Origin of the sequence: Bifidobacterium cuniculi, assembly GCF_000741575.1 — a bacterium.
Taxonomy (GTDB): domain Bacteria; phylum Actinomycetota; class Actinomycetes; order Actinomycetales; family Bifidobacteriaceae; genus Bifidobacterium; species Bifidobacterium cuniculi.
Genome location: NZ_JGYV01000002.1, coordinates 56,793 through 108,872, shown reverse-complemented (window position 1 = coordinate 108,872; position 52,080 = coordinate 56,793). Strand labels below are relative to the sequence as shown.

49 protein-coding genes (1 of these 49 cut by a window edge) are annotated in these 52,080 nt (G+C 66.1%); 12 read left to right on the top strand and 37 right to left on the bottom strand.

Annotated features, from left to right (window positions below; translation table 11 throughout):
* On the top strand, positions 1–449 hold a 449-nt coding region (locus BCUN_RS11795; RefSeq protein WP_156100119.1), incomplete at its 5' end, for a zinc ribbon domain-containing protein.
* Here the strand turns inward: BCUN_RS11795 and BCUN_RS04020 are convergent.
* Entirely contained in the window at positions 446–724 is a 279-nt protein-coding gene (locus BCUN_RS04020) for a helix-turn-helix domain-containing protein (protein WP_051920711.1), read from the bottom strand. The genes BCUN_RS11795 and BCUN_RS04020 overlap by 4 nt on opposite strands.
* A 118-nt stretch (positions 725–842) precedes the next feature.
* Here BCUN_RS04020 and BCUN_RS04015 point away from each other — a divergent pair, with 118 nt between their 5' ends.
* Together BCUN_RS04015 and BCUN_RS04010 are read left to right on the top strand one after the other, a co-directional pair.
* Positions 843–1,442 carry a P-loop NTPase family protein gene (locus BCUN_RS04015; protein WP_152598224.1) on the top strand — a complete coding sequence of 200 codons (600 nt, stop codon included), beginning with the start codon at positions 843–845 and terminating at the stop codon, positions 1,440–1,442.
* A complete protein-coding gene (locus BCUN_RS04010) occupies positions 1,432–2,520 on the top strand; it encodes a tyrosine-type recombinase/integrase (RefSeq protein ID WP_033518519.1) in 1,089 nt (362 codons plus the stop codon). The genes BCUN_RS04015 and BCUN_RS04010 overlap by 11 nt, the downstream gene beginning before the upstream one ends.
* Positions 2,521–2,799: 279 nt before the next feature.
* On the opposite strand, the gene trmB is transcribed toward BCUN_RS04010, so the two are convergent.
* Positions 2,800–3,624 (bottom strand): tRNA (guanosine(46)-N7)-methyltransferase TrmB, encoded by an 825-nt coding sequence (gene trmB / locus BCUN_RS04005; protein ID WP_033518517.1) that lies wholly within the window; start codon positions 3,622–3,624, stop codon positions 2,800–2,802.
* Between the two features lie 224 nt (positions 3,625–3,848).
* Here trmB and galE point away from each other — a divergent pair, with 224 nt between their 5' ends.
* Positions 3,849–4,862: a UDP-glucose 4-epimerase GalE gene (galE, locus tag BCUN_RS04000; protein WP_034258367.1), complete on the top strand. Its 1,014-nt coding sequence runs from the start codon at positions 3,849–3,851 to the stop codon at positions 4,860–4,862.
* A gap of 122 nt (positions 4,863–4,984) precedes the next feature.
* Here galE and BCUN_RS03995 read toward each other — a convergent pair whose 3' ends face one another.
* The 3 genes from BCUN_RS03995 to BCUN_RS03985 form a co-directional block, all read right to left on the bottom strand.
* On the bottom strand, positions 4,985–5,476 hold the full coding sequence (locus BCUN_RS03995) for a low molecular weight protein-tyrosine-phosphatase (RefSeq protein ID WP_033517951.1): 492 nt from the start codon (positions 5,474–5,476) through the stop codon (positions 4,985–4,987).
* Between the two features lie 64 nt (positions 5,477–5,540).
* On the bottom strand, positions 5,541–6,203 hold the full coding sequence (locus tag BCUN_RS03990) for a dihydrofolate reductase (protein ID WP_033517945.1): 663 nt from the start codon (positions 6,201–6,203) through the stop codon (positions 5,541–5,543).
* Positions 6,204–6,254: 51 nt separating this feature from the next.
* The gene (locus BCUN_RS03985; RefSeq protein ID WP_033517944.1) at positions 6,255–7,127 is read right to left on the bottom strand and encodes a thymidylate synthase; all 873 of its coding nucleotides are present in this window, start codon (positions 7,125–7,127) and stop codon (positions 6,255–6,257) included.
* A 151-nt stretch (positions 7,128–7,278) separates the two neighbouring features.
* On the opposite strand from BCUN_RS03985, the gene BCUN_RS03980 reads away from it, so the two are divergent.
* On the top strand, positions 7,279–7,692 hold the full coding sequence (locus BCUN_RS03980; protein ID WP_033517942.1) for an OsmC family protein: 414 nt from the start codon (positions 7,279–7,281) through the stop codon (positions 7,690–7,692).
* Positions 7,693–7,759: 67 nt separating this feature from the next.
* On the opposite strand, the gene BCUN_RS03975 is transcribed toward BCUN_RS03980, so the two are convergent.
* From BCUN_RS03975 to BCUN_RS03965, 3 genes are all read right to left on the bottom strand, one after another.
* A complete protein-coding gene (locus tag BCUN_RS03975; RefSeq protein WP_033517940.1) occupies positions 7,760–8,773 on the bottom strand; it encodes a universal stress protein in 1,014 nt (337 codons plus the stop codon).
* Between the two features lie 202 nt (positions 8,774–8,975).
* Positions 8,976–9,755, bottom strand: a complete 780-nt coding sequence (locus tag BCUN_RS03970; RefSeq protein ID WP_033517949.1) for a C40 family peptidase — start codon at positions 9,753–9,755, stop codon at positions 8,976–8,978.
* A 107-nt stretch (positions 9,756–9,862) separates the two neighbouring features.
* Positions 9,863–10,819, bottom strand: coding sequence for a CHAP domain-containing protein (locus BCUN_RS03965; protein ID WP_033517938.1), 957 nt, complete (start codon positions 10,817–10,819; stop codon positions 9,863–9,865).
* Between the two features lie 385 nt (positions 10,820–11,204).
* On the opposite strand from BCUN_RS03965, the gene serC reads away from it, so the two are divergent.
* Positions 11,205–12,344 carry a phosphoserine transaminase gene (serC, locus tag BCUN_RS03960; RefSeq protein WP_033517947.1) on the top strand — a complete coding sequence of 380 codons (1,140 nt, stop codon included), beginning with the start codon at positions 11,205–11,207 and terminating at the stop codon, positions 12,342–12,344.
* A 266-nt stretch (positions 12,345–12,610) separates the two neighbouring features.
* Here the strand turns inward: serC and BCUN_RS03955 are convergent, their stop codons facing one another.
* The 12 genes from BCUN_RS03955 to BCUN_RS03900 form a co-directional block, all read right to left on the bottom strand.
* Complete coding sequence (locus tag BCUN_RS03955; protein ID WP_033516762.1) at positions 12,611–13,681, bottom strand: aspartate-semialdehyde dehydrogenase; 1,071 nt, start codon at positions 13,679–13,681, stop codon at positions 12,611–12,613.
* Positions 13,682–13,760: 79 nt separating this feature from the next.
* Entirely contained in the window at positions 13,761–14,330 is a 570-nt protein-coding gene (locus tag BCUN_RS03950) for an ACT domain-containing protein (protein ID WP_033516761.1), read from the bottom strand.
* Positions 14,331–14,393: 63 nt separating this feature from the next.
* On the bottom strand, positions 14,394–15,158 hold the full coding sequence (locus BCUN_RS03945) for an aspartate kinase (RefSeq protein ID WP_081895512.1): 765 nt from the start codon (positions 15,156–15,158) through the stop codon (positions 14,394–14,396).
* A gap of 290 nt (positions 15,159–15,448) precedes the next feature.
* Positions 15,449–16,051: a recombination mediator RecR gene (gene recR / locus BCUN_RS03940; RefSeq protein WP_033516759.1), complete on the bottom strand. Its 603-nt coding sequence runs from the start codon at positions 16,049–16,051 to the stop codon at positions 15,449–15,451.
* Positions 16,052–16,095: 44 nt separating this feature from the next.
* Positions 16,096–18,444, bottom strand: coding sequence for a DNA polymerase III subunit gamma and tau (locus tag BCUN_RS03935; protein WP_033516757.1), 2,349 nt, complete (start codon positions 18,442–18,444; stop codon positions 16,096–16,098).
* 135 nt (positions 18,445–18,579) lie between these two features.
* Positions 18,580–18,924, bottom strand: a complete 345-nt coding sequence (locus BCUN_RS03930) for an Rv3654c family TadE-like protein (RefSeq protein ID WP_033516755.1) — start codon at positions 18,922–18,924, stop codon at positions 18,580–18,582.
* 1 nt (position 18,925) lies between these two features.
* Positions 18,926–19,315: a TadE family type IV pilus minor pilin gene (locus BCUN_RS03925; protein WP_238552310.1), complete on the bottom strand. Its 390-nt coding sequence runs from the start codon at positions 19,313–19,315 to the stop codon at positions 18,926–18,928.
* A gap of 8 nt (positions 19,316–19,323) precedes the next feature.
* Positions 19,324–19,551, bottom strand: coding sequence for a DUF4244 domain-containing protein (locus BCUN_RS03920; RefSeq protein ID WP_338010499.1), 228 nt, complete (start codon positions 19,549–19,551; stop codon positions 19,324–19,326).
* A gap of 177 nt (positions 19,552–19,728) precedes the next feature.
* Entirely contained in the window at positions 19,729–20,262 is a 534-nt protein-coding gene (locus tag BCUN_RS12180) for a type II secretion system F family protein (protein ID WP_051920709.1), read from the bottom strand.
* On the bottom strand, positions 20,259–20,882 hold the full coding sequence (locus BCUN_RS12175; RefSeq protein ID WP_152598140.1) for a pilus assembly protein: 624 nt from the start codon (positions 20,880–20,882) through the stop codon (positions 20,259–20,261). The genes BCUN_RS12180 and BCUN_RS12175 overlap by 4 nt, the downstream gene beginning before the upstream one ends.
* Complete coding sequence (locus BCUN_RS03905) at positions 20,879–21,946, bottom strand: TadA family conjugal transfer-associated ATPase (protein WP_081895509.1); 1,068 nt, start codon at positions 21,944–21,946, stop codon at positions 20,879–20,881. The genes BCUN_RS12175 and BCUN_RS03905 overlap by 4 nt, the downstream gene beginning before the upstream one ends.
* Positions 21,943–22,929: a CpaE-like family protein gene (locus tag BCUN_RS03900; protein ID WP_238552309.1), complete on the bottom strand. Its 987-nt coding sequence runs from the start codon at positions 22,927–22,929 to the stop codon at positions 21,943–21,945. The genes BCUN_RS03905 and BCUN_RS03900 overlap by 4 nt, the downstream gene beginning before the upstream one ends.
* 736 nt (positions 22,930–23,665) lie before the next feature.
* Here BCUN_RS03900 and BCUN_RS03895 point away from each other — a divergent pair.
* The 3 genes from BCUN_RS03895 (at position 23,666) to BCUN_RS03885 (ending at position 27,752) form a co-directional block, all read left to right on the top strand.
* Positions 23,666–25,900 (top strand): RNA degradosome polyphosphate kinase, encoded by a 2,235-nt coding sequence (locus tag BCUN_RS03895; RefSeq protein ID WP_033516751.1) that lies wholly within the window; start codon positions 23,666–23,668, stop codon positions 25,898–25,900.
* Between the two features lie 75 nt (positions 25,901–25,975).
* Entirely contained in the window at positions 25,976–27,007 is a 1,032-nt protein-coding gene (locus BCUN_RS03890) for an NUDIX hydrolase (protein ID WP_033516769.1), read from the top strand.
* Complete coding sequence (locus BCUN_RS03885) at positions 26,949–27,752, top strand: hypothetical protein (protein WP_420796465.1); 804 nt, start codon at positions 26,949–26,951, stop codon at positions 27,750–27,752. The genes BCUN_RS03890 and BCUN_RS03885 overlap by 59 nt, the downstream gene beginning before the upstream one ends.
* Positions 27,753–27,761: 9 nt before the next feature.
* Here the strand turns inward: BCUN_RS03885 and BCUN_RS03880 are convergent, their stop codons facing one another.
* Genes BCUN_RS03880 through BCUN_RS03870 form a run of 3 tightly spaced genes read right to left on the bottom strand, consistent with a single transcriptional unit; the run spans position 27,762 to position 30,965 of the window.
* Positions 27,762–28,664, bottom strand: coding sequence for a carbohydrate ABC transporter permease (locus tag BCUN_RS03880; RefSeq protein WP_152598139.1), 903 nt, complete (start codon positions 28,662–28,664; stop codon positions 27,762–27,764).
* An 18-nt stretch (positions 28,665–28,682) separates the two neighbouring features.
* Positions 28,683–29,627 (bottom strand): carbohydrate ABC transporter permease, encoded by a 945-nt coding sequence (locus tag BCUN_RS03875; RefSeq protein ID WP_051920705.1) that lies wholly within the window; start codon positions 29,625–29,627, stop codon positions 28,683–28,685.
* A gap of 9 nt (positions 29,628–29,636) precedes the next feature.
* Positions 29,637–30,965, bottom strand: coding sequence for an ABC transporter substrate-binding protein (locus BCUN_RS03870; RefSeq protein WP_051920703.1), 1,329 nt, complete (start codon positions 30,963–30,965; stop codon positions 29,637–29,639).
* A gap of 145 nt (positions 30,966–31,110) precedes the next feature.
* On the opposite strand from BCUN_RS03870, the gene BCUN_RS03865 reads away from it, so the two are divergent.
* Positions 31,111–31,992, top strand: coding sequence for an AraC family transcriptional regulator (locus BCUN_RS03865; RefSeq protein WP_051920701.1), 882 nt, complete (start codon positions 31,111–31,113; stop codon positions 31,990–31,992).
* Positions 31,993–32,077: 85 nt separating this feature from the next.
* Here BCUN_RS03865 and BCUN_RS03860 read toward each other — a convergent pair whose 3' ends face one another.
* From BCUN_RS03860 to BCUN_RS03825, 7 genes are all read right to left on the bottom strand, one after another.
* A complete protein-coding gene (locus BCUN_RS03860; RefSeq protein WP_033516745.1) occupies positions 32,078–33,532 on the bottom strand; it encodes an MFS transporter in 1,455 nt (484 codons plus the stop codon).
* 72 nt (positions 33,533–33,604) lie between these two features.
* Positions 33,605–36,106 (bottom strand): beta-galactosidase, encoded by a 2,502-nt coding sequence (locus BCUN_RS03855; protein ID WP_051920697.1) that lies wholly within the window; start codon positions 36,104–36,106, stop codon positions 33,605–33,607.
* 347 nt (positions 36,107–36,453) lie between these two features.
* Positions 36,454–37,071 carry a hypothetical protein gene (locus BCUN_RS03850; protein WP_033517224.1) on the bottom strand — a complete coding sequence of 206 codons (618 nt, stop codon included), beginning with the start codon at positions 37,069–37,071 and terminating at the stop codon, positions 36,454–36,456.
* Positions 37,068–38,363, bottom strand: coding sequence for a hypothetical protein (locus tag BCUN_RS11345; protein ID WP_152598162.1), 1,296 nt, complete (start codon positions 38,361–38,363; stop codon positions 37,068–37,070). The genes BCUN_RS03850 and BCUN_RS11345 overlap by 4 nt, the downstream gene beginning before the upstream one ends.
* Positions 38,364–38,368: 5 nt before the next feature.
* Complete coding sequence (locus BCUN_RS03835) at positions 38,369–39,079, bottom strand: ATP-binding cassette domain-containing protein (protein WP_160257648.1); 711 nt, start codon at positions 39,077–39,079, stop codon at positions 38,369–38,371.
* A gap of 178 nt (positions 39,080–39,257) precedes the next feature.
* Positions 39,258–40,166 (bottom strand): NAD-dependent epimerase/dehydratase family protein, encoded by a 909-nt coding sequence (locus BCUN_RS03830; protein ID WP_051920693.1) that lies wholly within the window; start codon positions 40,164–40,166, stop codon positions 39,258–39,260.
* Between the two features lie 96 nt (positions 40,167–40,262).
* On the bottom strand, positions 40,263–41,438 hold the full coding sequence (locus BCUN_RS03825; protein WP_051920691.1) for an ATP-binding protein: 1,176 nt from the start codon (positions 41,436–41,438) through the stop codon (positions 40,263–40,265).
* A gap of 208 nt (positions 41,439–41,646) precedes the next feature.
* Between BCUN_RS03825 and upp the strand changes: the two genes are divergently transcribed.
* Positions 41,647–42,288, top strand: a complete 642-nt coding sequence (gene upp / locus BCUN_RS03820; RefSeq protein ID WP_033517217.1) for a uracil phosphoribosyltransferase — start codon at positions 41,647–41,649, stop codon at positions 42,286–42,288.
* 470 nt (positions 42,289–42,758) lie between these two features.
* On the opposite strand, the gene BCUN_RS03815 is transcribed toward upp, so the two are convergent.
* The 6 genes from BCUN_RS03815 to dnaB all read right to left on the bottom strand — a co-directional run bounded on the left by BCUN_RS03815 (position 42,759) and on the right by dnaB (position 50,121).
* Positions 42,759–43,790, bottom strand: a complete 1,032-nt coding sequence (locus tag BCUN_RS03815) for a glycerophosphodiester phosphodiesterase family protein (RefSeq protein ID WP_033517215.1) — start codon at positions 43,788–43,790, stop codon at positions 42,759–42,761.
* A gap of 79 nt (positions 43,791–43,869) precedes the next feature.
* A complete protein-coding gene (locus tag BCUN_RS03810; protein WP_033517213.1) occupies positions 43,870–45,924 on the bottom strand; it encodes an ABC1 kinase family protein in 2,055 nt (684 codons plus the stop codon).
* A gap of 136 nt (positions 45,925–46,060) precedes the next feature.
* The gene (locus tag BCUN_RS03805) at positions 46,061–46,342 is read right to left on the bottom strand and encodes a phasin family protein (protein ID WP_162178408.1); all 282 of its coding nucleotides are present in this window, start codon (positions 46,340–46,342) and stop codon (positions 46,061–46,063) included.
* Between the two features lie 233 nt (positions 46,343–46,575).
* Positions 46,576–47,325: a type 1 glutamine amidotransferase gene (locus BCUN_RS03800; RefSeq protein ID WP_033517211.1), complete on the bottom strand. Its 750-nt coding sequence runs from the start codon at positions 47,323–47,325 to the stop codon at positions 46,576–46,578.
* Positions 47,326–47,336: 11 nt separating this feature from the next.
* Entirely contained in the window at positions 47,337–48,749 is a 1,413-nt protein-coding gene (locus tag BCUN_RS03795) for a Mur ligase family protein (RefSeq protein ID WP_051920687.1), read from the bottom strand.
* Positions 48,750–48,756: 7 nt separating this feature from the next.
* Positions 48,757–50,121, bottom strand: coding sequence for a replicative DNA helicase (gene dnaB, locus BCUN_RS03790; protein WP_033517209.1), 1,365 nt, complete (start codon positions 50,119–50,121; stop codon positions 48,757–48,759).
* A 473-nt stretch (positions 50,122–50,594) separates the two neighbouring features.
* Here dnaB and BCUN_RS12170 point away from each other — a divergent pair, with 473 nt between their 5' ends.
* Positions 50,595–51,410 carry a hypothetical protein gene (locus tag BCUN_RS12170; protein ID WP_033518443.1) on the top strand — a complete coding sequence of 272 codons (816 nt, stop codon included), beginning with the start codon at positions 50,595–50,597 and terminating at the stop codon, positions 51,408–51,410.
* 156 nt (positions 51,411–51,566) lie between these two features.
* Here the strand turns inward: BCUN_RS12170 and BCUN_RS03780 are convergent, their stop codons facing one another.
* Positions 51,567–52,080, bottom strand: the end of a protein-coding gene (locus BCUN_RS03780) for a hypothetical protein (protein WP_033518441.1). Its footprint extends 842 nt past the window's final position; the window shows 514 of its 1,356 coding nt (coding positions 843–1,356); its start codon lies beyond the right edge, outside the window — the gene reads right to left on this strand; it ends in the stop codon at positions 51,567–51,569.

Sequence of the window (52,080 nt, the reverse complement as noted above, 5' to 3'; positions counted from 1 at the left end):
GGCGCATGAACCGGCTCATCACCCGCACCGGGCGCGCCGTCTTGAAGCGCAAACTCGAATCCATACAGGAAAGCGCGGGCATCCAAGTCGAACAGGTACCCGCACAATACACGTCACAGGAATGCTCCGGCTGCGGCTACACCAGTAAACGCAACAGGCCCAGCCGAGCCAGATATGCTTGCCGTTTCTGCGGCAAAACCATGCACGCCGACATCAACGCGGCCCGTGTCATCCAATCACGACGTTCGTGGCAGCAACCGGACAACATGGGCCCCAAGGCGCGCACCAACACCCGCCAACTACTCGACCAACGCTTCCAACACCGTTGGAACAGGCCGATGGAAGGCGCGGTCCCGGACGTTACAGGCGCTCCGGGCGCCCATCGAACCGCAACAGCCAACGGGGAGACGGACGGAACTAGCAAATACCATGCTTTGGTACAAAACTAGCTACTGTCCGTGGCGTCTACATCCTTTGTTCGTGTCCGTTCGGTGAGCCATGCGTCTATGTCTCCCTTGCGGTAACGGATGAATCGGCCGCGCCTGAGGTAGGCGGGGCCGCTGCCGTTGTGTCGGCGCACGCCGAGTGCGTTCTCGGTGCAGCCGAGGTAGGCGGCCGCTTCGGCGGTGGACATGAGTACGTCGGCGGGGTCGGCGGCGCGGCTGAGCCGGCACTGCAACAGGTCCCACGCTTCGGCTTGCGGGGTGATGGTCGGTGAGTTCATGTGAGTACCTTTCGTACAGTGTTGCAATATTTCTGCAACTGATGACACGCTAACACGGTTTAAATAATCTTGCAACTGTGTATATGTTTCGCGGCGTGTCGCTGATAGGCTTACAAGCATGGCGATTAATGAAACTGTGGGCGCTTGGCTATCTGATATGCGCGTTGCACATAGGCTCACAACAGAGCAAATAGCGGATGCAGCTCAAAAATATGGATGCAACTGGCATGGTTCCACCATTAGCAGCATGGAACGTGGTGGCAGTCGCGCCGACGCGCTCGGCAACATACTCATATTGCTCAGCGCGCTCAACGATCTAACAGGCGAAGAACTGACACTAGCCGACGTGCTAGGCGACGACTTCACAGACGGCGGCAACGCGCTTACAGGCATGGCGGCCGCCTTGCAAGGCAAGCCAGTACACTTAACGCCCTACATCTATATCGAACCGTCCCAAGGGCGGCAACCTACTAGTGCTGAGATGCGCATGGCATCCCGCCTAGGGGTGCAACCGCCCGTGTTGGTGCGCAACGTTGACCGCCTCTACGGGCACTCGGTGGACACTGAGGCGGCAGAGCGTGCGGGCGAAGGCGCCACACCACAGAAACGCGGCCGCGAGACTCGCATAATAGAAGGCGAAGTAGCCGACGCCATAGAAAACGAACCATCCATCATGGAGCAACTGGAAGAGATGACAGGGGAACCGGATGGACGCTAGCATTCATCCCTATACGAAGAGCGGCAAACGCCAGTACTACGTGAAATGGCGCGACGCCGACGGCCGGCAACACACGAAACGCGGATTCCCAACCAAGCGGGACGCGAAGCTATTCATAGCAAATCTGACCACGGGGACGGCCGCCGGCACGTGGGTAGATCCACAGGACGGCCGCGCAACGGTCGGCACCCTCGGGCGAGCATGGCTAGCCATGAAACGCGGCATAGTCAAGCAAACCACCTATGACACCTATGAAACGGCATGGCGCGTGCATGTCGCCCCACGGTGGGCCGCCCGGCAGATAGGCACCATACGCTACAGCGAAGTGCAGTCGTGGGTATCCGAGATGGCCGGCCAGTCATCCGCCAAAGTGGTCACGCGAGCATACAGCGTACTGAGCGCTATCTGTGCAACCGCCGTGGCGGATAGGCTCATAGCGGCTAACCCATGCGAAGGCGTGCAGCTTCCCCGCCAGTGCCCTACCCCGCGCCAGTACTTGGATGTGCCCCAACTACTCGCCCTTGCAGACGCCGCCGGCGACTGGCGGCCACTTGTGCTCACCCTTGGCTTCTGTGGGCTGAGGATAGGTGAAGCGCGCGGCTTGAGGGTGAAGGACGTTGACTTTTCGCGCGGCCGGCTGCATGTCACACGGTCCGTATCCCAGCGCGGCGGCACATTCCACGTATCCGCGCCGAAGACATGGGAGACGCGGGACGTGCCGGCCACTGCCGAGGTGCTTGACGCCCTACGGCCGCTCTTGGTGGGCCGCGGGCCGGATGAACTTGTGTTCACGTCGCCCTATGACGGTGGGTACATTCGCGACGCGAAGCGGCATGGCTCATGGCTTGAGGGTGCCGCGAAGCGGGCGGGCGTGCCGCCGGTTACGGCCCATGAGCTGAGGCATACGGCCGCGTCCATAGCCATATCCGCCGGTGCGAACGTCAAGGCCGTCCAAAGGATGCTAGGTCACAAAACTGCCGCTATGACCTTGGATACCTATGCCGATTTGTTTGACGCCGACTTGGATGCCGTCGCGGATGCCATGGGTTCCCAAATCGCGGCGGTGAGAACAATCTGAGAACAATTCTACGAAATACCCTCACAGTTCACGAAATTGAACCACTGTGGAACGGTTCAAAACACTAATGTCCACACATTGAACCACATTCCACGACATGCCGGTTCAGATGTTTCGACTCTCTCAGGGGGTACCAACAGGAAACAGCCGGAACCCACAAGGTTTCGGCCGTTTGCATATCCCCAATTCCCGCGTCGCGTGTGTGCGGGCTCCTAGAAATATCACGGAAAAACGAGAGATTTCTAGGAGCCCGCACACACGCGACACACCTGCTCGCGCTCAGGCCTTGCGGTAGGTGAAGTCGTGGATCGTACGCCCGGCGTCCAGGCCCTTGCGCTCGAAGTTGGTGAGCACGCGGCCGTCGAAGCGTTCCGACTCCTTGAAGTCGGCATGCGGCAGCTGGGCGGCGGCGTCGGCGTTGCCCTTGCCCACGTGTTCCGTGGGCAGGCTCACGGTGAGCGCGCCTTCGTTGACGAAGTCGCCGCGGCCGTCCATCACCTCGTGCACGTGCAGGGCGTAGTCCTCGATGTCGGTGGCGATGCGCCACACGCCGCCGTCGGCGAGCGCGCGGTGCACGTCGCCGGCGAGTTCGTCCCGGACGATGCGCCGCTTGTGGTGGCGCATCTTGGGCCAGGGGTCGGGGAAGAAGGTCCACACTTCCGCCAGCAGGCCGTCCTGGACCGTCTTCATGAGCTCGGGCGCGTTGATCTGCGCGATGCGCAGGTTGCGCAGCCCCTGCTTGCCGGCGAGCAGCATGGTGTGTGCGACGCCCGGGTCGTAGACTTCCAGGGCGAGGAAGTCGAGCTCGGGGTGCGCGGCGGCCGCGGCGACCACGTTCTCGCCCTGGCCGGTGCCGATTTCCACGACGAGGGGGCGCTCCCCGTCCCAGTGTGCGCGCAGGTAGTCGCGGTCGAGTGCGAAGCCGTCGCGCGGGTCGAGCCGCCCCTCCCCTGCGGCGATGTCGTCGAGCAGCAGGTCGTCGGCGTAGGTATCCCAGGCGCGTTGCAGCCGCGCGTCGAGGCGCGCGGACCGGCGCACGAAGGACAGGACCTTGCGTCCATACAGGGCGGATCGTTCCTCGGTGGTCTTCTCTTCGTCGGTCATGCGCACCAGTGTAGCAACGGGTTGGCGCGTCCGGTCCCGTACTAGGATGGACAGGTGGGGACGAAGGAACCATCGGCAACCGAAACACTCAAATTTGCATCGCATTGATAACAAAATCGAACAATTTTGACACAATTCCTACCAAGTGATATCCTATAACTGCTCAAAAATTATCACCGCGGCAGTCGGGAACGTCCTTGCCGCGATACGACGAAAGGCTGAACATGACTGTTCTCGTCACGGGCGGATGCGGCTACATCGGTGCACACGTGGTCCATGCCCTGCAGGAAAACGGCGACAAGGTCGTCGTGGTGGACGACCTGAGCTACGGCAAGCCGGACCGCATTGGCGACGCCCGCCTCTACGGCATGGACATCTCCACCCCGGGCGCCGCGGCCCGCCTCACCGAGATCATGGACGCCGAGGGCGTCGACGCGGTGATCCACTTCGCCGCCCGCAAGCAGGTGGGCGAGTCGGTGGAGAAGCCGCTGTGGTACTACCAGCAGAACATCGGCGGCATGCTCAACGTGCTCGAGGCCATGAAGGACTCCGAGAAGACCAAGAAGCTCGTGTTCTCCTCCTCCGCCGCCACCTACGGCGAGCCGCCGGTGGACGTCGTGCCCGAGGACGTCGTGCCGATGCTGCCGATCAACCCCTACGGCCAGACCAAGCTGTTCGGCGAGTGGATGGCCCGCGCCTGCGAGCAGCCCTTCGGCATCCGCTTCTGCGGCCTGCGCTACTTCAACGTGGCCGGCTGCGGTCCCGTGGAACTCGAGGACCCGGCCATCCTCAACCTCATCCCCATGCTCTTCGACCGCCTCAAGCAGGGCAAGGCGCCGGCCATCTTCGGCGACGACTACCCCACCGAGGACGGCACCTGCGTGCGTGACTACATCCACGTCTCCGACCTGGCCGACGCGCACGTGGCGGCCCTCGACTACCTCGACCGCGAGGAGCGCAAGTACGACGTGTTCAACGTGGGCACCGGCAAGGGCACTTCCGTGCGCCAGATCGTCGACGAGGTCAAGAAGGTCACCGGCCTGCCCTTCCAGGAGACCGTGATGGCCCGCCGTGCCGGCGACCCGCCGCACCTGATCGGCTCGCCCAAGCGCATCAACGAGGAGATGGACTGGCACGCCAGGTACGACGTCGAGGACATCGTGCAGTCCGCCTGGGACGCCTGGCAGGCCAACCCGGAGCACCACATCGACGTGGAGACCTGGCAGCAGGTGGACTGACTGAGTTTTTGTTCATTTTTTTGAACAATTTCTAGCGGAAAGGCCGTCGGGCCCGTCGCACAGCGACGGGCCCGACGGCCTTTCCGCTAGAAATTGTTCAAAAAAATGAACAAAAAACTCAGTCAGTCCTGGAGCTGCTTCTCCACGTAGTCCGCGATGTACGGGGCGACTTCCTCGATCTGGTCGATGGCGACCTCGAACTCGTGCATGCCGCCGTACCACGGGTCCACCAGGTCGATCTGCCCCTCGTGGCCCGGCTGCGGGTCCGGCAGGGACAGGTCGAAGCTGCGGTACATGTGCACCTGGGAGCGCTTGCTCAGGGGCAGCATGCGCATCAGGGCGTTCATGTGGGAGGCGGTCATCGGCAGGAACAGGTCGGTGTCCTCGATCTCCTGCCGGGTGATGCGATGCGCGAAATGCCGGGGTGGAATCTCGTAGCCGCGCTCGCGCAGCACCTTCACGGCACGCCTGTCAATCGGGTTGCCGTACTCCTCGTCGCTGACGCCGCTGGACTCCACACGCACACGATCCGACAGACCACGCTTGTCGAATTCATGCCGCAGGATGATCTCCCCCATGGGGGAACGGCAAATGTTGCCCGTGCACACCGTCATCACGGTGTACGGCTGTTCGCTTCTCTGTGCCACTTCTTTCGGTCCTTATGGTTCGGTCTGCCGGTCAGCGGTCGCCTTCCTCGTGCCGGGGGACCAGCGTGAGGTAACGGTACCGCGGGATGCCCTCGTCTCGCTCGGGCACCATCCAAGCGCTCTGCCCCGCCACCTGCCAGGACTCTTCCGGCAGGGACGGCGCGTACGTATCCGCGTCCACGTTCGCGTCAATCTGCGTGACGTAGACCTTCGAGGCCATCGGCAGCATCTGCTCGAACAGCTGTGCGCCGCCGATTACCCAGATCTCGCTGCGGTCGAGGCCGTCGTCGGGAATCGCCTCCTGGCGGGCCAGGTCCAGCGCCTCCTCGACGTCGCACGCCACCGTCGCACCCGGGGCACGGAACGCGCGGTCATGGGAAATGACGATGTTGTCGCGGTTCGACAGCGGCTTGCCCAGGGACTCCCAGGTCTTCCGGCCCATGATGACCGGGTGGGAGACCGTCAGCTCCTTGAACCGGCGCAGATCCTCGTGTAGATGCCAGGGCATGCCTCCCTGGAACCCGATGGCACCGGGACGACCTTCCCTGTCGTTCGCCTGTGCCCAGATCAGGTTGATGGAGAAGGTCTTGGGGAAATCGTCTCCCCAGTCGTCCTCCAGATCCAGATCGTTCTGCGGCCCGGCAATCCCGGGCTCGGGTTCGTGATAGCCACTGCGGCTACTGTCATGCTCCATTTCATACTCTCCCTTGAACGTGTCCAACGGCTTCCCATCGTAGCGGCCGTCTTAGACCGCGATGGGTGCCTTGATGGTCGGATGGCAACGGTAGTCGACGACCTCGAAATCGTCGTAGTCGTAATCGAAGATCGAGTCTGCCTTGCGGATCTTCATCGTCGGGTAGGGGTAGGGGTTCCTGGACAGCTGCTCGAGCACCTGGTCCACGTGGTTGTCGTAGATATGGCAGTCGCCGCCGGTCCACACGAACTCGCCGGGCTCCAGGTCCGCCTGCTGGGCCATCATCATGGTCAGCAGCGAGTAGGAAGCGATGTTGAAGGGCACGCCCAGGAACATGTCGCAGGAACGCTGGTAGAGCTGGCAGGACAGCTTGCCGTCGGCCACGTAGAACTGGAACAGCGCATGGCATGGCGGCAGCGCCATGTCCTCGACCTCCGCGGGGTTCCACGCCGTCACGACCATGCGCCGCGAGTCGGGGTTGGTCCTGATGGTCTCCAGCACGCCCGCGATCTGGTCGATGGTGCGGTCCGGGTCGTCGGCGGTGGGCGCCGGCCAGCTGCGCCACTGCACGCCGTAGACGGGGCCGAGGTCGCCGTTCTCGTCGGCCCACTCGTCCCAGATGTGCACGTTGTGTTCGGTCAGGTAGCCGATGTTGGAGCTGCCCTTGAGGAACCACAGCAGTTCGTAGGCGATGCCCTTGAAGAAGACGCGCTTGGTGGTCAGCAGCGGGAAGCCCTCCGACAGGTCGAAGCGCATCTGCTGTCCGAACAGGGAGATGGTGCCCGTACCGGTGCGGTCGTTCTTGAGGTTGCCTTCCAGGAGGATCTTGCGCAGCAGGTCCTCGTACGGCATGGGGATGTCGGTGTGCGGGCGTGGCGGCACGTCCGCGCGGATGGATGTCAGGTCGGCTTGCGTGAATGGCATGGGGCCAGTATAGGGGGCCGGCCGCACTTTTTCGCGTCCCGGCCGAAATGCATGCACAAGGTGGCGCACGTCACACATTTCGCCCACGGGTTTCCAAAATGCGCAAGGGCGCCCATAATGGAAGGGCACACCAAACCTGAAGGAGGTCATCATGGGCAAGAGGCTCTGGGTGGAGCGCAACAAGGACGGTTCCTGGGACGCATTCAGCGACGACGGCGCACACATCAAGTTCGGCAAGGGCAAGGGTCAGTTCTCCCCCGGCGACCTGATGAAGATCGCCCTGGCGGGCTGCGCGGCGCTCTCCAGCCAGATGGCCGTGGAGCGCGCGACCGGCGAAGGCAACGGCGCGCGCGTCATCGTCGACGGCACCTACGACCCGGATGGCAACGCGTACCTGGACTTCGACGAACAGCTGGTCATCGACGCCACGGACGCGCGCCTGACACCCGAGGACGTTGAACAGCTCAGGAAGCGCGTCAAGGCGCACGTGGAGAAGGGCTGCACCGTGGCACACACCTACGAGCAGGCCACGCCGGTGCGCATGACCGTGGAGGTCAGGCACTGACCCGACCCGACGACATGCGTGAGGGGGCTGCCGACAGCTGCCGGCAGCCCCCTCACGCATGTCGTCGTCAGTCGTCGTAGTCGGCGGCGTTGGGGTCGATGTTGACCTCGATCTCCTGCTCGACGTCGGCGGCGGCGCGGGTCACGGGCATCTCCTCGACCAGCTCGTCGAGCGCCGTTGCCTGCTCGCCGCGGGCGGCCTCGGCCTCCACGAACTTGCGCGGCACCACGAGCACCGGCGAAACGGAGTGCTGCAGCAGCCCCTGGCTGGTGGAGTTGAACAGCAGGCCGGACAGGCCGCCGCGACCGCAGGAGCCGACGACCACGATGTCGTGGTCGCGGCTGGCGCGGGTGAGGGTCTCCACCGCGTTGCCGGTGACGATGGTCTTGCGAATCTTGAGGTCCGGGTAATGCGTCTCGACCACGTCGAGGCGGCCGTCGAGCGCGCCCTCGACCTTTGCCTTGACGATGGGGTCGTCGAGCTTGACGCTGGGTGCGACGACGCTGATGGCGTCGAGCTCCGCCTCCCAGCTCTCGGCGAATTTCGCGCCGAGCTGGAGGGCGCGGATGCCCCACTTGGTGTCGTCGGAGCCAACGGCGACCTTGGTGATCACGTTGTTGAGGTGCAGCAGGTTGCCATGGTCGTCGGTGTAGGGCACGACGACGATCGGGCAGTACGCGTAGGCGGGCAGGCTCGAGCTGGTGGTGCCCAGCAGGCGTTCCGCTAGGCCGCCCTTGCCGCGGTTGCCGATGACGATGAGGTCGTAGTTGCGCGACAGTTCGACGAAGACGCTGGACGGGTCGCCGGTGACGATGAGTGTCTGGGCGTCCACGCCCTGTTCGTCGGCGATGGCCTTCGCCTTGGAGAGAATCTCCTGAGCGTCGTTGTGTGCGGCGTTGTCATCGCCCATCGCGGTGTAGGTCGCGTCGAAGGAGACTGCCGCGTAGCTCGGCAGGGAATATGCGCAGACAATCTGCAGTGACAGGCCGGCGTGTTTCGCGTAGTTCGCCGCCCACCACGTTGCCTTGTAACTGGCGTGCGAACCGTCGACGCCGACCAGGATGGTGTTGTCATTGACCATGAGGACCTCCTTGCCCGAAAGATCTTTCCAACCGTATGGTTCTGCCTACCACCATACCGTGCAAACCTGTGCGGCGGAATACCTGTGTGTCGGGATTTGGTGCGGAAACAAACGATTGCAGGCCCGATGCGGAAAAAGTGGGGCCGTGGCCCTCCCGGAGGAGGGCCACGGCCCCAAGAAAAAGGTGAGGTTTCGGCTGCCTTTACAGGACGCGACGGATGGAGTATCCGGCGCCGCCGAAGACATCCAGGCCGGTGACGTCGGTGCCCTGCGAGGGGTTCAGCGCGTTGACGACCAGACCATTGCCGACATAGATGGCGGCATGGGCGCCGTTGGCGATGATGTCGCCAGGCTGGGCCTGTGCGAGGCTCGGCACCGCGACGCCGACACCGGCCTGTGCACCGGAGGTGCGGGGCAGGCTGATGCCGAACTGGGCGAAGACGTACTGGACGAAGCCTGAGCAGTCCCAGCCCGCCGGCGTGGTGCCGCCGGAAACATAAGGTGCGCCGACGAACTGCTGCGCGTAGGAAGCAATCGAGGCGCCGTTCTTGCTGGTGGGCACCGTCGGGGTCGCGGCCTGTGCTGCGGGGGTGTCCTCCTGGGCCGTGTCGAGGGACTCACGTTCCTCGCTGCGGCTCGCAGCCGCTTCCTGTTCGCGCTGGGCGGCCTCGGCAGCGGCGGCCTCGGCGGCCGCACGGGCCTCCGCCTCCGCCTTGGCCTGCGCCTCGGCGTCCTTCTCCGCCTGGGATTTGGTCTGGGGCACGTTCATGCTTTCCAGACCGCCCCAGCTGGAGTCGTCGTCGACGTCCGTGGAGGTAGCCTCCGCGAGGAAATCGGTCTTCGCGGTATTCACCTTGGGAAATGAGCGGGTCGAGACGACATAGTCGCCCGACGCCGCGTCATCCGCGACAGCCGCGGGGACGCCCGCAAGGACGGACACCGCCATGGCTGCCGCAGCAGTAATCGCAATGGAACGTTTCATCTTTTTCATCGTCATCTAGGCTAGCACCACCTTCTCATATTCCGGTGGGGTGACGTCCGGAAAACGAACGGTCACGCCACCTTTGCCCAACGGGGCCGGTCGGGGGATCAGTAATGGACGTAGGTGAACTGGGCGGCCTGCTCGGCGGTGAACTCACGGTCGGAGATCACGCCGAGGCCCTGCACGTTCGACTCGGAAATCCTGATGGAGCCGTCGGAGTTGACGGCCTCGACGATGGCCACATGGCCGTAGTAGCCACTGGCGCCTTCCTGGCCGGGGGCGAACACGAGCACGTCGCCGGTCTCGCGCGGCGTGTTGTCCACCCAGTAGCCGAGGGACTGTGCGGAGGCACCCCAGCTGCGGGCGTCGCCGAAGTAGGAGCCGGTGTTCAGTCCCAGCTGGGCGCGACGGGTGTAGGCCCACCACGTGCACTGGCCCCACGGATAGGCGTTGCCGGTGTCGCCGGTCGGATGGTTCGCGTTGAAGCCGGCAGGCAGGATGTCCGCATCGTGGTCCAGCTTCGAGGCGACCTTGGGGTTGTTGGCCTTGGCGGTGGTCAGCTTGGCAGCGTCGGACACCTGGTTGGTGTCCCCCATCTCCCAGGTGCCGTGGTCGGTGTCCGTGACGGCCACGGCGGAGTCCAGGGCCTCGCGCTCGTCGGAACGGGAAGCCGCGGCGGATTCCACGCGCGCGATGTTGAGCGTCTGCGTGGTGCTCGCGTCATCGGCCACCGGGAACATGGTAGTAGTGTCGTCCTGCTTCATGAAAGCCATGGAGGTCGCCGCCGTGCCGACGAGCGCCGCCAGCGAGGCGGAGGTCAGCACTGTGTTGCGGCGCTGGGCCGCGCGGGCCGCCTCGCGCATGGAGCGGCGGGTGACGGGCGCGATCTCGTTGATCTTCTCGGCCACCTTCTCATCCAGGCCGAGTGCCTGGGCGTTGCCGGAAGCGGACTGCACCGCATACACCGCCTGTGCAGTGTGGCTCCCATGGTTGGAAGCGAACAGGGATTGGGTAAGAGCTAGGACACTGGACCCTTTGTGGGCTTTATGGGCAGCATGCCTCATACCGGTATCACTCCTTGGGTCTCAACAAAACAAGTCTCTTGAATCTCAACAAGTCTCATGGCGGCACGCACGTCCCTGCGTCACGCGGATGAATGGTCGGACGCGTCTCAACCGCCTACGGATATCCACCCTACCCCAAAGCCGGACCAAGGAGAACCGGACACCCAATCTTCACAATCGCGACATGGGCCCCGCCGGGGGCACGAATCCACTGTTCCCAAGGGCCTGCGGCCGCCTGTCCCCGGTGAAACGCGGACGGCAATCTTCACAAAACAACCGGCGTGTCCGCCGGACAGGCGCGTACGGACGTGCACCGACCGCCGCGCATGTCCCCTCCTCGGACGCCACGGCTCCCATTTCCCTTCGGTTGGCTACCCTTGTGACCATGGCAACAATCACGATTCCGCAATCCATCCTGCCCGAGGACAAGCGTTTCGGCTCGGGCCCCAGCAAGATCCGGCCCGAGCAGGTGGAGGCACTGGGACAGGCAGCCCACACGGTGCTGGGCACCTCCCACCGCCAGCAGCCGGTCAAGGACATCGTCGGCTCGATCCGCGAAGGCATGGCCTCCTTCTTCGCCCTGCCGGACGGCTACGAGGTGGTGCTGGGCAACGGCGGGGCCACCGCCTTCTGGGACATGGCCTGCGCCTCGCTCATCACACGCCAGGCGGCCTGCGGCGTGTACGGGTCCTTCAGCGCGAAGATGGCCGCCTCGGTGGCCCAGGCGCCCTTCCTGGAGGACCCGGTCCTGTTCGAGGCCGAGCCGGGATCGTACGCCGTCCCCGAACTGACCCAGTACGTGGACACGTATTGCTGGGCGCACAACGAGACCTCCACCGGCGTGGAGGCCCCCGTCTATCGCATCGAAGGCAGCGAGGAGCAGGGCGCGCTCATCCTCGTCGACGCCACCAGTGCCGCGGGCGCGATTCCCGTGGACATCGCCCAGACGGACGCCTATTACTTCTCGCCCCAGAAGGCCTTCGGCTCCGAGGGCGGCCTGTGGGTGGCCATCCTCTCGCCGCGTGCCGTCGAACGCGCCGAGGGCATCAGGCGCAGCATCTCCCTCGAAGGTGCACGCCGCTGGATCCCGCCCTTCCTCTCCCTGACCGACGCGATTGACAATTCCCGGAAGAACCAGACCCTGAACACGCCTGCGCTCGGCACGCTCGTCCTCCTGGAGGACCAAGTGCGTTGGCTCAACGAGAACGGCGGCATGGCCTGGTCCTCCGCACGATGCAGGAAGTCCTCCGACATCGTCTACCAGTGGGCCGAGGACAGCTCCTACGCCTCCCCCTTCGTCAAGGACCCGCAGGCGCGTTCGCGCTCGGTATGCACCATCGACCTGGACGAGTCGGTGCCCGCCGCCCAGCTCATCGCCATCCTGCGCGACAACGGCATCCTCGACGTGAACGGCTACCGCAAGCTGGGCCGCAACCAGCTGCGCATCGGCGTCTTCCCCTCCGTGGAGCCTGCCGATGTCAAGGCACTGCTTGCGTGCGTGGATTACGTGGTGGAGCGGATGTAATGCAAATCCCTTGTTGTCCGGTGGCTGTTTCCGGGGGTTTCCGCACTTAAAGCGGGCACCCAGTCGGGGACACTTCACGAATTAAAGCGGGCACCCAGTCGGAAGCGTTTTCTGAATTAAAGCGGGCGCCCAGTCGAAGAACATTTTTGTTCTTCGACCGGGTGCCCGCTTTAATTCAGAAATCGCCGCCGACCGGGTGCCCGCTTTAATTATTTAATTACAGGAGTCCCGGGAACGGCCACGGAACAACGACAGATTTCCAGGAATCAGAGCTGGTCGGCGTAATGCTTCCTGGCCACGATCTCCGCGAGTTCCACCGCGTTCAGGGCGGCGCCCTTGCGCAGGTTGTCGTTGGTCACGAAGAAGGCGAGGCCCTTGTTGCCGTCCACGGCCTGGTCGGTGCGGATGCGGCCCACGAAGCTCGGGGTCTTGCCGGCGGCCAGCTGGGCGGTGGGGATGTCGACGAGCTCGACGGCCTCCGCCTCAGACAGCACCTTGCGCGCCTCATCCGGGGTGACGTCCCGCTCGAACTCGGCGTTCACGCTCATGCCGTGCGAGGTGAAGACGCCGACGCGCACGCAGGTGCAGGAAGCCTTGAGATCGGGCAGGTGCAGGATCTTGCGGCTCTCGTTGCGCAGCTTCTGCTCCTCGTCGGTCTCCTCGGAGCCGTCGTCGACGATGTCGCCGATCATCGGCACCTCGTTGAAGGCGATGGTGCGCGCCACCTTGGTCGGCTCGGGGAAGTCGATGGCGTCGCCCCCGAAAACGAGCTTGTCGGCGCCCTGCTCGACCGCGGCCTTCGCCTCGTTCATGAGCTGCTCGACGCCGGCGCGGCCCGCACCGGAGACGGCCTGGTAGGAGCTGACGATGAGGCGCTTGAGGCCGAAGGCGTCGTCGAGCGGCTTGAGGACCGGCATGATCGCCATGGTGGTGCAGTTCGGGTTGGCCACGATGCCCGCCGGGATCTCGTCGAGGTCGTCGGGGTTGACCTCGGCCACGACGAGCGGCACGTCGTCGTGCAGTCGCCACTGCGAGGAGTTGTCGATCACGATCGCGCCCGCCTCGGCGAACTTCGGCGCCCACACCTTGGACGTGCCACCGCCCGCGGAGAAGATGGCGATGTCGATGCCCGACAGGTCCGCGGTCGCCACGTCCTCGACCTCGATCTCGTGGCCGCGCCACTCGAGCTTCTGGCCGGCGGACCGCGCGGACGCCAGGAAGCGTAGGTCCTTGATGGGGAAGTCGCGCTCGTCGAGCACGCGGCGCATGACCATGCCCACCTGGCCGGTCGCGCCCAGCACTGCCACGTTGACGCCGCGTTCGTTGATCTGTACCATTTGCCGGCTCCTTTGCTGCCGTGAGTTGTGCGATGGGCGGCCGCGGCCCGCTCGCGCGCGGCCGCGACCGAGGAATGGGTCAGCGGCCGGTGCCGCCGTAGACAACCGCCTCGACCTGCTCGGTGTCCAGCCCGTAGGCCGTGTGCAGCGCGCGCACGGCGTCGTTGAGCTGGTCGAGCGGCACCAGCGCGGCGATGCGGATCTCCGAGGTGGAGATCATGAGCACGTTGATGCCCTGCTCGCTCAAGGCCTGGAAGAAACGCGCGGCCAGGCCGGAGTGGGTCTTCATGCCCACACCCACCACGGCGACCTTGCCCACGTTGGGGTTGACGTCGAAGGAGTTGTAGCCGAGGGCGTCCTGCTCCTGGAGCAGCACTTCCTGCACGCGGGAGACGTCCTTGCCTGGCACGGTGAAGGAGATGTCGGCGGTGCCGGTGGAGGCGCCCGCCTGCACGATCATGTCGACGTTCACGCCGATCTCCGCCAGGCGGGTGAACACGCGCGCCGCCATGCCCGGCTCGTCGGTCACGCCGCGCACGGTGGCCAGGGATTCGCTCGAATCGTGGGCCACGCCGGAGATGATCGGCGTCTCCTGGCCGAGGTCGGGGAACAGGTCGCCCAGGTTCTTGTCTTCAGCTTGCTCGCTCATGGTGTTGTGGTCTCTCTCAGTCTGTCGGACACGGTTGGTTGGGAAAACTTGGATGTGCGGCGCCTACTGCACGTTCGGGATGGACGCCGGGTTGACGCCCTCGGGCACGACCAGCGTGCCACGGCGGTGCGAGAAGGAGCTGCGCACGTGCAGCGGCATCTTGAAGCGCTGGGCGTACTCGACGCAACGCAGAGCCAGCACCTTGGAGCCGCAGGAGGACATCTCGAGGATCTCGTCGTAGCCGATCACGGGGATGCGCCTGGCGGTGGGCACGATACGCGGATCGGCGGTGAACACGCCGTCGACGTCCGTGTAGATCTCGCACACGTCCGCTCCCAGCGCCACGGCCAGCGCCACGGCGGAAGTGTCGGAGCCTCCTCGGCCCAGCGTGGTGGCGTCGCCGCGTTCGGAGCGCCCCTGGAAGCCGGCGACGATGGCCACGGAGCCCTTGTCGAGCGCATGGCGCACGCGGGTGGGGTTCACGGCGCGGATATGGGCGGCGCCGAACTGCGCGTCGGTCATGAAACCGGCCTGCGAGCCGGTGAAGGAGTAGGCGTGCGAACCGGCGGCATGGATGGCCATGGCCAGCAGGCTCATGGAGATGCGCTCTCCGGCGGTCATGAGCATGTCCATTTCGCGGGCGGGCGGATCGGAATCGATGCTCAGCGCCTGGTCGATGAGGTCGTCGGTGGTGTCTCCCATGGCCGAGACGACGACGGCGACGTCGTTGCCGGCGTTCTTCGTCTCGATGATCCTGCGCGCCACGCGCTTGATCGAATCGGCGTCCGCGACGGAGGAACCGCCGTATTTCTGCACAATAAGAGCCACGAAAGTATCCAATCTTCTCGCTGGGGAGCCTCGGTAACCGTAGACCGTTGCAAGTGTACGGGGGAAGCACGATCATTATAGGGAGGGGGTGGGGTCAGGCTGAGGGGTGGACCAGTATGCGAAACGGGGGGGGTGCACGGGGGTGATGATAAGGATGGGTTGTGATGCGAGGGGGGCTGCAGATGAGGTCTTGTATGCGTGGGGATTCGGAGGGGAACAGAAATATCACGAAAGATTTCTCCACGGGAGACCTATCACATAGGGGGTGGGCGATTGGGCTCCCTTTTGCCTCAGGCAGGACGCCTCCCTTGCAGGGCACGCGACAGGGTGATCTCGTCGGCGTACTCCAGGTCGCCTCCCACGGGCAGGCCGCTGGCCAGACGCGTCACCTTGACGTCGAGCGGGGTGAGCAGGCGGCTGAGATAGGTGGTGGTGGCTTCGCCCTCGATGTTGGGGTTGAGTGCCACGATGACCTCCTTGACCTCGTCCGTCTCGAGCCGCTTGAGCAGGGAGGCGATGGCCAGGTCGGAGGGGCCCACGTTGGCCATGGGGTTGATGGCGCCGCCGAGCACGTGGTACAGCCCCCGGTACTCGCGGGTGCGTTCGATGCTCATCACGTCCTTGGGTTCCTCCACCACGCAGATGATGCCGCGGTCGCGCCGCGGGTCCGCGCAGATCGGGCACGGCGACGTCTCGCACACGTTGCCGCACACCTCGCAGAAACGCACCTTCGCCTTGACTTCGCTGATCGACTCGACCAGCCGCTGCGCCTCGTCGTCCGGTGCCCCCAGCAGGTAGAAGGCGATGCGCTGCGCTCCCTTGGGGCCGATGCCCGGCAGGGTGGCGAACGCATCGATCAGCCGCTGGATCGCGCCGTCGTATGCCAATGCCATGGGGATTCCCTTTCCTCGCCCGCGCCGTCAGGGACCTGCGGGCGTCAATGCTCGTCGCGCGTCTTGCGCCGGTTGTTGCGTGGATTGTGCGGATCGTCGGCCGCAAAATCCTCAACCCGTTTGACCTCGAATAATTCCTTGACCTCGTCCACGCTCATGGCACCGGAGGACCCGAGGGACTCGTCGCTCATCGAGTACTCGTCCTCGTCGGGGTCGACCTGCGGCGCGGCAGGCCCCGACGCGGGCGTCGGCACCGCCGGGGCCTCTCCCTGGGCATCGGGCGACGGCGCCGGTTCGCTGTGCGACCAGGGGTCGACCTGCACACGCATCTGCGCCTGGTGGCTGGCCGCCTCCTGCTCGATGGAGGCGACCTTGTCGAAGTCGATGTGCACGGGCGCGCTGTCCGGCAGCGCCCAGGGGTCGACCTTCGGGACGGCTCGGTGGTCGGCGGGGCCGTCCTGCGCCGTCGCCGTCTCCGACGAGGAGGACGGGGACGGCTGCGTGGACGCCTCGCGGGGCGTCTGGTGGATGCCCATGGCCGCCTGCAGGCTCTCGCGGGTCAGCTGCGTCTTGATGCGCTGCTGCTGGTCCTCCGGCAGCTTGCCGAACGGCGGCGCGGACTGCCCGTCCGCCATCTGCTCGGTGGGGGCGAGCGCCACGTCGGCGCCGAAGACGCGGTGGACTGCGGCGCGCACGATGTCGACGACATCGCTCTTGCCCTGCACTTCCTCCTTGGCGTGGGCCAGGGCGAAGGCGTACTTGCTCATGGGGGTGTCGAACTTGATCCACAGACGCCCGCGGCCGCTGCGGGCGTCACGGGTGAAGTGCACGCGCGGCACCTTGGTGCGGTCGACGTACTGGGCGACGTCCACGGGCAACGAGGCGACGAGGCCGTCCCACTGTTCGTCCGGCGCAGCCGGGATGGCGGTGGCGGAGGACGGCGTGGCCGGCCATGCCGTCCCACCGTCCTGCTGCCCCGGGGCTCCCGGTGCGGCGACGCCGGCAGACGCGGGCGATGCCGGCTGCGCAGGCACGGCAGCCGGCCGTGGGGACGCGGCTTCGGCACTCTCGGGGGCCGGCGAGACACCGGCCGACGGCCATGCTGCAGCATCCGGCTGTGCCGTGGGCCGTGGTGCCGGATGCCCGCCTTGCCCGGCCGGCGCAGCCTGGCCGGCTTCGGCGGTCTTGCGGGCAGCGGACCCGATGAAGCCTCCCTGATGCTGCCGGCCTGCGCCTTCCTGCCCCGCCGGAACCTGCGGCCCTGCGGCAGCCTGGGCGGGCGCATAGTTCGTCTCGCGTCCGGCGAGCAGCTTGGCGGCCATGAGTTCGAGGCGCATGCGCGGCGAGATCGCCCCTGCCATGGTCATAAGCGTGTCGTCCATGATCTGGGCCATCGCCGACAGCGAGGTCAGGCCCAGGGCATGTGCCTGCTCGCGCAGGTGGTCCATGTCCTGCGCCTCGTCCTCGCTCAGGGCTCGCTCGACCCGGTCACCTCCCAGGGTGAGCACCAGCAGGTCGCGGGTGCGGGCCAGCAGGTCCTCGACGAAGCGGCGTGCGTCGAAGCCGCCGACGATGACCTTCTGCACCACTTCGTAGAAGGCGGCGCCGTCATGGGCGATGACGGCGTCGACGGCCTCGCCGATGAGCACGTCCGGCGTGAATCCGAGCAGGGCGACCGCGGCATCGTAGGTGATGGTCCCGTCCACTGCGCCGACCATGAGCTGGTCGAGCACGGAGAGGGTGTCGCGTACGGAGCCGCCGCCGGCACGCATGGCGAGCTTGAGTACGCCCGGCTGCGCGGTGACGCCTTCCTTGGCGCAGATCTCCTCCAGGTAGGGTCCCATGATCTCCTCGGGGACCAGACGGAAGGGGTAGTGATGGGTGCGCGACCGGATGGTGCCGATCACCTTGTCCGGCTCCGTGGTGGCGAAGATGAACATGACGTGCTCGGGCGGCTCCTCCACGATCTTGAGCAGCGCGTTGAAGCCCTGCTGGGTGACCATGTGAGCCTCGTCGAGGATGAAGATCTTGTAGCGGTCGCGGGCGGGGGCGAAGCCGGCGCGTTCGCGCAGCTCGCGGGCATCGTCCACGCCGTTGTGGCTGGCGGCGTCGATCTCGACCACGTCGATGGAACCCGGACCGCCGGCGGCCAGGTCCTTGCAGCTGGGGCACACGCCGCAGGGCTGCGAGGTGGGCCCCTCGGCACAGTTCACACACCGTGCCAGGATGCGTGCCGAACTGGTCTTGCCGCAGCCCCTGGGCCCCGAGAACAGGTAGGCGTGGGTCAGCCGGTGTTCGTCGAGTGCCCGCATGAGGGGCTGCGTGACCTGGTCCTGGCCGATCACGCCCGCGAAGGTGTCCGGACGGTACCGTCGATACAACGCTAATGCCATAATGTCCCGTCTCCTCGGTGTGTGGCGCCGTCAGCGCCCCATGTCTGCTACTAAAATACAGCGTCCGTCATCCAATCGGTAAGCCTGCGGCGCATGCATCGCACCATGCCGGCGACGCGCTCGCGTGTTGGGCCGTCACGCGCATTCCCGCGGACCGGCACGGGCGTGTTTCGCGACGGTCGGGACCATGGGCACGCCCGTGTCCATGCGCACCAGGACCTGCACGTCGTCGCCGTCCACCTCGCAGGAGTCCACGTTCGTGCCGTTGGCCTCGCCCACCGTCACGGCCACGGCGCAGGGAGCGGACGAGGATTCCCACAGTGCCTGTGCCCCGGCCAGGGCGGCCAGGTCAGCCGCGGACTGCGCCTGCGCCTGGCGGACGACCAGGGCGCCGCCCATGGCGAGTGCTGACAGCAGCAGCGCGGCGGCCGCCACCAGGCCGGCGCCCGCCATCGTCGCGGAGCCCTCGTCGTCCCGCATGTCACTCCTCCTGGTCCACGCCGATGGCGGTGGCGACCACGCTGGCCGGCAGCACGCCCATGGGGTCGGACACCACCTTGCATCGCACCTCCACACGGACCCGGCCGTCCGCGCGCACGATGTCCACCTGGCTCACCGACGGTGCGGACTGCATGGCAACGTCACGCAGGGAGGCGTCCGGCCCCTGTACCACGGCGGCACGGGCCGCGTTGGAGGCCGCGTCCTGGCATTCCAGCTGGACCACGCAGGCGCGGACCGAATACAGCAGCAGGGCGACCACGAGGATCACGGCGGGCATGACGACTGCGAACTCGGCGGTCACCGCCCCCGGGTCCGCACCGGCGCACCATGCGCGCAGTCGCCCCGCACCGCGGCGGAGCCGAACGACCACGGCCCGCATCACACATTCAGCGCTTTCTTCACGATGTTCGTGAGCAGGGTCTTGACCGCGTCGGACTTGAGCAGCGCGACGAGCACGGCCGCGAAACCGGTGGCCGCCACCAGCACCACCGCGTACTCGGCGGTCGCCGCGCCTTCCTCAGGTTCCCGGGCGAGCGTGCGCCAGCGTGCGTCCAGCATGACCAAGGCACGCCTCATGCGCGTCATCCGCGTCTCCGCGGGCGCCATGAGCCCAATCGTGCCGATCCCATCGTCTTTGATGACCATATCCTTGCCGACCATCGTCGTCTCCTTTCCATGGTTCACGTTGGTCCGTGCCCCGGTGCCGGGGCACCCTTCCACTGTGCCGCGCGGGCGGCCTCCGTGTCGAGGCGGCGGGACCGATGTGGTCGGACGCCCCAGCCCTCATCCCTGGGTGAACGAGATGATGGCAGGCACGACCCCGACGCACAGGAACGCCGGCAGGAAACACAGTCCCGTGGGCAGCAGCAGGCCCACCGAGAGCCGTGAGGCCGCCCGCTCGATCCGCATGCGCTCACGGGTGTCCGCCAGTTCCAGGGCGGCCTCCAACTGGCCGACCGCGCCCGCCCCGTCAGTCCACGAACGGCGCAAGGTGTCCCGCAGCAGCGCCATCGCCTCACCCTCCCCCACGTCCCAGGCGTCCTCCCACGGCACGCCGCGGTCCAGCGCCTGCGCCACCCGCGCGCAACGCTCCCCCAAGTGCGGCGAACAGGCGCCGCCCACTGCCTCGAGGGCGCGCGGAATCGACGAGCCCTGTTCCAGGGCGGCGCGCACCAGCTCCAGCATCAGGGCCACAGTCGGGTTCCACGTGAAACAACCGTCACGGCTCTCCTCACCCGTACGTCCCGGCCGGCCGGTCGCCGCCAGCACGCACGCCGTCATACACCATGCCGCCAATACGGCCCAGATGCCGCTCATGACCCGCTCGCCCGCATGAGCCGGCGCATCCATACCACACCGGATGCGTAGCAGCCCATGCCGAGCACCAGCAGCAGGGCACCCTGCCAGGAGCCGAACAGCACGCGCAGGGGATGCGCACCCATGAGCTCCCCCAGCACCAGCACGACCACCGGCAGCCCCAGCAGCAGCCTCATCGTCGAAGCCGGCACCGCGAACGCGTTGCGGCGCAAGTCCTCGCGAAGCCTCATCCGCGCAGCGCTCGCTCGCACCGCCTCCACGCAACGGGCCAGCGGGCAGCCCAGCATGCGGCTCACCAACACCGCCGCACGCAGGCCATGCGCCACCTCGTCCACCTCCGCTCCGGTCTCCTCGTCCAGACGGCAACGCCGCAGGCGCTCGCGCACCACGTCGACGTCGAGGTCGCCGTCCACGTCGTCCAGCCCCTCCCCCAAGTGCCGCTCCAGGGCCTGGTGCGTTCCCGCGCCGGCCTTGAGCGAGGCAGCCACCAGGGCCAGGGTCACCGCCAGCCCGCGGCGGGGCGTCGGCTTGGCGGACGGCACGCCGGCGGGATCGCGTCCGTGCACGGGCCATGCCGCCACCGCCAGGGCGCAGGCCAGCGCAGCCATCCCCGCGCTCATGGACCCACCCGCGCCCATTGACCGGCGAAGCGCTCCCAGGCTTCCCCGGCCACGCCCAGCCCCGCGCCGTTCCAGCGGATCGCCACCCGTCCGCGCAGCCGGCCGTCCTCGCCGGCCAGCACCCCCAACTGCACCAGTCGACGCACGCCAGGCAACCGCTCCACATGGAGCACCACGTCGAAGGCGCCGGCGGCGAGCGTGGCGAGCGTCGCCGGCTCCACCCCCGCCAGGAGCCCCAGGGAAGTCAGGCGGGCCGGCACTTGCCATACGCCGTTCGCATGGAGCGTGGTCAGCGATCCACGGTGCCCGGAGTTGAGTGCGCGCAGCACGTCGACGATCTCCTCGCCACGGCATTCACCCACCACCACGCGGTCGGGCCTCATGCGCAGCGTCGCCTTGACGAGTTCCGGCAGGCCCACCTCGCCGGCCCCCTCCACGTTGGCGGCGCGCGTCACCAGGGACACGACGTGCGGGTGGGGCACGCAAGCCAGTTCGCGCGTCTCCTCGACGGTCACGATGCGGTCGGCGGGATCCGCGCATGCCAGGAGCGCCTTGAGCAGGGTGGTCTTGCCCGCGCCGGTGCCGCCGGTAATGAGGATGTTGGCGCGGCGACGTACCAGGCAGGCGAGCATCGGCACCCATTCGCGCGGGCACAGGCCGCCGGCGGCCAATGCGCCGAGGTCGGCTGCGACAATGTCGGGGAAGCGGATGGACAGGGCGGCCCCCTGCGGCACGATCGGTGCGATGACGGCGTGGATGCGCGTGCCGTCGGGTGCGCCGGCGTCGGCGATGGGCCGCGCCTCGTCGAGCCGGCATTGCAGCTGTGCGCACAGGCGCACCGCGAGGTCGCGCAGGACGGCCGGGTCGGACAGCGGAATGGCGGTGGCTGCGCGTTCCATGCCGCGACCGCGGTCGGCCCAGACGGCGCCGTCGCAGGTGACGGTGAGGTCGGTCACGCGCGAGTCGGCGGCCAGCTGGGCCAACGGCCCGAAGTCGAGTGCCGCCTGTCGCCGTCGCCGTCCGCGGACCGGCAGCGGGACGCCGAGGGCACGTCCCGCGCTCACGGCTGCCTCCGCTGTTCCACGGCGTCGAGCACGGCCTGGGCGGCCTGGTCGACGACGCGCGCCATGCGTCGGGGCACCTTGCGGATGCCGAGTCCTTCGAGCACGTCCGCGGCGATCGTGCGGTCGGGATGCAGCGGGCCGGTGACCGCCGTCCCCAGATGCTCCCTTGCCTCCTGCACGGACACGACTCCCTTGCCGCGCACCGCGCCGAGGGGTTCGGCCCCCACCACGGCCACCACCTGCCCGGCGCTGGCGGCGACGGGTTTGGGTCCTTCGCCGATGCCGGGCGGCTGCGTGCGTCGCTCCACGCTGTCCTGGGCGATGCGTTCGAGCCATTCGACGTGGGTTCGGGCGCGCGCCAGGCCGAGGACGGACAGCTGGGCGACCACGAGGTGGCTTGCCTCGATGAGCGCGGGCACCTGGTCGAGCATGGCGCCGCGGCCTGCGTCCACGACGACGATGTCGTGGAGGTCGGCCAGGGCCTGCAGGGCCGCCTGGATCTCGAACCAGGCCGGCGTGTCGCCCTGCCACGGGTTGAAGGCGAGCACGCCGACGCCGTCCCAGCGCGGCAACTGGTGTGCCAGGGCGGCGCCGTTGAGCTGGCCGAGCGGTGCGTGGATGCCGTGCCAGCGCAGCCCGCGGTCCTGTTCCAGTCCGAGGAGCACGTCGAGGCCACCGGCGGCCGTCGCCAGGTCGGCGTCCACCAGGGCCACCGACTGTGATCGGCCTGCCAGACGGCGGGCGAGGATGGCGGCGAAGGTAGAGGTGCCTGCCCCGCCGCTGGCGCTGGAGCAGGTGACGACGTTGCGTCCCGTCACCTCCACCTGGGTGACGGGACGGAGGGCCTGCGCAAGGGTGCCGGCGCTGACGTGCGGCGAGCGGGGCACGTAGAAGCGGTCGGGACGCACCTGCCGTCTCCCCTGCCGTTCCGTGGCGGGACGGACGGTGCGACCGGCGGGAATCAAGGATGTTGCAATGTTCATGCCATGGGATTCAAGCCCCTTTGCCAGCCCTGCCGCAACATTGCCGGCCTCGTGTGGTCGGACGACCCACTTCATTCCCCGGGCGAACACGGCCATGGGTTGGTGGTTCACGTTTTTCGGGGTCGTGGAATCGTGCGCTCCTTGGCGGCGCACAACTCGAGTTGTGCGCCGCCAAGGAGCGCACGATTCCACGACCCCGAAAAACCGTGAACCACCAACCCACCAACGGACCCCAGACACAAAAAGGAGGACCCCACCTTCCGGTGGGGTCCTCCTTCCAAGTTCAACTCAGGCAGAAACTCTGCACAACCTCCTCGTTGCAACGGTAAGTCTTTCCAATACCCGCCCAACGTAATAATCTTGCGGATCATACTCTATTTGTGGGTCTGCTCTTCAGTTGTCCTTGTACTTGACCATTATGCTCAATTCCGGCGCCGACGCAAGCCGACAGATGTCCGACCAGCGAAATGTTCGTTTTGTGCGGTCAGGTGAGCGTTTCCTCGCCCAACGCAACATCGGGACGGGCGTTTTTGTGCGCAAAAAGCCGCCTCTTTGTTCAGATGAACACGCACGTCGGCGTGTCGAAAAACCGCCGCCCGGCCACCGGCTCCCCTGCACCCAGCTCGGTGCACTACAATACGCACCGCTCCGTGGCAATCCTCGGGCGGATAAAATTTACAGAATTTTTTCCTCATTTTCAGTGATTTCCCGGACTTCACCCCCTAAAGTAGAGTGCATGACACAGATTTTTGACGCACCTTCGAAGGCGATCCTGCGCAGCCAGATTGCCGAACACATCGCGGAGACCGACAAGAACGACAAGCGGGAGACGCTCACCGGCGAGCAGCCCCTGCCCGAGGACCGCTTCTTCGACCGTGAGCTCAGCTGGCTCAAGTTCAACAAGCGTGTGCTCGAACTCGCCCAGGACGAGACCATTCCGATCATCGAACGCGCCACCTTCGCCGCGATCTTCGCCAGCAACCTCGACGAGTTCTTCATGGTCCGCGTCGCCGGCCTCAAGCGCCGCATCGACACGGGCATCGCCGTGACCAGCCCGTCGGGCCTCAGCCCGCGCCAGCAGATGCGCGCCATCAGCGAGCAGGCGCACAAGCTGCAGGACGAGCACGCCCACTACGTGGTCGACCACATCCTGCCGGACCTCGCCAAGGAGAACATCACGCTGCTCGGCTGGGACAAGCTGTCCATCTCCGAGCAGGAGCGCCTCGCACGCTACTTCCGCCAGCAGGTCTACCCCGTGCTCACGCCGCTCGCCGTGGACCCGGCCCACCCCTTCCCGTACATCTCCGGCAACTCCATCAACCTGGCGGTGCTCGTGGAGAACCCGGCTTCCGGCAAGTCGCACTTCGCCCGCGTGAAGATCCCGGACAACCTCAACCGCCTGGTGCCCGTCGCCGACATGACCGAAGACGACTCCCAGGAAGTGCGCTACGGCTTCATCACCATGGAGAACCTCATCATCGCGCACCTCGAGTCGCTCTTCCCGGGCATGATCATCAAGGAGGCGCGCTCCTTCCGCGTCACCCGCAACGAGGACATCGAGGTCGAGGAGGACGACGCCGAGAACCTGCTCAACGCCATCGAGAAGGAGCTGCTGCGCCGCCGCTTCGGACCGCCGATCCGCCTGGAGATCTCCGACGAGACCTCGCCGTTCCTCTCCCAGCTGCTCGCCGACCAGATGGGCGTGAGCGCCGACGAAGTATACCGGCTGCCGGCGCCGCTCGACGCGACCGTGCTCTTCGAACTCGGCGGCATCGACCGGCCCGACCTGAAGTTCCGCCCCTTCGTGCCCACCACGAACCGGCAGATCGCCGAAGTCGAGTCGAGCCGCGCGCAGGACATCTTCGCCGCGATCCGCGAGCGCGACATCCTGCTGCACCACCCCTACGACTCCTTCTCCACCTCCGTGCAGGCCTTCCTCGCGCAGGCCGCCGCCGACCCGAAGGTGCTCGCCATCAAGCAGACGCTGTACCGCACGTCGAGCAACTCGCCGATCATCGACGCGCTCATCGACGCCGCGCACGCCGGCAAGCAGGTGCTGGCGCTCGTGGAGCTCAAGGCGCGCTTCGACGAGGACGCGAACATCGCGTGGGCGCGCAAGCTCGAACGCGCCGGCGTGCACGTGGTCTACGGCATCGTGGGCCTCAAGACCCACTGCAAGCTCTCGCTGGTGGTGCGCCAGGAAGCCGACGGACTCAAGCGCTACTGCCACGTGGGCACCGGCAACTACAACCCGAAGACCGCCCGCCAGTACACCGACCTGGGCCTGCTGACCTGCGACCCGGTGGTCGGCCAGGACATGACGAGGCTGTTCAACCAGCTGTCCGGCTACGCGCCGAAGTCGAGCTTCCACCGCCTGCTGGTGGCGCCGCGCACCGTGCGCAGCGGCCTGATCCAGCGCATCCGCCGCGAGGAGGACGCCGCACGCGCCGGCAAGGAGGCATGGATCAAGATCAAGGTCAACTCGATCGTGGACGAGAAGACCATCGACGCGCTCTACCGCGCCAGCCAGGCGGGCGTGAAGATCGACATCGTCGAGCGCGGCATCTGCTCGCTCAAGCCCGGCGTGCCCGGCCTGAGCGAGAACATCCGCGTGCGTTCCATCCTCGGCCGCTTCCTGGAGCACAGCCGCATCTACGCCTTCGCCAACTCCGACGGCCCGCAGATCGGCGAAGGCCCCATCGCCGGCCCGGAAGTGTGGATCGGTTCCGCCGACCTCATGCACCGCAACCTCGACCGGCGCGTGGAGGCCTTGGTGCGCATCACCGCACCCGAGCAGATCGACGAGCTGATCAACTACATCGACCTGCAGATGGCAGACACCACCTCGAGCTGGCACATGGAGCCCGACGGCACCTACGTGCGCCACTCGAAGGACGCCGAGGGCCGCCCGCTGGTGGACAGCCAGGAGTACCTGATCCGCAAGCACCAGCGTCGCCCCAAGCACAGCTGAACCCCTTCCCCGACCGGGTGCCCGCTTTAATCCCGGGAACGACACCCCACGGCACCACACACTACAATGGGCGCCATGAGCAGCAAACGCATCGTCGAGGCGGCCGGCGGCATCCTCTACCGCCACAACGAACACACCGGGCAAGTCGAGGTCTGCGTGGTGCACCGTCCCAAGTACGACGACTGGAGCTGGCCGAAGGGCAAGCTCGAGGCGAACGAGTCGCACCGCCACGCCGCGGTGCGCGAGATCGGCGAGGAGACCGGCCACGACGTCCAGCTGGGTGCCTGGCTCGGCGACGTCGAATACCCGCTGGCCGCCGAGGGACGCAAGGCCCGCCACAAGGTCGCCGGCGACGGCACGGTCAAGCACGTCGCCTACTGGATGGCCACCCTCCTCGACCGTGCACACGCGCGTCTCCTCGCCCCCGCCTTCGGCCCCGTCCACCGCGCCGACGCCGACGAGATCAACGGCGTCGTCTGGCTCACCATCGACCAGGCGCGCAAGAAGCTCACCCACTCCACCGACCGCGACATCCTCGCGCTCTTCGTCGACCGCCTCGAGGAAGGCGCCGACCATGCCGCCACCCTCCTGCTGGTGCGCCACGCCAAGGCGGAGTCGCGCAAACAGTGGAAGGGCACCGACGCCGCGCGCCCCATCACCCCCAACGGCGCGGTGGCCGCCTACGCGCTCGACCGCGAACTCGCCTGCTACGCCCCCACCCGGCTCGCCAGCTCGCCGTGGGTGCGCTGCCAGCAGACCATGGAAATGCTCAGCTGGCAGACCGGCATGACCGTCCACCTCGTCGACCAGCTCACCGAGGACGCCTTCGCCGCCGACCCGCAGGCAGCCTGGGACACCTTCGCCACACTCATCGACGACGCGCTCGACGGCGGCACCACCGGCGCCGTATGCATGCACCGGCCCGTCATCGGCGGCATGTTCGAACACCTGCGGCCGATGTGCGCCACCAAGACGCTGGCCAAGACCCTCATCGCGAAGACGCCGTACATGCCGACCGGCAACGCGCTGGCGATCCTGTTCATCCGCGATGCCGACGGCGCGCCGCGCATCATCGACATCCAGAAAGTGGCCCCCATTGTCTACTAACACGCACTACGGCTCCGGCTCCGTCATCCCCAGCCGCTCCGCCTTCACCCACACCGGCTCGCCGCGGCCCAGCCGCCCCGGCCAGCTCGACCCGGCCATCGCCGAGGGCATCGCCGGCGGCACCGACCCCGAGCAGGTGCGCGAGATGGCGCATGCCACCGCCTGGGCATTGCTCAGCCACGTCCACGAGACCGACGACCCGCAGGTCGTGCAGCGCGTGCTCACGCTGGTGGACCGTGAAGGCGTCGACACCATCGCTGAGCTGTGGAGCCGCGCAGAGCCGGACACGCTGCCCGGCGTCCTGTGGCGACTCTACCTGCTGCGTACCTGGATGCGACGGCAGGACGACGCGCTGGCGCAGCTGTGGCGGCTCGGCGAGCCGATCGCCACCGCCGCGAGCGCCATCGCCGGCGTGGACAGCGCACCCACCGACGAGGACATCGCACGCACCGCCGACTCCATCCTGACCGGCGCCTTCACGGGCGACTTCGCCGTGGCGCTGGACCGTGCCGCGACCTTCGTGGACGTCGTCGTGCTGGGCCTGCGCGTGGAAGCGAAGCGACTGTCCGCGCAGGCGCAGTCCATGCGGCAGACCGCCGCGACGGACACGGAGGCGGTCGCCGCGGAGGCCAAGCGGCTGCACACCCAGGCGGCGCGCCTGCTGCACACGGGCGCAAACCTGCAGACCACCGCCCATGACCTGCGCGAGGGCGCGCACCTGTGGAGGCGCGGGCAGCTGGAGTAGGATTCCCGCCTACCCCTTGATCCCGCTCGACGTGGACCCCTGCACCAGCTGCTTCTGGAACACAGCGAAGATGAGGATGGACGGCACCAGCGAGACGCAGCACATGGCGATCATGGCGCCGTAGTCCGAGGTGGTGCCCGGATCGGTGAACAGCTTGAGGGCCAAGGACGCCGGATACCATTCGGTGTCCGACACGTACATGAGCGCGGAAAGGAAGTCGTCCCAGCGCCACATGAACGAGAAGATCGTGGCGGTCACCACGGCGGGCTTGACCAGCGGCAGGATCACGCGGAAGAAGATGCCGTAGTAGGAGCAACCGTCGAGTTTGGCGGCCTCGTCGAAGGAGCGTGGGATGTCATTCATGAAACTCATGAACAGGTAGACGAAGAAACCCTGGATGGCGAACCAGTACGGCACGATCAGCGGCAGGTAGGAGTTCGTCCAGCCGAGCCGTTCGTACCATAGGTATTGCGGCACGAGCAGCACTTGCGCGGGCAGCATCATGGTGCCCAGGACCAACACGAACAGCAGCTTGCGGCCGCGGAAACGCAGCCGGCTCAGGGCGTACGCGACGATCGCCGACGACAGCACGGTGCCGACGGTGGCCAGCGCGGAGATGATGAGCGAGTTGACCAGGAACCGCCAGAACGGCACCCCGGAGAAGCCCTTCATGCCGTTGGTGTAGTTGGCCAGGGTCCACTGGCGTGGAATGAGCTGGCCGGCGGTGGAGAACACCTGGTCGGTGGGCTTGAAGGAGCTGAAGACCATCCAGATGATCGGGTAGAGCATGAGCAGCGACGACGCCACCATGAGAATGTAGTAGGCCAGGCGCGCCAAACGCGAGCTCGGCCTGCGCACGGGTGCGAGCAGTTCCTTCGGTGCCGCCGCCTTCCGGCGGTGCGATCGGGTCATCGACATGCCCTTCCCCTCTCATCGGTCCGGGTCGTAGACCCAGAAACGTTTGGTCACGAACAGGATGCCGGTCATCACGCCGATCACCAGGAGCATCACCCACGCCATGGCGGAGGCGTAGCCCGCCTGGTAGTAGGTGAAGGCGGTGTCGTACATGTACACCATGGTGAACAGCGTGCTGTTGAGCGGCTTGCCCTGCGTGATGATGTAGCACTGCGTGAAGGCCAGGAAGCCGCTGATGGCCTGCATGACGAGGTTGAAGAAGATGGTGGGCGTGAGCAGCGGCAGCGTGATGGTGCGGAACTGCCGCCATGCGCCGGCGCCGTCCATGCTCGCCGCCTCGTACAGGTCGCCCGGTATCTGCTTGATGGCCGCCAGGAAGACGATCATGGCGGAGCCGAACTGCCACACGGACAGCGCGATGAGCGTCCAGATGGCCGTGGCCGGCGAACCGAGCCAGGAGAAGTGCGACTCGATGCCGAACATGCCGAGCACCGCGTTGATGACGCCGTCCTGCGCGAACATGCGCCGCCAGAGCACGGCGACGGCGACGGAACCGCCGAGGATGGAGGGCATGTAGAACGCTACCCTGAAGAAGCCGGTCAGCGGCGTGGGACGCGCCAGCAGCATGGCGACCGCGAGCGCGAAGGCCAGCCTGAGCGGCACGGAGACGAGCGCGAACATGACGGTGACGCCGAGCGACTGCCAGAAGAGCGGGTCGCCGGTGAGCAGCGTGACATAGTTGCGCGCGCCGACCCAGACGGGGCCCGACACGATGCTGTAGTCGGTGAAGGAGTAGTAGAGCGACAGCACCATGGGGATGAGCAGGAACATGGTGAAGCCGATGATGAAGGGCAGCGCGCAGACGACGCCGGCCGTCGACTCGCGTTCGAGGAAGGCGCGCAGGCGGCCGGCCGTGCGCGCGTCGCCGCCGTCCGCGGCGCTGGTGGTGATGCGTTCCATGGACTCCCCTTACTGGTTGAAGACGCCGCCGGCCTGGTCGATGAACCGTTCGGCCGCCTGCGCCGCGTCGATCCTGCGGTAGAGCAGCTGCTCCTGGATGGACGGCATGATGGCGGCGTTGATCTTGACGGCCTTGGCCGGGGCTGGCGGGTTGATGGTGGAGCTCGCCGGCGTCACCACGTCCTGTACGAAGGCGATGGATTCCAGGTCGTCGGCGCTCAGGTCGCCGGAAATCCGCTCCACCATGGTCTCGTTGGCGGGCATGCCGCGGTCGACGCCCATGATCTGGTTCGCGCGCTCGTCGTTGAGGTAGAAGTCGATCCATTGCGCGGCCAGCCGCGGGTTGGCGCAGTCGCGGCTGATGGCGAAGTACTGGGCCGGGTGCACGTAGTTGGAGCGGGACACGTCGTCCGAGGGCCAGGGCGCCAGCGCCAGGTCGTCGCCGTTGGTCACGAGGGACTGCATGCCGCCCAGGGAGTTCGACCAGCCGAAGGCGCACCAGGAGCGGTGGGCGTTGTCCGCGTAGGAGACCAGCGGGTCCTGGTTCATGACGCTCAGGTTGATCTCCGTGAAGATGGTCGGGTCGAGGTGCCAGCCCTCCTCGATGCCGTCCTGGAACATGGCGAAGTATGGTTCCACGGCGGCCGGGTCCTGCACGGCGAGGCCCTCCTGCGAGTAGAGGGTCGCGCCGTCGGCGCGCAGCAGGTATTCCAGCACGTTCGCGTCGCGGTAGTACCCGGCGTTGGTCTTCGTGCCGGTGCGTTCGTACACCTGCCGGCAGATGTCCGTGAAGTCGTCGAGGGTCCAGTCGTCGGGCACCTCGATGCCCACGGAATCCAGCAGGGTACGGTCGTAAATCACGGCGGGCGCGTTCACACCCGAGCTCATGGCGTAGATGCCACCGTCGGCCACCATGCCGGTGTCGAGGACCGCGTCGGGCACGTCGGCCACGTCGATGGTGCCGTCGTCGATGTACGGGGTGAGGTCCTGGATGAGGCCGTTGCCGACGTACTGGTTGAGGTAGGGCAGGTCCATGGCCACGATGTCGGGCATCTGGTGGCCGGCGGCCCCGGTGGCGAGTTTCTGCCAGTAGTCGCCGTACTGGGAGAACTGGCCGTCGATGTTCACCCCTTCGTGTTCCTGCAGGAACAGGTCGTCCACCTGCTTCTGCTTGTCGTTGCGTCCCTGGGAGCCCCACCAGGCGATGGTGAGGGATTGTGCCTGTGCATCGTTGGAGTCTTGGCCCCCGCAGGCGGCGCATGCGGCGGCCAGGGCCAGTGCGGCGCATGCGGCAGCCGTGCGCCTGGCCCATGGTGCAAATCGTGGTGCAAGCTTCATTGCCCACCCCTTTCTCTTGCATGTCCCGTGACATCACTCGGCCATCCCTTGGCCGTGTCCATGTCCCGCTCACCGATACCTTGCATTGTATGGGCCATGCCCCATGCCTGCAAAGCGGCCGGGCTCGCATGGTACGCTGAATGCCATGCCCGACACGCGCACACCGGTCTTCGTGAGCACCATGACGAACGACCGTTTCGAGGTATTCCATTCCTTCGTCCATGTGGAGGACGGCCTGCGACTGCACACCCACGACCATTACGAGATCAACTGCGTGCTCGACGGCACCGCCGCGTTCCATGTGGACGACCGTCTGGTCGAGACGCGTCCCGGGTCGGTCATCATGATCAACCCCGGCGTCGTGCACAACGTGGTCCGACAGACCACGCCACGCTACGAGCGCGTCTACCTGCACATCACCCCGCGGTTCCTGCAGGCGGTCTCCACGCCGAACACGGACCTGGAACGCTGCTTCCGCACCGCCGACGGCGTGCCGACAAACCGTGTGCTCGCCATGCAGGTCGCACAGTTGCACGAGACGCTCGACCCGTTGCTGCATGCCCCGACCGCCGCGTACGGCGAGGACCTGCGCCATGAGCGTCAACTGGTCGACGCCATGATCCGCTTCAACGAGCTGGCCATGGCCGGCACGGACATGCAGCCCCTGCCCAAGATGAACGTCGCGTATTCGCCAACGGTCGCGCGAGCCATGCGCTACATCGATGAGCATATCGGCGAGGACCTGTGCCTGGACGCCATCGCCGCATACTGCGCGACGAACAAGTTCTCCCTGTCGCGTGACTTCAAGCGCGAGCTGGGTACCACGCCTGCCCGTTTCGTGCAGTCGCGCCGGCTGCAGCGCAGCAGGCGGCTGCTGCCCCAGCTGGGATCTCCCAAACTCATCTACCGTATGTGCGGCTTCAAGTCGTACACGCATTTCCTGCGCAGCTTCCAGCAGGAGTTCGGCATGACTACCGGCGAGTTCCTCGAGTGGAGCCGAACACCTGCCGACAGACGTGAGGCGTAGTCCCGGCATCTTCTTCGCTTATGGATATGGATAGGTCCTGCGGCGAGGCCCCAAGGGGCCGCGCCGCAGGACTGGACGTCACGCGTCAGGCCGCGTGGTTGATTTCCTTGAGCTTGGCGCTGATCTCGTCGGTCTTCTTCTTGCTCAGCGGGTAGAGGAAGATCAGGATGAGGGCGCCGAGGGCCAGCAGGATGCCAGGCAGCAGGGTGGAGGACATGTACAGGCCGTCGAGCACCTGCTGGGACTGCGCGGTGTTGCCGGATGTGGTGGCCTTGTAGCCGACCACGGCGAGCAGGGAGCCGGTGATGATGCCCATGAGGGACTGTGCGACCTTGCGGCCGAACATGTTCACGGAGAAGACGGTGCCGTCCTCACGCTGGCCGCTGGCGTACTGATGGTAGTCGACCACGTCGCCCATGAAGGCCCAGACCATCACGTTGAAGGCGGAGAAGCACAGGGTGGCCAGGAAAGTGAGCACCAGGTACACCCAGGCGTTGGTGGGGTGCACGAAGTAGATCACCAGGTAGATGACGGCGGCGCACAGCAGCATGGTGGAGACCGCCTCCTTCTTGCCGAAGCGCTTGGTGGCCTTGCGGGCGACCGGCGCGAGCAGCAGCGTAGTGGCGTAGTTGAACAGCAGCGCGATGGACAGCGCCTGCGTGTTGTTGAACACGGAGGTGTACATGTATGAGGTCATGAAGCTGATGATGCTGGTGGCGCACACGATGACGATCTCGGCGAGCAGGAAGGTGAGCAGCGCGCGGTTGTGGAAGAGGGCCTTGAGCAGCTCCTTGGCGGGCACGTTCTCCTGCTTGTCCACGATGACGCGTTCGGTGGTCAGGCGATACATAAGCTCCATGAGGACCATGGCGATGACGCAGCAGACGATGGTGCAGATAAAGAGGGTGTTGCCCTGGAGGACCTTGTTGCCCTGCGCGTCGGTGGTGTAGACGATGAGCGGCAGCACGAAGCCGACGCCGCCGGCGCCGAAGGCGGAGCCGATGTTGCGGAACACGCTCAGCGTGGTGCGGTCATCGGGGTCGGCGCTCAGCGTGGCGGCCATGGAACCGTAGGGCATGTTGTAGCAGGACAGCATCGCGGCGTAGCAGAAGGCGGCCACGAACAGGTAGACCACACGGCCGCCCATGGGGATGCCGGCCACGAAGGGACACATGCACATGAGGATCGTGACGGCCAAGGGCCACTTCATCACATGGACCCACGGGTGGAAGCGTCCCTTCTTGCCGAGCTTGGCCTTGTCGACCATGCGGCCGGCAGTCACGTCGGTGAAGGCACCGACGATGGTGGTGAAGGTCAGGATGATGCCGACCATGGCCGGGTCGATGCCCAGTACGTTCGTGTAGAAGATCGACTGGAAGGACGCGAGCACGCCCATCATCATGGTGGTGCCGAAGTCACCGAGCGCATAGCCGATCTTGTCCTTGATGCCGAAGGGCATCACCTTGCCGCCGTTGAGGCGTTCGGCCAGGCCCTCCGCGTTCTCTTCCGCGAAATCGTATTCCGCCAATGACGAAGACATTGGATTCTCCTTTGAATTCTTCCTTGCTTTCCTGGTTATTGTGGGTTGGGGGGGGGGGTGACCCGCCTCGCCTCACCGCGCAAAACGCAGCATGAGGCACTCGTACGGGCCAAGTTCAAGGGTGCCGGCAGGCACGGGCTTGCCGTCCATGTCGATCGCGGGCGCCATCACCTCCACGGTGGCGGGCTCGCCGGCCATGTTGGCGATGTGGAAGTCGACCGCCCCGTCGTTCTCGCGGCGGAACCGCAACGTGGCGCCCGAGGTGCGCACCCAGCGCAGGTCATCGTCGTAGGGGGCGATCTCGTGGGCCACGATCGCGTCCCAGAAGGCGCTGCCGTCTGGCTCGGCCGGAATGCCGCCGAGGTAGACGGCGCCGTCGCGCACCGCCACGGCCGTGCGGCCGTCGGCCACGTCGCTGGTCACGTCCAGGTAGTCCACGGTCCGCTCCGCGCCGAACATGGTCACCAGGCCGCCGAGCGCGTCCCCGCGGTCGCCGGCGCGCACCACGGCCTGCGTGCGCGGGTCGGCGGACAGGTACTGGACCACGCGGCCCACGCCCATCCACTCGCCCAGTTCTCCCAGGCCGTTGCCGTCGTCGGTCTGCCAGGTCATGTCCGCCGTGCGATCGCCGGTCATCGGGCCGAACACCAGCTTGCCACCGGCTTCGGCGTACGCCTTGCACTTGGCCAGCAACTGCGGGGAGACGTGACGCAGGAAGGGTACGACGACGCAGCGGTAGCCGGAGAAGTCGGCGTTCTCGTTGACCAGCTCAGGGGTGACGCCGCGCGCGGAGAGCGCATGGTAGAAGTCGGTGACCATCGTCTTGTAGTCGTAGATGCCGCCGGACTCCACCAGCGTCGCGCGGCGCGACTCATCCGAGTACACCATGGCGACGCTCGAACGCGCGACCGTCGTCTCCTTGAGGAAGGGCAGCTGGCGGCCCAGCAGGCGGCGGGACTCCAGCACGTCGCCGTAGCCGATGTCCGGCGTGCCGGCGGCGGTCACCACCGCGCCGTGCGGCTGCTCGACGCCGTACTTCTGGCCACGGTAGAGCCAGTAGAGGAAGGACTTCAGGCCGGCCGCGTAGCCGAGGAAGACCTCGGTCTGAAGGAAGCCGGTGGGATGCGGCAGCATGTAGTTGCCGGTGTAGCCGACGTGCGCGGAGCAGGTCTCCAGCAGCAGCACGTCGTCGTTGTCCATCACGTTGCGCCACAGGGCCAGGTTCATTGGGAACATCCACGGCGTCAACGAGTTCGGGTAGGTGTCGAAGCCGACCATGTCCAGCTGGTCGAACAGGTCGTAGTTCTCCAGGTTGAAGTTGGTCGAGGTGTTGTGGGTCAGCGGCACGCCCACCGTCTCGATGAGGATCTGCGCCATGCCCGACGCGAACTCGGTGAGCGTGTCCGCGGTGAAGGTGCGGAAGGCGAAGTCCAGCGCGGAGTTGTGCGCGAAAGGCGTCGGCACGGGCATCACCACGTCGGCGAAGGAGTCGTAGCGCTCGCTCCAGATGTCGGTGCCCCAGCGCGCGTTGAGCGTCTCGATGTCGCCGTAGTGCGCCTGCAGCCACTGCGGCCAGCGGCGTGCGCAGGTCTCGCACACGCATTCGTCGACGTGGCACTTGAACTCGTTGTCCAGCTGGATGGCCACGACGTTCGGGTAATGGGCGGCGACCTCGCCGATGCGTCGGGTCAGCTGGTACGCCTTGCGGCGGTAGTCGGCGTTGTTCGTGCACACGTGCTGCCTCGAACCGTGCGACTGCGGCGTGCCGTCGGGCGCGACGATGCACGACTTCGGGTAGGCCAGGGTGAACCAGCGCGGCGGGGTGGGCGTGGGGATGCCCAGCACCACCTTCAGGCCGCGGGCACGGTAACGCTCGAGCAGTCCCTCGAGGTAGCCCATGTCGTAGTGGCCCTCCTCGGGCTCCAGGCGGCTCCAGAAGAACTCGCCGATGCGCACGGCGTTCATGCCGATGTCGCGCGCATGGTTCATGTCCTCGGCGTTGGTCTCCTCGCTCCACACCTCCGGATACATGGACGCGCCGTACATCGGTTCCTCCACGCGGGGCACGGCCAGGTAGCGGCGCTGGATCCAGCGCGCCACGAAGGCGGTGAGCATGCCGGTGGCCGCGTCCGAGAGACGACGGCCGCCCTCGACGGGTTCGAGCATGGGTGCGCGGTCCGTCTCATAGGTACGCATGTACCAGGCCATGGCGTAGGAGAACAGGTCGAGCACGCGCAGGCGACGTTCGCGTGCCACGTCGAGCACGGCCACGTCTGCGGCGGTGCGGTACGCCACGTCGGGGATGTCCGAGCGGAAAAGGGGCAGGCGGGTGGCGAGCGCGAGGCGGGCGCCGGCGGCGGCGCACCGGTCGGCGCCGGCGCGCAGGCCGTCCGCGTCCGCGGAGTCCATGGCGATGACGATGTCCCCGGCGCCAAGCTCCAAGGTGGAGAAACGTTCGGGGGTGAGCGTCTCGCAGCCGATCCTGCCGTCACCCGCACAGCTGCGCAGCTGTGCCACGAGCTGGCTGTCGGACAGCGGCAGGGATGCGCAGTCCGTAACAACGACAATGTTCATTTCAGTGACCTTTTCTGACTTCTTTGTCCTTGGTCCCTCACGGAACCGCGGTGATGCACCCAGCTTAAGGTCACATAAGCTCACAAAACGCGCCAAAGAGTATCCCAAATTGACTTTTGGCTATCCCAGATTGCGCGTAGAGGATCCGTGAGATTTTGTTCAAAAAATGAACAATTTCTCATGAAGGTTCCCAAACGCTGGATCCTATGTATAATGGGTACTCGCGTCGGGCCGTGCATAGCCCCGGGCTCCATTTTTTGCCGCTGCGAGCGGCCCTTGCGCCGACATGGCGCTTTCGCGGTCCGACGTTTTTCTTCTTTCCTCCTTCTCCACGGGTTGATCGTGAATCAACCTGTATCCGATGACCGTCGCCATCCCAACGCAACGCAGCAGACAAGGTCCAGGATTCCCAGCACCGCCACCGGCATCCAGCTGGAGGACGACACTGCAAACATGTTGAAGTCGACGACGCGACCGCCAATGAACATCCGCCAGGGAAACAGCCAACTGGTCAGGGAGAGCAGCACCGGCGGTAGCCACGCTATCTGTGGGTATCCCAGAATGGTGGTCAACAAGCCGGGCACCACGCTGACCAGGAATACCCGCACGGCCATGATGACGTCCTGGGGCTCCCGAAAATACCAAGCGAGGCAGAGCATGGCCCCGACCGGCAGTTGGACCAGCAATGCCCATGCTGCCGTCGCCACACGCACGCGCAGCGGACGTGGCAACGGCGGCAGCTCAGGCGTGCACGCCGCGACCGCGACGATGGCCGCCGCCACCATCACCATGCCGTTGACGCGGAAGGGGAACGCCAGAGGCAGCCCGCCGATGGCATGGATACGCCGGTCGCCGACGAGCAGGGAGACAATCAGCAGCAGACCGTATCGCGCCAGCAATGCAGGGCCGCCGTATACCCGGAACCAGGCAGTCCACGGCAACCATCCCCTCAAGTGCGCGCTCATCGGACCGCACATCCTCGCAACGTCTTCATGAGGGTTTCCGTATCCGCGCGCGACATCGGTTCGAAGGTATCGTCCACCTCTTGTCTGAACCGTTCAGACGTCATGCCGCTGGCCACGAACCGCAGTTGCATCGCCACACGGCGCACGTCATCGATTTCGAGGTCGGAGGGGCCTTCCTCCGACGTCCACGACGCGCACCATGCCGGCGTTGCCAGGGTGAGGAACAGGTCGTCCTTCACCGTGGCCAAGGTCGTCGGGTCGCCGTCCAGACGCCCCAGACTCACACGTCCAGGCAGTCCCTGGGACGGGTCGTAGCGTGCAGAGGCCTCCTCGATCCGGTCAGGCACGGCAAAGCCGTATCCCTGTTCTCGCAGCCGGTCGAGCTGCACATCGATGTCGGCTATCGTCTCGTGCGCCACATCTTCGTGTTCCCGGTAGACGCAGATGGTCGTCGATGCCTTGACACACTCCTCCGGCGCTTCCGTATGCGGGAGCAGGGGCGGAACATGCAGCAGGAAGCGGCTTGCCATCAACAGCACGCAGCATCCCAGCACCAGCAGCAAAGACGGCACCGTCCATACCGTCCAGGATCGCAACCGTTCGACATGCGCCAGCAGGAACACACAGGAGGCGCCCAGCAACAACACCACCTGCCAGCATAGGGGAACAGGGTTGAGTGACAGTCCGACCTGGCTGACCGAGGCTCCCGTATCTCCCAATGGCGAGAACAGCGGAGAGCCCAGTCCGGCGTCGGTCAGCAGCGACGCGCCGACCATCATCACCACGACCGCCACCACCGGGGCAAATCGCACGGAACAGAGCCTGCCCAGGCATGAGCCGGCAGCGAGTCCCCAGCCAATGCCCAGTACCTGCACGACCATCGCCATCCACAGCGTCCACCAGGCATGCCGGTACCACAACGAGTGGGAACAGGCCAAGGCCACGCCCCACACCACGAAACGCTCCACCGCCACCGGCACCAATGTCAGCACCCATGCCAAGAGGAACGCCCGATAGCGTCGGCGTACCGTGACGACCAGGGCAGGCATGCGCATGATGCGCGCCGCATCCCAGGCGCCCACGGCACAGCCGAGCACCATCAGCACCCACATGTCGCAGGCAAGGAACCGCGTCACCAACTGGGCGTCGCCATGCAGAAGCGCAAACCGCAAGGACAGCAACAGCACATCCACCACGCCCGTGGCCACGAACAGCCACGGACCAAGCCATGCCCGCCAGCCGTAGGCGCCCAGCGAAACGGCCCCCCTCCACCATTGCCGCACTTTTCCCACGCCAATCAACCCTCTTCCATCCATTGGCGGAGACGATCCGCGGAAGTTGCCTCGGCGCCCTCAAGGAGGTCGTCCATACGCGTCTGCCGGACCAGTTGACCCGATTCCAGCAGCACCACGGTATCCGCAACGCACACCACGTCCTCCAACAGATGGGTGGACATGAGGCAATGGGTCCCGGTACCGATGTCGCGCACGTATTCCAGCATGGCCGTCCTCTGCTGCGGATCCAGTCCCACCGTCGGTTCGTCCAGCAACAGCAGGTCCGGATTCCCCAGACATGCCGAAGCCAGCAGCAGGCGACGCCGCATGCCGCCGGACAGCGAACCGATGCGCGAGCGCACCCGATTGGACAGGTCCACGGCTTCCAGGGACTGCGCAACCACTTGGTCACGCGTCGAGACGGGAACCTTCTGCAACCACGCCACGTACTCCAGGAAATCCTTGCAGCGTGCGCTTTTGGGCAGCACGGTCTCCTGTGGCATGTACCCGATGCGCAGCGCGGAACGGGCGAGCGGTGCGCCGTCGCGGCTCACGACCGGCTTGGCAGCATCCGCATCCGGCATGCCCGCCAAGGTCCGCATCAATGTGGTCTTGCCTGCACCGTTGTGTCCCAAAAGGCACGTGATGCCCATCGGCAAGTCCAGGTCAAACGGACCGAGGCGAAACGCATGGCCATATGCCACGTCAATGCCGCGAATCAGCAACGAGCTCATTGCAGCCGTTCCGTGAGAAACAGATGCCATGCCATTCCAACCTTTGCGCCACGCATCATCGCGTCCTTCCTTCATGGTGCAACCGCCAACCGCCTGCACCGTGTATTACTTCAGGCTAGTTCACGTATGGCCGCAGCTGCAACCCATCTACACAAAATCGGTAGATGGCAGGAAGTCCCTACGCCAGCTCCCGGTCAATGTACTCCATGTACGGCTTGGCGGTCACCTCGTCCCCGTGCGCGCAATACCAGTCGTAGGCCTCGTGCAGGCCCGCCTCCAGCGGAATCGTCGTCGGCAGCACCTGCTGCTGGCCGCGCACGTCGAGCTCATAGCCGTAGTCGTGGAAGGGGAAGAACAGCCTCTGCGGCACGCCGGTGACGCTCGTGCAGGGCGCGGCGTCACGACCGGCGGCGCGATAGCACATCTCGACCCAGTCGCGCACGCTCACCGTCTGCGGGTTGCCGACGTTGAAGATGTGCTGCTCCGGCTGCTGTTGCGCGATCCGCTCGACGAACTGGCACAGGTCGCGGATGTGGAAGAACTGCAGGCGCATGCTGCCGTCGCCGGGCAGCCTGAAGACGCGGTCGCGGCGTGCGCAGTCGAAGACGAAGGCCTCGCGGTACACGTTGTTGCCCGGCCCGTACAGGTACGGCGGTCGGACGATGTAGGCGTGCGGCGCGCGCTCCAGCAGCGCGCGCTCCGCCTCGATCTTGCCCAGCCCGTAGGCGCCCCACACCGTGTTCTCCCCCAGCCGCACGCCCTCGGCGAAGGGCTGCAGGTTGGTCTCCGGGTAGACGGCGCTCGAGCTGATCAGGACGATGGTGCCGACGTGCGTGTGCGCCAAGGCGTCGGTCAGCTGGACGACGTCCTGCCGGTCGTAGGCATTGACGTCGACGACCAGGTCGAAGGATTGTCCGGCGAGGCGGTCGCCGAGCTCGCCGCGGTCGCACTGGACGAGGCGGACGCCGTCGACCTGCGGCCTGCTGCCGCGGTTGACGACGGTGACGTCGTCGCCGCCGCGCACGAAATGCTCGGCCAGTGCCTTGCTGACGAATACGGTCCCGCCGGTGATGAGTATGCGTGCCACGATTCCCCTTGCTCCAGTTGTGCTGCCGGTACCCGGAGATGAGCGTAACAAGCGGCAGGGCGAGTTGACATAACCGGTTCCAGCATGCGGGATGGGTCAGTCGCCGGTGCTACCGCGAAGTTCGTCGGCCAGACTTTCCTCCAGCTGGTAGAAGGCGGCATGCCCACGCAGGTATTCGCGCATGAACGGCATGCGGAAGTCCACGAAGCCGCGGTCGGTCGGCTTGATGAAGTCCTCGTTGATGAGCCGGCTGCGGTATACGCTGGCATACTTGGCGTCGCGGTGCATGCGGCGGGCGATTTCACCGGTGTTCGAAGGACCGTCATCGATGGCCATGGCCAGCAGGTATTCCCGGGCCATGGGCGGCAACCCATCCACTGCGGGACCGTTGACGAGTTCGCCGATGCGGTCGCGGGCCTTCTCGATGCCTTCCTGGGCGTCCTGCAGGGTGATGGCGTCGGGATGGCCATTGCGGTCGGACGCACGCCACGCCTGGTGCCCCACGAGCTGGATCATGAAGGGGTATCCGTGCGTGGCCTCGGTGAGCAGGTTGAGCACCTCGTAGTCGGCACTCTTCCCGTTGTCGGAAATCGTATGCTCGAAGGCCTCCCAGACGTCCGGAAGGTCGACGTTCTGCAGGTGGAAGCGTTCGGCCCGGCGCAGGAAGGTCAGTATCCTGTCGTTGACAACGTCGTTGACCATGCCGGGAATGCCGGCGAAGACGACCGCGACGTTGCGGTCCTCGCGGATGAGATGCTGCACTGCGGTAGCGAAGGCGCGCACCTCGTCCATCGGCGATTCGGCACCGAGCTCGTCCAGCGTGATGAGCACCCCCTGGCGATCCTCGTCCATGCGGTCCAACCGCTCGCCGACGGCATGGCGCAGGTCCAAGGCGGCCAGATCGTGGCTGACCTGCATCTTGCCGAGGTTCAGGGTGGCGCCCAACGAACCCAACGGCGACTCAAGGGACAGGGACGGCAGGGTATAGGACGCGGTGCGGCTGTCACGATCTGCCAAGCTGCCGATGATGCGCTCGGTGAAGCCCACGCTGGCGGTTTCGTTGACCACGAACCAGTCCCGCTCCTTCACCATGTCGCTCAGGGCATTGAGCATGACCGTCTTGCCGATGCCGCGGGCCCCCGTGACGAACAGCAGGCGTTCCGGAGCCCCCGGCCCCTCCTCGATGGCCATGCGGAACGCGTCAAGGTCGTCGTCCCTTCCCACCAGGACAGGAGGCCGCTTGCCGGCCGTCGGCTTGAACGGACTGTACATTGCGCAACCTCCCATGTTCTATGCTCATATGCTCTATGGATTCGTGATACCTGACCTTACCTCTCGATTCTAACAAGTCTAACGTTGTCTAACAAATCTAATGCAATCTAACAAATCTAAAATTTGTCTAACAAGGTCAGCGCAGCCGCCGCTCCCCCGCCAAACGCCGACGGCGTAGCACGGCCCACCTGCGGCTATGCTGGGGGGTATGGAACTGCATGTTTTGGATCACCCGCTCGTCGAGCACAAACTGACCGTGCTCCGCGACAAGAACACCCCCTCCTCCACCTTCCGTGAGCTCATCTCGGAGCTCGTCTCCCTCGAGGCCTACGAAGCCACGCGCAACCTGGCCGTGGTAGACAAGCCGATCGAGACCCCGGTCGCCCCCATGGTCGGCAAGGCCATCGCCAAGCCGCGCCCGATCATCGTGCCGGTGCTGCGCGCCGGCCTGGGCATGCTGGACGGCATGACCCGCATGATGCCGAGCGCCGAGGTCGGCTTCCTGGGCATGAAGCGCGACGAGGAACACCCCACCCAGCAGATCACCTACGCGAACCGCCTGCCCGACGACCTCTCCGGACGCCAGTGCTTCCTGATCGACCCGATGCTCGCCACCGGCGGCACGCTCGTGGCCGCCACCCACTACCTGGCCGAGAAGGGCGCGAAGGACGTCACCGCGATCTGCATCATCGCCGCCCCGGAAGGCATCAAGTTCGTCGAGGAGAACATCGATCCGAGCATCGACTTCCGCGTGGTCGTCTGCGGTGTGGACGAAGGCCTCAACGACAAGAGCTACATCGTCCCCGGTCTGGGCGATGCCGGCGACCGCCTCTACGGCGTGATCGACTGACCGATTCCATTGCCGCGGGTGCCGGGCGGGAATTCCCCGACCAGCACCCGTTTTTCATGCCGACCCCACCCAGGCATTCAGTCATGGAAGACGCGCCACGAGTACCTCTCCCCCGCACTATCTGCCTTAAGTGTGTGTTTCCAGCCTCCGTCAGAGCTCTATCCGGCTTAAGTGCGTGGCCGCCCTTCGTACTATCGTTCCGTTCATATAAATAAAGTTACGGATAATGAGCAAGTAAGAGAAACAAAACTGCAAATAATTATAATCAATCAAATTTACAATTGGTTAATTGTGGCAGCTACGCACTTAAGCCGGATAGACCTCTGATGGAGACCGAAAACACACACTTAAGGCAGATAGGTGCGTCAGCGCCTATATTCAGCACAGACTACTGCATACAACAGCCAACAAAGGCCACATCCATGCATGCAGCTGCCGCGTGGGACTTCAGTCCCACGCGGCAGGATCCGTCACAGTGCCAGGTCGTGGCCCGGCGTGCCCTCGGGCACGAAGGACTCGAAGATGAAGCGGTCGAAGTACGGCATCGCCTCGTCGTACTGCTCGGCCGAGCGCACGGTCCAGCCCACGGCGAGCGCGCCCATGGAGCGCACCAGCTTGAGTGCCTTGGAAGAGGCGTTCTGCACGTCATAGGCCACGAAGTCCGGCCGGCTCATCCAGTTGAAGACGAGCTTGCCGGCACCCCACACCACCGGGTCGCCCTCGCCGAAGCGCAGGTCCTGGGCGAGCTGGCCGCGGCAGACGTCCGGGTGGTTCTGCTTGTACCAGTTCATGGCCGCCGGGTTGAAGGACTCCACCGCATACTCGCCCTGGTAGGCATCGAGCAGGTCGGCGGCGGCGTTCATGAAGTTCTCATCGGCCTCGCCCCAGGAGCGCATGTCGTCAAACTTGAACTCGACGATGATCGGCACGCGGCCGTCGACGAGCCGCAGCACGTCGCTCAGCAGCGGCACGTGCTGGTACTGCCCGGCCGGCATTTCACCCGTGGCGAGCGGCGAGACGGCGGCACCCGGCTCGGCGCCGGGGAACAGAGGGATGCGCACGAGCTCGTCGTACGTGAGGTCGGCGATCTTGCGTGAGTCGCCGGCGACGCGCATGAGGTCGGCGTCGTGGATGACGACGATCTGCCCGTCGGCGGTGGACTGCACGTCGAGCTCGATGCCGAAGCCGGCCTCGGCGGCTGCGGCGAAGGCGGGCAGCGAGTTCTCCGGTGCGATGGGGTCGACGTCTTCCATCGAGCCGTAGCCCGCCTGCACTGCCATGCTGCGTGCGTACTGCACGTACTCGTTGCTGGCGGGGGCGTCGGCGTCGTCCAGACCGGAGCCAGCGTCGTGCAGGCCGCGGTGGGCGTACATGGTTTCGGAAAGCGTGGGCACGTAGTTGCGGCGCTTGTCGGAGAACGACCGCGGCTTGACCGCCATCGCCCCGAGGCCTGCCGCGAGCACGCCCCCGATGACCAGGTTCCTGAAGAGTTTCGTTGCCATGTTGTCTCCTTCGATGGCGTATGTCTGCTTTCGAGCCTAGTGCATCCGCGCCGCGCGGGGCGGTGCTATGGGCGAACGGCTATTTCCGCTTCCCCTTCTTCTTGAGCGCACGGTTCTTCGCCATGATGTCGATCACGATCCAGGCGGAGAGGATGAAGGCGATGAGGTAGCCGAGGAAGCCGACGACGGGGATGCCGAAGATGATGGGCTTCATGCCCGCCCCGTACACCGTGGACGAGCCGATGAACAGGCCGACCACGATCATGGCCATGGTGATGCGGTTGACCATGTCGCCCAGCTGGCGCAGCGGCTCCTCGGAACCGACGAGTTCCATGTTCATGCGCAGTTCGCCGCGGGTGAGCATGCGCAGCGCGGTATGTGCCTCGTTGACCGCCTTGAGGCCGCTGTGCAGCGCCTCGTGGCCTTCCACCCCGAGCGATTCGACCTCGTCGCGCACCGCCTGGGAAGGCGACTTGGAGGAGGCGATGTGCTTGGAAATGATGGTGATCATGTTGACGTCGGGGATGAACTTGTCGAGCAGTCCCTCGAGCGTGACGAGTGCGCGGCCGACGGTGGTCACGGAGCTGGGGACCTCGATGCCATGGCGGCGCGCCATGGAGGTCAGCGACCCCATGAAGGACGCCAGGTCGAGATCCGCGAGGTCGACGGTGCCGAACTCCTCGATGATGCCGTCGAGGTCGGCCAGCAGCGACGGATAGTCGGTACGGTCGGTGGCCTGCCCAGCGAAGCGCAGCAGCGCGTCCGCGAGCTGCGCGGAGTCCTGCTTGCCGACGGCGAACAGCATCTGCTTCAACGCGGCGCGCGTCGCCGCGTTGAGCCGGCCGGTCATGCCCAGGTCGAGCAGCACGATCTGCCCGCCGCGAATCTCGATATTGCCCGGGTGCGGGTCGGCGTGGAAGAAGCCGGCGTCGAGGATCTGCGCGGCGTAATTGTCCACCAGCTTGGTGCCGATCTCCTTGAGCGAATAGCCGTCGTCGAGCAGTTCGCGGGTGTGCGCGATGGGGATGCCGTCGACGTACTCCATGACCACCACGTGCTCCGTGCACAGGTCCACGTAGGGCGTCGGGCAGTCCATGTACGCGTAGTGGTCGCAGAACCGCTTGAACTCGACCAAATTGCGCGCCTCGTTGAGGAAGTTCGTCTCCTCGTCAAAGGTGTCCCAGAGTTCCTCGACGACCCCCTGGAAGTCGACGACCTGCGAGTTGCGCATGACGCGCGTGGCACCGCGGGCCAGGGAACGCAGGATGGAGATGTCCTCGGCCATGGTGACGCGCACGCCCGGCCGCTGCACCTTGACGGCGACGTCCTCGCCGGTGAGCAGCGTGGCGCGGTGCACCTGGGCGAGCGACGCGGAGCCCAGCGGCGTGGTGTCGATGTGGCTGAAGATCTCCTCGACAGGCCGCTTGTATTCGTTCTCCAGCGTGGAGAGCACGACCGAGTAGGGCATGGGGTCGGCGTCGGCGCGCAGCTTGCCGAGCTCGTCGCAGAAAGCCTGCGGCAGGATCTCGGAGCGCATCGACAGGATCTGCCCGACCTTGACGAAGGTGGGACCGAGCGCCTCGAACATGAGACGCATCTTGACCGGCGTGAGGCCCTGCAGCGCGTCGAACTGCATGGCGATCTTGCCGATCTGCGTCAGGCGGCGCGCCTTGCTGCGGCGCGTCAGGTGGTACTGCTCGGAGAAGGACTTGCGGTGGGTGCCGAACAGGCCGATCGTCTCGCTGTCCGCGAGGTCGCGGCGGCGCAGTTCCGCCGCGGACGGCGGCAGCGGCTTGCCGGTCGCGTCCTGCGCCTCGCGGGCGGCCTGGGCGGACACGTCGTCTTCCAGCTTGAGGATACGCTGCGCCTCCTCGGTCTCCGCCTTGTCGTGTACCGCGCGTTCCGCGGCGGTGCGCGCCGCCGGCGAGTCGCCGTCCGCCTCCTGGTCCTGCAAGGCGTCGTCGAGCTTGACGATGGCCGTGGTTTCGCGGTCCTGTTCGTGCTCGAGATGACGTTCGTCGCGCCGCGCCGTCCGGTCCTGCCGGCGGCGCGCCTCGGCGTCCCGGCGTTCCTGGCGTGCCTCCTGACGTTCGAAGTCGCGTAGGTCGTCGTCGTGCTCGTGTCGTCTGCTCATGGAACCCTCTCACCAAAGAAATTGTTCATTTTTTCGAAGAAAATCTAGGGGGCGGGCCGCTCACGCGGTCCGCTTCCTAGACTTTGTTCGAAAAAATGAACAATTTCTCTACCGGGGCTGCACAGCCCCTCCCTGTTTACTCGGCGTCGTCGGCCGCATCGGCCGTGGCCTGGGCCTTCAGGCCGGCGGCGGCGTCGCGCACGGTCTGCGTGGCGGCCTGCGCCTGCTCCTTGATGCTGTCCTTGGCAGTGCCGGCCTTGTGGGCGAGCTCGGAGTTGAGCTTCTTGCCTTGGTCGACGGTCAGTTCGCCGCGCTCGACGAGCTTGTTGACCAGTTCCTGGCCCTTCTCGGCGGTGGTCGCCAGGGCGCCCACGCCGGCCAGGAAGACCTTGCGCAGTCCTTCGCCGAAGTCCGGCATCGCGCTGTTGTTGGTGGTGTTGGTGTTCTCGTTGTCGGTCATTGCTACCTCCTGGCAGTACGTTCATGCGTCCGCAATGCGGGCACTGGTTCCTACTCTACACGCCCGTTCCCGTGGAAGCACGGCATTTCGCCCTCACCAAGGCCGATCCACACGGCCCCGCGCCGCAGCTGGCCGGTGCTTCGGCACGCCGCGCGTGTCGGTGCCGGGGACCTGTCGTAGATGGCCGCTGCTCAGCGCGGCCGCGCGCCGGCAACCTCGCGCGCCCGCGCGGCGAGGCCGTCGATGTGCGCGCGTTCGCGCCGCGCCGCTTCGTCGCCCAGGTCCTCGAAGCCGCCGTAGCGGCGCTCCACGCCCGCGCGGATGAGGAAGTCGGCAATCGCCGGGTTCTTCGGCAGCAGCGAACCGTGCATGTAGGTGCCGATCACGTTGTGCGCGCGGGCGCCCTCGGTGTGGTCTTGGCCGTTGTTGCCGCAGCCGTCGGCGGCCACGCGGCCCAGCGGACGGGCGCCCTCGCGCAGGAAGGTCTGCCCGGAGTGGTTCTCGTAGCCGATGATGTCGCCGAACTCGTCGCTGGACTCCACCAGGTTGCCGATCATGCGCACGTCACGGCCCACCGTGTACGCCTTGAACACGGAAATGCCCTCGAGTTTCGTGCCGTCGATCGTATCGAAGTACTCGCCGAAGAGCTGGTAGAGGCCGCAGATCATGAGCATCGGCACGCCGGCGTCGGCCAGCCGGTGCAGCAGGTCGGCGCGGCGGAACAGGTCCTCGATGATCTTCTTCTGCCCCGTGTCCTGGCCGCCGCCGCCGAGGATGATGTCGGCATGCTCCGGCCACGGGTCGTTCTGGTTGACGGCATGCACGCGCGGCTCGTAGCCGTAGAGCGCGAGCCGGCGCTGCACGGTGAGCACGTTGCCCGTGTCGCCGTAGATGTTCATGTCCTTCGGGTAGAGCGAAATGACGTCGATTGGTTTGCCCACGGTAAATCCCCCTACTTGCCCACGCCGGCGTCGGCGACGTCGGTCATGGTGGCGAGCTGTGCGCGCACGGCGAGCATCGCCGTGTACGTGCAGTAGATGTGCTTGGTGCGGCCCGGATCGGCGGTGACGAAGGCGCGCACCGCGGCGGCCAGGTCGGTGGAGACGTCGCCGACGGGCACGTCGTCGTAGGACAGGCGCAGCGCCATGTCCCAGGCGCGCACGCCGGAGACGGCCTGCACGCCGGTCTCGCGCAGGCTCGTGAAGTCGACGTCCCACAGCCAGCTCATGTCGCGGCCGTCGGCGTATTCGTCGTTGATGCAGATCATCGTGTCGCAGCCATCCGGCGGGAAGGAGCCCAGCGAGAGGCGGAAGCCCATCGGGTTCTTCACCAGCAGCAGCTCGACGGGCGTGCCGTCGAGGTCGATGACCTCGCCGCGGCCGAAGGCGGGCGTCACCTGGGCGAGCGCGCCGATCAGCTCGTCGGTGCCCGCGCCGGCGAAGCGCGTGACGCGGTCGGCGAAGGCGCCACGCGGACGGCGCGTCTCCAGCGTGGCGCGCACGTCCTGCTGGACGGCGCGTACCACGGCGAGCGCGGCCGCCGCGTTGTACAGGTTGTAGACGCCTTCGAGCTTGACGTCGGTGGCGTGTTCCTCGCCGTCGACGAGCAGGCGGGCGTGGTGGTCGCCGACCTCGGTGAGCAGCACGTCGGCGTCGGGGCGGCCGTCTTCGGGCACGGCGACGGCGCCGGCGGCCAGGTCAAGGGCGGCGGCGGTCATCTCGTCGTCGGTCGGGAAGAAGCGGCGCAGCGGCGCGGACAGGCCGAACCAGGAGACGGCGGTGCCGGCCGGCGCCTCCTGCGCGAGGGCGGCGATGCGCGGGTCCTCGCGGTTGAGCACGACGGTGCCGTCGGTGTGCGCGGCGACCTTGCCCAGCAGTCGCGCGGTGTTGTCGATCTCGCCGAAGCGGTCGAGCTGGTCGCGCATGACGTTGAGCAGCAGCGCATGGCGTGGGCGGACCTGTTCGACGAAGTGCACGGCGTAGGCTTCGTCGAGTTCGAGGACGGCGATGTCGGCGTCGAGGCGGCCGGCCAGGTCGACCTGGTCGAGGAGCGCGGAGACGACGCCGCGCGTGAAGTTCGATCCGGTGGGGTTGGTGAAGACGCGCAGGCCGAGCGTTTCGAGCATGCTGGCGACCATGCGGGTGGTGGTGGTCTTGCCGTTGGTGCCGGAGACGAGGACGGTGCCCAGCGGCAGCCGGCCGAGGGTGCGGGCGAGGAAGCCGGGGTCGGTGGTTTCGATGACCTTGCCGGGAAAGGCGGATCCGCCGTGGCGGGTGATGCGCGACGCCCAGCGCACGCCCTTGCCGAGCGCGGGCGTGGCGAAGGCGTACCACGGCTTGCGGGGTGTTTCGCTCATGGCTGTCATGTGGCTGTCATACTCCTTGCTGGTAGTCCTGCGGCATGTCCTGGAACTTCGAGTACTGGCCGCGGAACGCCAGGTTGAAGGTGTCGGTGGGGCCGTTGCGGTGCTTGGCCATGATGATGTCGGCTTCGCCCGGGCGGTCCTCCTTATCATACGCATCGGGTCGGTGGACAAGGAAGACGACGTCGGCGTCCTGCTCGATGGAGCCGGATTCGCGCAGGTCGGACAGCTGCGGCTTCTTGTCGTTGCGCATCTCCGAGCTTCGGTTGAGCTGGCTCAGGGCGACCACCGGCACCTCGAGCTCCTTCGCCAGGAGCTTGAGGGCGCGGGAGAACTCGGAGACCTCCTGCTGGCGGGACTCGACCTGCTTGCCGGAGCTCATGAGCTGCAGGTAGTCGATGACGACGAGCTTCAAGTCGTTGGTCTGCTTGAGACGGCGGCACTTGGCGCGGATCTCCATGAGGCTCATGTTGGGCGAGTCGTCGATGAACAGGGGCGCGTTCTCCAGCTTTCCGAAGAAGTTGTTGAGGGTGTTCCAACGGCCGGGGTCGATGTCCTCGGGGTTGCGCATGGCGGCGAGCGGGATGTTGGTCTCCGCAGAGATGATGCGCTGGGCGAGTTCCATCTTGCTCATCTCCAGGCTGAAGATGACGGAGGTGAGGCCCTGGTGGAGGGCGGCGGCGCGCGCGAAGTCGACGCCGAGCGTGGACTTGCCCATGGCGGGGCGCCCGGCGACGACGACCATCTGGCCCGGCTGCAGGCCCTTGGTGACGGCGTCGATGTCGCGGAAGCCGGTCATGATGCCGGTTTCGATTTCGCCTTTCTGGATGCGGTCGAGCTGGTCGAGGGCGGCTTCGACGGCCGCCTTGATGGGCGTGTAGTCCTGGCGGACCCTGCCCATGCTCATCTCGTAGACCTCAGCCTGGGCGAGGTTGATGACGTCCTGTGCCTGGGAGCCCTCGGCGCTGTAGCCGAGCTGAGTGATCTTCGTGCCCGCGACGATCACCTGGCGCAGCAGTGCGCGCTGATGCACGATCTCGGCGTAGTAGATGGCGTTGGCGGCGGTGGGCACGCTGGCGATGAGGCTGTGCAGGTAGTCGGGGCCGCCGACCTTCTCCAGGTTGCCTTCGTCGTTGAGCTTGTTCGCCACGGTGACGGCGTCCACCGGCAGGCTGGCGGCGAACAGGTCGATGATCGCCTCGTAGATGGTCTGGTGCTTGGGCTGGTAGAAGTCCGCAACCTCGATGGTCTGCGAAACCTCGCCGATGGCGTCCTTGCTCAGCAGCATGCCGCCGAGGGTGGCCATCTCCGCGTCGTCGTCGTGCGGCGGGACGCGGTCGAAGAGGGAGCTGTTGGTGGGGAATTCGTCACTCATGGGGTTGATTATAGGAGTCCGGGCTCACCTGGTGAAGGTGGCCAGTTACACATTTTTCGGGGGCCTGGAAATTGTGTAGGCCTCTGGCCCGCACAATTTGAATTTGTGCGGGCCAGAGGCCTACACGATTTTTCCACGCCGAAAAATGTGTAGACGACTCCGCCTGATGTTTGATGAAGGGTAGGGAGGAAAATCACATGGATAGGGCACCTCGAGTTTCGCACTGTCAAGCTGCTTGACTGAAGCCCGGCTGGTGTGGTCAGCACGAAATGGCGACTTCAAAAGAACTGTTTTGACACGACATGACGTTTTGTGCCGACCGTCGGTAGGCTGGCCTCATGGTTTCGCCAGCTTCAACGAACGTTACTTCCGCCGTGAGCTCGACGCATTGGAGCGCCGGCCCGACGTCTACCACGCCCGGCAGCTGCTCAAGGTGCTCGACGACCTGGCTGACCCCACAGCTCGGCGAGCGCATGGAACGGGACTTCGACTGCCTGACGCGGCTGCGTGGCTTCATCCGCCGGGCAGGCGCGACGCCGTTCGCGGCCGGCCACGCGGCACTGCCGACCGTGCGGTACGGCGACCGGCAGGTCGAGCTGCGCCGGCTGGCGGAGCAGGCGCGGGAGTGCATGCAGCCCGCGGGCAACGACTTCCTCGACGACCTGCTGGCGTTCAGCGAGTGGATCGGCTACGAGGAGGGCACCGCGTACGTCTTCCTGCTGCGCGACGCGATGCTGCCGTACCTGTATCTCCTGGCGTGCGGGCGACGCGACATCCACCCGTGGCTGCTCAGCCGGCGGTCGCTGGCCGACCTGGCCGGAGCCGACGGCGTCGACGACGCCCTCCGGCTGCCGATCTACGAGGCGCTGGAGCAGGGGCACGCCGACTATGCCGGGTTCAGCCGGTTCTGCGGGGAGCGGATACGCGGTGTGCTGGACCAACATGGTCGGCTGCGCGGCTTGCTGGACGGCATTCCGCAGGACCGGATCGTGGTGGTCGAGTCCGGCTACTGCGGGACGGTGCCGATGACGCTGGCCGCACTCGACAAGCGCGTCTCGATGAGGATGTTCACCACCGCACCGTTCCTGTTCGGGACGTATGGCGACTGTGTGTACAGCCGCCGGTATGAGGATTTGCGACGGTTCGAGACGTTGGTCAGCCAGGATGTCCTGATGCAGTATGCGGGGTTCGGCGATGGCGTGTTCCGCGTACGGGAGGCCGAGGATGAGTGGGTGCGGGATGGGGCGATGGCGGAGATGGGGGTGGTTGTTCGGGCCTTTAAGGGCTAGGGCATAGGCGGGGAGGAGTCGAACAAGGCCTTTAAGAAATATCACGAAAGATTTCTTAGCTTTATCATGTGGATGCTGAACCATACAGCTTTACCATACGGAAGCTAGACCGATCCGGCTTCATCAGGTGAAGGACAGCCCACCCAGCCCCCGCCCTCAACTCGCCAGGGACCAGTTCAGGCCGCCGTACTTGCCAGAGCCCATCTGCTGGAGCAGCTCGAAGGGGCGGGCGCAGACGGGCTCGACCAGGCGCAGGTAGCCGTCCGCGTCCATCGCGGCAAAGCAGTTGAGGGTGTCCGCGAAGCCGATGCCCTCGCCGAAGGGGGTGCGTTCCAGCGCCATGATCGTGGCGGCGTCGCGGAACATGGAGGCGGTGCGCACCATCATCGTCTCGTCCTTGCGCGCCTTGGATCCGCCGCGCATGGTGGCGTTGATCAGGGCGGCAGGCAGCACCAGCGCACCCATGTCGCGCGCCAGGCAGCCGAAGGTGCGCACACTGGCGACGGTCATGTCGAAGACGCGACGGTCACGCGCGTCGAAGGCGTTGACCAGCTGCTGGCGCATCGGGCCGCCCATCACCGAGGCGCCGACTTCGTAGAGGTACAGGGGGTTGCGCCACAGCGGCAGGTCCTCGTACTCCTTGAGGTTGTCGGGGTAGTCGTAGGACAGG

What these genes read in the sequence shown, in the direction of transcription:
- BCUN_RS04020 (WP_051920711.1), bottom strand. Translation starts at nt 724, where the DNA reads ATGAACTCACCGACCATCACCCCGCAAGCCGAAGCGTGGGACCTGTTG.
- BCUN_RS04015 (WP_152598224.1), top strand. Translation starts at nt 843, where the DNA reads ATGGCGATTAATGAAACTGTGGGCGCTTGGCTATCTGATATGCGCGTT.
- BCUN_RS04010 (WP_033518519.1), top strand. Translation starts at nt 1,432, where the DNA reads ATGGACGCTAGCATTCATCCCTATACGAAGAGCGGCAAACGCCAGTAC.
- trmB (WP_033518517.1), bottom strand. Translation starts at nt 3,624, where the DNA reads ATGACCGACGAAGAGAAGACCACCGAGGAACGATCCGCCCTGTATGGA.
- galE (WP_034258367.1), top strand. Translation starts at nt 3,849, where the DNA reads ATGACTGTTCTCGTCACGGGCGGATGCGGCTACATCGGTGCACACGTG.
- BCUN_RS03995 (WP_033517951.1), bottom strand. Translation starts at nt 5,476, where the DNA reads ATGACGGTGTGCACGGGCAACATTTGCCGTTCCCCCATGGGGGAGATC.
- BCUN_RS03990 (WP_033517945.1), bottom strand. Translation starts at nt 6,203, where the DNA reads ATGGAGCATGACAGTAGCCGCAGTGGCTATCACGAACCCGAGCCCGGG.
- BCUN_RS03985 (WP_033517944.1), bottom strand. Translation starts at nt 7,127, where the DNA reads ATGCCATTCACGCAAGCCGACCTGACATCCATCCGCGCGGACGTGCCG.
- BCUN_RS03980 (WP_033517942.1), top strand. Translation starts at nt 7,279, where the DNA reads ATGGGCAAGAGGCTCTGGGTGGAGCGCAACAAGGACGGTTCCTGGGAC.
- BCUN_RS03975 (WP_033517940.1), bottom strand. Translation starts at nt 8,773, where the DNA reads ATGGTCAATGACAACACCATCCTGGTCGGCGTCGACGGTTCGCACGCC.
- BCUN_RS03970 (WP_033517949.1), bottom strand. Translation starts at nt 9,755, where the DNA reads ATGAAACGTTCCATTGCGATTACTGCTGCGGCAGCCATGGCGGTGTCC.
- BCUN_RS03965 (WP_033517938.1), bottom strand. Translation starts at nt 10,819, where the DNA reads ATGAGGCATGCTGCCCATAAAGCCCACAAAGGGTCCAGTGTCCTAGCT.
- serC (WP_033517947.1), top strand. Translation starts at nt 11,205, where the DNA reads ATGGCAACAATCACGATTCCGCAATCCATCCTGCCCGAGGACAAGCGT.
- BCUN_RS03955 (WP_033516762.1), bottom strand. Translation starts at nt 13,681, where the DNA reads ATGGTACAGATCAACGAACGCGGCGTCAACGTGGCAGTGCTGGGCGCG.
- BCUN_RS03950 (WP_033516761.1), bottom strand. Translation starts at nt 14,330, where the DNA reads ATGAGCGAGCAAGCTGAAGACAAGAACCTGGGCGACCTGTTCCCCGAC.
- recR (WP_033516759.1), bottom strand. Translation starts at nt 16,051, where the DNA reads ATGGCATTGGCATACGACGGCGCGATCCAGCGGCTGATCGATGCGTTC.
- BCUN_RS03935 (WP_033516757.1), bottom strand. Translation starts at nt 18,444, where the DNA reads ATGGCATTAGCGTTGTATCGACGGTACCGTCCGGACACCTTCGCGGGC.
- BCUN_RS03930 (WP_033516755.1), bottom strand. Translation starts at nt 18,924, where the DNA reads ATGCGGGACGACGAGGGCTCCGCGACGATGGCGGGCGCCGGCCTGGTG.
- BCUN_RS03920 (WP_338010499.1), bottom strand. Translation starts at nt 19,551, where the DNA reads ATGGCGCCCGCGGAGACGCGGATGACGCGCATGAGGCGTGCCTTGGTC.
- BCUN_RS12180 (WP_051920709.1), bottom strand. Translation starts at nt 20,262, where the DNA reads ATGAGCGGCATCTGGGCCGTATTGGCGGCATGGTGTATGACGGCGTGC.
- BCUN_RS12175 (WP_152598140.1), bottom strand. Translation starts at nt 20,882, where the DNA reads ATGAGCGCGGGGATGGCTGCGCTGGCCTGCGCCCTGGCGGTGGCGGCA.
- BCUN_RS03900 (WP_238552309.1), bottom strand. Translation starts at nt 22,929, where the DNA reads ATGAACATTGCAACATCCTTGATTCCCGCCGGTCGCACCGTCCGTCCC.
- BCUN_RS03895 (WP_033516751.1), top strand. Translation starts at nt 23,666, where the DNA reads ATGACACAGATTTTTGACGCACCTTCGAAGGCGATCCTGCGCAGCCAG.
- BCUN_RS03890 (WP_033516769.1), top strand. Translation starts at nt 25,976, where the DNA reads ATGAGCAGCAAACGCATCGTCGAGGCGGCCGGCGGCATCCTCTACCGC.
- BCUN_RS03885 (WP_420796465.1), top strand. Translation starts at nt 26,949, where the DNA reads ATGCCGACGGCGCGCCGCGCATCATCGACATCCAGAAAGTGGCCCCCA.
- BCUN_RS03880 (WP_152598139.1), bottom strand. Translation starts at nt 28,664, where the DNA reads ATGACCCGATCGCACCGCCGGAAGGCGGCGGCACCGAAGGAACTGCTC.
- BCUN_RS03875 (WP_051920705.1), bottom strand. Translation starts at nt 29,627, where the DNA reads ATGGAACGCATCACCACCAGCGCCGCGGACGGCGGCGACGCGCGCACG.
- BCUN_RS03870 (WP_051920703.1), bottom strand. Translation starts at nt 30,965, where the DNA reads ATGAAGCTTGCACCACGATTTGCACCATGGGCCAGGCGCACGGCTGCC.
- BCUN_RS03865 (WP_051920701.1), top strand. Translation starts at nt 31,111, where the DNA reads ATGCCCGACACGCGCACACCGGTCTTCGTGAGCACCATGACGAACGAC.
- BCUN_RS03860 (WP_033516745.1), bottom strand. Translation starts at nt 33,532, where the DNA reads ATGTCTTCGTCATTGGCGGAATACGATTTCGCGGAAGAGAACGCGGAG.
- BCUN_RS03855 (WP_051920697.1), bottom strand. Translation starts at nt 36,106, where the DNA reads ATGAACATTGTCGTTGTTACGGACTGCGCATCCCTGCCGCTGTCCGAC.
- BCUN_RS03850 (WP_033517224.1), bottom strand. Translation starts at nt 37,071, where the DNA reads ATGAGCGCGCACTTGAGGGGATGGTTGCCGTGGACTGCCTGGTTCCGG.
- BCUN_RS03835 (WP_160257648.1), bottom strand. Translation starts at nt 39,079, where the DNA reads ATGAGCTCGTTGCTGATTCGCGGCATTGACGTGGCATATGGCCATGCG.
- BCUN_RS03825 (WP_051920691.1), bottom strand. Translation starts at nt 41,438, where the DNA reads ATGTACAGTCCGTTCAAGCCGACGGCCGGCAAGCGGCCTCCTGTCCTG.
- upp (WP_033517217.1), top strand. Translation starts at nt 41,647, where the DNA reads ATGGAACTGCATGTTTTGGATCACCCGCTCGTCGAGCACAAACTGACC.
- BCUN_RS03815 (WP_033517215.1), bottom strand. Translation starts at nt 43,790, where the DNA reads ATGGCAACGAAACTCTTCAGGAACCTGGTCATCGGGGGCGTGCTCGCG.
- BCUN_RS03810 (WP_033517213.1), bottom strand. Translation starts at nt 45,924, where the DNA reads ATGAGCAGACGACACGAGCACGACGACGACCTACGCGACTTCGAACGT.
- BCUN_RS03805 (WP_162178408.1), bottom strand. Translation starts at nt 46,342, where the DNA reads ATGCCGGACTTCGGCGAAGGACTGCGCAAGGTCTTCCTGGCCGGCGTG.
- BCUN_RS03795 (WP_051920687.1), bottom strand. Translation starts at nt 48,749, where the DNA reads ATGACAGCCATGAGCGAAACACCCCGCAAGCCGTGGTACGCCTTCGCC.
- dnaB (WP_033517209.1), bottom strand. Translation starts at nt 50,121, where the DNA reads ATGAGTGACGAATTCCCCACCAACAGCTCCCTCTTCGACCGCGTCCCG.
- BCUN_RS12170 (WP_033518443.1), top strand. Translation starts at nt 50,595, where the DNA reads ATGGAACGGGACTTCGACTGCCTGACGCGGCTGCGTGGCTTCATCCGC.